The sequence below is a fragment of the Streptomyces sp. N35 genome, assembly GCF_016464295.1.
Classification (GTDB): Bacteria; Actinomycetota; Actinomycetes; order Streptomycetales; family Streptomycetaceae; genus Streptomyces.
Genome location: NZ_JAEIMH010000027.1, coordinates 47,423 through 99,592, shown reverse-complemented (window position 1 = coordinate 99,592; position 52,170 = coordinate 47,423). Strand labels below are relative to the sequence as shown.

Here is a 52,170-nt window from a genome sequence, read left to right as displayed (position 1 = left end):
CCCGTGGACGGCCGGGCGACCCAAGGCCGCCGGCCGCCCCGCCCCCCCCCCGCGGGGGGGGCCCCTCCCGCTTCGTCGTTGTCCGGACCGGCACCTACCGTCGTCGTCCGGACCGGCATCTACCGTCGTCGTCCGGACCAGCACCTACCGTCGTCGTCCGGACCAGCACCTACCGTCGTCGTCCGGACCGGCACCTACCGCGCGAGCCGGTCGAACCAGGCCACCGTCTTCGGGCCGCCCTTCTTGAACGATCCGAAGTGGTCCACCGCGCCCTGGTCGAGCACGGGCGCCCGCACCCCGTGGCGGGCGAGGTCGGCGGCGCAGCTGCGGGCGTTGCCGATCGGTACGTCGGTGTCGCCGGCCGACGCGTACAGGCGCACCGGCGCCTTCGGCTTCCAGTCACAGCTGTCGTCCTGGCTCCTCAGGGCGGTCAGGAGCGCTCCGTCGGGGTCCCGCATCCACTCGTAGAACTCCGGGGTGAGCAGCTCCTTCACGCTTCCCGGCAGCTGCGTGATCACGTCCTCCTCGTGGTGCTCCCCGTCGAAGAGCGCCTCGATGCGCTCGTCGTAAGGGGCGCGGAACGCCTCGGAGGGGTCGCTGTAGAGCGGGTGCAGCCGGTTCTGGGCGACGAGGAAGTACGAGACGTAGAAGAGGCCGCTGATGTCGTTGACCCGGCCGTCGTACAGCGCCGGCACCTCTTCGCCGGTGAGGTCGTAGGGTCCGGCGACGGGGGCGAGGGCGCGCAGCCGGAAGCCGCGGGCCTGCCCGGAGCTCAGGTCGCGGCCGAGCGCCATGGCGACCTGGCCGCCCTGCGAGAAGCCGGTCGCGTACACGTCACCGGTCAGCGGCCGGTGCAGCCGCTGTGCCGCGGTGCGGGCCGCGTGCAGCATGTCGACCGAGGCGGTGACGGCCGAGCGGGTGTCCATGTACGGATGGGTGCCCGGGCCCTTGCCGAGTCCGAGGTAGTCCGGGGCGGCGACGGCACGGCCCGCCGAGGCGTGCAGATACGAGGGCAGCTTGCCGAAGTCGGCCGCGACCGAGGGCGCGTAGTCGCGGTGGACCATGGTGCCGTGGGTGTCGGACACGAGGTCGAGCCGCCGTTCGCCGCCGACGGGCAGGGTGAGCAGTCCGGTGGCGGTGGTGGGGCGTCCGTCGGTGTCGATCGTGCGGTAGGTCAGGCGGTACGCGCGCACCCCGTGCCGTACGGTGCCGTCGCCGATCCCGGCCCGTGCGAGGAACGCGGCGACCTCCGCCTTGTCCAGTTCCGCGACGGGCTCCACGCGCAGGAGGTCGCCACGCTCCTGGTGCACAGGTGCCACGGGCGCGGGGCGGGCCTCGGCGAAGGCCGGAGCGGTCAGGGTCGCGGCCAGGGCGACCGCCGCGCAGGCGGCGACGGCGGCCCTGAGACCACGTGAAGTGCGGTGCGTACCACGGGAGTCGGTCGTCTGGTGCGTCCGGTTCGTCGTCATGAGGAGATGGTCGTACGCGACCGCGTCCGGACCCATCCGACCAGCCCCCGGAACCCGGGGTGTACTCAACTACACCTGGATACGGGGGATTTCCCGGACCGTCCCGGCGACCTCAGAGCCGCTGGATGATCGTCCCCGTGGCCAGCGCCCCGCCCGCGCACATGGTGATCAGGGCGAACTCCTTGTCGCGCCGCTCCAGTTCGTGCAGCGCGGTCGTGATCAGGCGGGCGCCCGTCGCGCCCACGGGGTGGCCGAGGGCGATGGCGCCGCCGTTGACGTTGACCTTCTCCAGGTCCTGCTCGAAGACCTGGGCCCAGCTCAGGACGACGGACGCGAAGGCCTCGTTGATCTCCACGAGGTCGATGTCCTTGAGCGACATCCCGGCCTTGCCCAGCACCGCACGGGTCGCGTCGATCGGACCGTCGAGGTGGTAGTGCGGGTCCGCGCCGACCAAGGCCTGGGCGACGATCCGGGCGCGCGGTTTGAGCTTCAGGGCGCGCGCCATCCGCTTCGAGGCCCACATGATGGCGGCGGCGCCGTCGGAGATCTGGGAGGAGTTCCCTGCCGTGTGAACGGCGGTGGGCATCACAGGCTTGAGGCCGCCGAGGGCCTCCATCGAGGTGTCGCGCAGCCCCTCGTCACGGTCGACGAGCCGCCACATGCCCTGTCCGGCGCGCTGCTCGTCCTCGGTGGTCGGCACCTGGACGGCGAAGGTCTCGCGCTTGAACCGCTCCTCGGCCCAGGCGATCTGCGCCCGCTCCTGCGAGATCAGCCCGAGCGAGTCCACGTTCTCGCGGGTCAGCCCCCGGTTGCGGGCGATGCGCTCGGCGGCCTCGAACTGGTTGGGCAGATCGACGTTCCACTCCTCCGGCATCGGCTTGCCCGGACCGTGCTTGGAGCCCGAGCCCAGCGGTACGCGGGACATGGCCTCGACACCGCAGGAGATCCCGATGTCGATCACACCGGCCGCGATCATGTTGGCCGTCATGTGCGAGGCCTGCTGCGAGGAGCCGCACTGACAGTCCACGGTCGTCGCGGCCGTCTCGTACGGCAGACCCATCGCGAGCCAGGCCGTGCGGGCCGGGTTCATCGACTGCTCGCCGGCGTGGGTGACCGTGCCGCCGACGATCTGCTCGACGCAGTCCGGCTGGATCCCGGTGCGCGCGAGCAGTTCACGGTAGGTCTCGCCCAGGAGGTAGGCGGGATGGAGATTGGCGAGCGAGCCCCCGCGCTTGCCTATGGGTGTGCGCACTGCTTCGACGATGACGGGTTCCGCGGCCATGAGCCCTCCTTCGCGGCCGGCCCGCCGCCGCTTTCGCGAGCCGGCTGCTTGCCGCCTTGATTCCTCAAGTGACGTGTTGCGGTCCGTGGGGGTGTCCCGGCACCCCGCCCGGCCGAGCCTTCGACCTCAGGTCTGTTTCTGACTCAAGAACTAGTACGCGTTCTAGTTACCGGGACAGTCTCACGACTCAGGCCCGTCCACCGCAAGGGTCTTGCACGCACAGCCACCGTTCCCGCACTCCACTTGCGCGTAAAAGATCTCCGCACAACCCTTGCCACAGCTAGAACCCGTTACTACGCGTCCCGGCCCCGGAGTTGGCCCGCGGTTCCGTGCCGGCCTGCGCAAATCGCCCGGAAGCGGGGGCCGGGTGCCTGAACGGATTGCGGCTGGCTAGCGTCTACGAGGTTGCCCAGCTCATCCGCCGGACCGAAAGCCGTCACCCATGGCCCAGGACGCCCTGTCGTCACCGTCGCACCCCCGGTCGCCCGCCGCGGCCGCGGACCGCGCCGTCTGGCATGTCCGCCACCGGGTGCCGCTGCTCTCGACGCTCGCCCTGCTTCCCCTGTACGCGGTGTGGTGGCTGGTGTTCGCGAAGGGCGGCGGGGATCTCGCCGCCCAGCAGGCCTGGGCCGACTTCGTGGCCGAGCACCCGGGCTCCCCGTACAACCTGTCCTGGTACGGCGGACTGCACACCGCCAACTACAGCCTGATCTCCCCGTATCTGATGGCCGCGCTCGGCGTGCAGACGGTGACGCTGCTCTCCGGTCTCGCCTCGGGCTGGCTGGGCGGGATGCTGTGGGTGCGCACGGGGATCGCGCGGCCGCTGTGGCCGGCCCTGCTCACCTCGTACGCCCTGTGCTGCAACGTCATCTCGGGGCGCACCACCTTCGCCCTCGGCATCGCGTTCGCGCTCGGCGCCTGTGTGCTCCTGATCGGGGCGCGGCGCATCTGGTGGGCGGGCCTGTGCGCGGCGCTCGCGACCATGGGGTCACCGGTCGCGGGGCTCTATCTGGTCGTGGTGGGTGCGGCCTTTCTGCTCGTGCGGGACTGGGGGCGGGCCCTGTCGCTGTTGCTGCCGCCGTTCGTGGTGGTCGGCCTGACGACGCTGCTGTTCCCTTTCGAGGGTGTGCAGCCCATGGGGTGGGGGCGGATCCTGGCGCCCGTGCTGTTCTGCGCGGCCGTGCTGCTCGTCGCGCCGGCCAAGTGGCGCACGCTCAAGGCGGGTGCGGCGGTCTACGCGCTCGGCGTGGTGCTCACGTATCTGATCGCCTCGCCGATCGGGACGAACGTGGAGCGGTTCGCGCAGCTGATCGCGCCCGCCGTGCTGCTCGCGTGCCTGCCCGCGAAGCCCTCCGGGCCGCAGCGCCGCGCGGATCGCGTCAAGCGGGTCGCGTACGTGCTGACCTTGGTGTTCTCGGTCTACTGGGTGACGCAGAAAGCGGTGGACGACATCGTCGTCTACACCAAGGTCCCGGCCTGGGCGCAGCACACCGACTCCCTGGTCGAGGCCCTGGACGGGCTCGGCGCGGACCGCACCCGGGTCGAGGTCGTGCCTGCCCGCGACCATCGCGAGTCGGTGCTGCTCGCGCCGCACGTCAACCTGGCCAAGGGCTGGAACCGGCAGGCCGACGTCGAGCGCGGACCGCTGTTCTACGACGGCTATCCGGGCGCGGGTGTGCCGGACGGCGCCTTCTCGCCCGAGGCGTACAAGGACTGGCTCGACCGGTGGGCCGTCGGCCTGGTCGTGCTGCCGAAGAACGCCCGCCCGGACGGGCCCGCCGAGCGGGAGGCGGCGCTGGTGCGCGGCGGTCCCGGGTTCCTGGAGCCCGTGTGGCAGGACGAGCACTGGAAGGTGTTCCGCGTGCGGGACGCCGAACCGCTGGTCTCCGGGGCGGCCGAGGTGCTGCGTTCCGATGAGACCTCGCTGGTCGTCCGGGCTTCGGCGAAGGGCTCGATGACGGTCAAGGTCGCGTACTCGCCGTGGCTGACCACCTCGGGCGGCTGTCTCGCGCGGGACGGTGAGTTCGTACGGCTCGAAGTCGACGGTCCCGGCGAGTACCGGATCAGCTCGGCGTACGGATGGCGGCCTCCCGAGCGCTGCTGAGCGGCTCCGCTGCCGCCCCGGGCGCCGGCTCCTTCGTCCTGCGCGGCCCCGACAGCACGTGGACGAGGAAGAAGCCCGCGCCGACGACGAGCGCACCGCCGACCGCGTCCAGGATCCAGTGGTTGGCCGTGCCCACGATCACCACCAGGGTGAGCGTCGGATGGAGCAGGCCGAGCGCCTTCAGCCACCACCGCGAGGCGAGCACCGCGAGGACCAGACCGCACCACAGCGCCCAGCCGAAGTGCAGCGAGGGCATGGCCGCGTACTGGTTCGTGAGCGCGGTCATCGCCCCGTAGCCGGGCCGCGTGAAGTCCTGGACTCCGTGGATCGTGTCGACGAAACCGAGGTCCGGCATCAGGCGCGGCGGTGCGAGCGGGTAGAGCCAGAAGCCGGCCAGGCCGAGCAGCGTGGCCAGGCCCAGGGCGCTGCGGGCCCAGCGGTAGTCGGCGGGGCGGCGGCGGTAGAGGACGGCGAGGATCACGAGCGGCACCACGAAGTGGAAGGACGTGTAGTAGGAGTTCATCGCCGCTTCGAGCCAAGGGGTGCGCGCCACCACGTGGTTGAGCCACAGCTCGATGTCGAGGAAGAGCGCCTTTTCGAGCTCGAAGATCTGCGTCCCGTGCGCCTCGGCCTGTTCGCGGCCGGCTGTCGCGGCCAGCCGGACCTGCGAGTACGCCCAGTAGAAGACGCGGATCAGGAGCAGTTCGAGCAGCAGGTTCGGGCGGGTCAGGGCGCGGCGCCACAGCGGCAGGAGGGGGATCCGTTTCCAGCGGGCGTCGACGGGGATCGCGTAGTCCGTACGGATCGGGTCGCGGAAGTACGGCGAGGTGCGGCTCAGGAACGGGACGGCGCAGGCGGCGGCCAGGGCCGTGAGGAGGAGCAGGTTGTCCCGCAGCGGGAAGAGGACCGCCCGGTCCAGCAGGATCACCTTGGCCGGCAGCGTCATCACCACCACGACGGCCGCCGGCCACACGAGCCGAGAGGCCGCCTTGGTGCCGACGCGGCCGACCACCGCGAGCAGCAGCCACAGGAGCTGGTGCTGCCAGGCCGTCGGCGAGACGGCGACCGCCACGCAGCCGGTCAGGGCCACGGCGAGGAGCAGCTGCCCGTCGCGCGCATAGTGCACGGCGCGGCGCAGCCCCACGGAGGCGACCACGATGCCGAGCGCGGCGAAGACGGCCGTCTCGCCCGGCCCGTGCAGGCCCAGCCGCAGGAGCGCGCCGTGCAGGGACTGGTTGGAGACCTGGGCGGGGGCGCCGCCGAGGCCCGCGCCCGCCAGATGGTGCACCCAGTACGTCCAGGAGTCATGGGGCATGGCCGCCCAGGCCAGGGCGGTCGCGGCGGCGAAGGTGCCGGCGGCGCTGACGGCGGCACGGCGGCGGCCTGTGCACCACAGGAGCGGGGCGAACAGCAGCACCGTGGGCTGGAGGGCCGCGCCGATCCCGATCAGGACACCGGCGGTGCGTTCGCCGCGGGCGGTGAAGCAGCCGAGCAGCACGAGGAGGACGGGGATGATGCTGGTCTGCCCGAGGTGCAGGGTGTTGCGCACCGGCAGCGACAGCATCATGAGGACGATCGCGACGGGCGCCCCGAGCAGCGCCGCGCGACGGGTGACCGGGGCGGGCAGGGCGCGGGCCGCGACGACTCCGATGAGGGCGACCAGGAGCAGGGTGCCGAAGGCCCAGAAGACGCCGAGCGAGTGCTCGGCCGACTGCTTCAGCGGTCTGAGGACGAGTCCGGTGAAGGGCGTGCCGCTGAACTCCCCGCCGGCATAGAGGGAGCCGCGGACCTGGAGGACCCCGAGCGGTCCGATCCAGTTCTCCAGCTCGATCAGCCGCTCACCGGGCGGCGAGCGCAGCACGGCCGCGATCTGGCGGGCGCCGAGGACCGCCGCGAGCAGCCATAACGCGACGCTCGCGGCCGCGATCCGGCCGATCGGGGCGCCCGTCCCGAGGACTGACTGCCGCTCGCTGCGCTCCGCGTTCACCACGGTCGCCCGGCCCCCTCCCCCAGCCGCTCCTTCATCTGCGCGTATCCCCGCCTTTGGGAGAAAGACGCCGCCGGCGGGGGTGCTGGGTTGCTTCGCGGGCGTCCGTGGCTGCTTCGCGCGCGTGCATGGCTGCTTCGCGTGCGTCCGAGGCTGCTTCGCGTGCGTCCCGAGCCGCTTCGCGGAGGCTGCGGTTGCGGCGGCAGCGCGCGACAAAGGTCACAAAGCGTGCGCTCATCCAGGATTGATCTTGCATACGTCAGGCCTGGCAGGAGGGGGTTTCCCATCAGTACGCAAAGGACCGCACACGGCACGTAACCGGGCAACCGGGTCCTATGGTCGACTCTCATGTCACCCACCACTCTGGACCGGCAACCGTCCGAAACTCCGCAGCCGCCCGTCGGCGACGTCACCGTCACCGACCCCGCGCTCGTGAAGCGCGCCGTGAAGGCGGCCGCGCTCGGCAATGCCATGGAGTGGTTCGACTTCGGCGTCTACGGCTATCTCGCCGTCACGATCGGCCATGTCTTCTTCCCCGAGGCGTCCAGCACTGCCCAGGTGCTCTCGGCGCTCGGCACCTTCGCCGCGGCCTTCCTGGTGCGCCCGATCGGCGGTGCCTTCTTCGGACCGCTCGGCGACCGCATCGGCCGCCAGAAGGTCCTCGCCCTCACCATGATCATGATGGCGGCGGGCACCTTCGCGATCGGCCTGATCCCCTCGTACAACGCCATCGGCGTCTGGGCTCCCGTGCTGCTCATCCTGGCGCGCATGGTGCAGGGCTTCTCGACCGGCGGTGAGTACGGCGGCGCGTGCACCTTCATCGCCGAGTACGCGCCGGACAAGAAGCGCGGGTTCTTCGGCTCGTTCCTGGAGTTCGGCACGCTCGTCGGCTATGTCGCGGGCGCCCTGCTCGCGACGGCCCTCACCACGTTCATGGCCGAGCCCGACCTGTACGGCTGGGGCTGGCGCATCCCGTTCCTGATCGCGGGCCCGGTCGGTCTGATCGGTCTGTACGTACGGATGAAGCTCGAGGAGACCCCCGCCTTCCAGGCGCTCGCCGACGAGGCCGAGGCGAAGCAGAAGGCGCTGCCCAAGCCGAAGCTGCGCGAGATGTTCGTGGGCAACGGCCGGGCGATGATGCTCTGCATCGGGCTCGTCCTGGTCTTCAACGTCACCGACTACATGCTGCTTTCGTACATGCCGACCTTCCTCAGCGAGGAACTCGGCTACGACGCCACGCACGGCACGCTGATCCTCATCGGCGTGATGGTCCTGATGATGGCCGTCCAGATCCCGATGGGCCGGGTCAACGACCGCTTCGGCCATCGCGTCGTCATCGGCGGCGCCTGCGCCGGCTTCGTCCTCCTGTCGGTGCCCGCCCTCCTGCTGATCCGCGCGGGCTCGACCTGGGCGATCGCGCTCGGTCTCGCGGGCCTCGGACTGCTTCTGGTGGGCTTCACCTCGTCGATGCCGTCGGCGCTGCCCGCACTCTTCCCGACGAAGGTCCGCTACGGCTCGCTGTCCGTCGGCTTCAACATCTCCGTCTCGCTCTTCGGCGGCACGACCCCGCTGATCGCGGCGGCGCTGATCGCCACCACGGGCAACCTGATGATCCCCGCGTACTACCTCATGGGCGCGGCCGTCATCGGCGGGATCGCCGCCTGGCTGATGCCGGAGTCGGCCGGGCGTCCGCTGCCCGGGTCGCCGCCGGCCGTGGAGACGGAGGCCGAGGCGCGCCAGCTGCGGGCGGCGAACGGCCCGAAGACCACCGCCGGCGAGAAGGTCCTGGTGGGAACCGGCGCACGGTAGGCGGCCGTCTGTGCCCGTGACTCTGTACGGGGGGATGGGCACATGCACTTCGGGTTCGGGGAACGGCCGGCCACTGTCAGGAGCGACCCGGGGCCGGCCGTCCCACGTGGACGGCGGATCGCGGCGGTTCTGCTCGCACTCCTCGCGCTCCTCCTCGGCTCGCTGATCAGCCCCGCGTACGCCTGCGGGTGCGGGGCCATGGTGCCGGGCGAGGGCTCCTCGATCTCGGTGGACCGCGAGGTCTCGGCGGTGCGCTGGGACGGCGAGCGGGAGGAGATCGCGATGCGTCTCTCCGTACGGGGCGACGCCCGCGAAGCCGCGTGGATCATGCCGGTGCCGTCACGCGCCGATGTGCGGCTCGGCGACCGTGCGCTCTTCGACGAGCTCGCCGAACTCACCGCGCCCGTCCACAAGGAGCGCCGCTACTTCTGGCCGCGCGAGGGCGACTTCCCCTTCTCGGATCCTGAGGTGGGCGACGGCGCGGGGGCCGGCGCTCCCGAGAGCCCGGCGCCGGTGGGCGTCACGGGACGCGAACGGCTCGGGCCCTTCGACGTGGCCCGGCTGACCGCGTCCGACCCGGACGCGCTGGCCGACTGGCTGGAGCAGGAGGGCTTCCGGCTGCCCGAGCGGCTGTCGCAGGCGCTGCGCCCGTACGTCGATCAGGGCTGGAGTTACGTGGCGATCCGCCTCGCACCGGACGAGGGCGGCAGCTCGACGCTCGGCGGCGCGCTCGACCCGCTGCGGATCTCGTTCGCGAGCGACCGCCTCGTCTATCCGATGCGCCTGTCCCGACTGGCCCAGCAGCCGCAAGCCTTGGAACTGTACGTGCTGGCCGCGCACCGGATGGAGACGCGCTCGGCGATCGGCGGGTACCTGCCGGATGTCACGTACGCGGGACGGCTGGGCGCCTCTGCGGGCCCGGCGCTCGACTCCTTCGCCGGCGGGCGGACGCGGTATCTCACGGCGATCGAGCAGATCTTCCCCCAGCCCTCGGACATCGCCGGCGACCACGAACTGCGCCGGACCGCCACGGACGAGCCGTATCAAGAGGTCCTCTACGACGAGGAGTTGTTGCGCTGGGCGGGGATCCCCGCATGGATCGTCACCATCGGCGGCACGGCCCTGCTGCTGCTCACCGCGATCATCTGGCGCGCGGTCACGCGGGCCCGGCGGACGGTCACCCCGCCCCCGCCCGTATGGACTCCGCCGCCGCTCGATTAGGGTCGCGGCAGATCCGTTTCAGCGGGCAGGGGCTTGGGCGTGGACATGAGCAGGGGCAACCAGGGGGCTTGGGCATGGACGTGAGCAGGGACAACCAGGGCGCCGTGAGGGCGGTCAGCAGCAACGCCACGTACTCCTTCACGAAGCCGAACCGCGACAGCATCACGCTGCTCGCCGGGCTCGGCGTCGAGGGCGACGTCCACGCGGGCGTCACCGTGAAGCACCGCTCGCGGGTCGCCCAGGACCCGACGCAGCCCAATCTGCGCCAAGTGCACCTGATCCACGAGGAGTTGTTCGCCGAGGTCGCCGAGCAGGGACACGAGGTGGTGCCGGGCGCGCTCGGCGAGAACATCACCACCAGCGGAATCGACCTGCTCGGCCTGCCCACCGGCACCCTGCTGCGGATCGGCGACGAGGCGGTCCTCGAGGTCACCGGGCTGCGCAATCCGTGCGTGCAGATCGACGGCTATCAGGACGGGCTGCTCAAGCAGGTCGTGTTCCGCGACGAGGACGGCGCGCTCATCCGCAAGGCGGGCATCATGACGGTCGTACGCGAGGGCGGCCAGGTCCGCCCCGGCGATGCGATCAAGGCCGAACTCCCGGACGGCCCGCACCGGCCACTGGAACGCGTCTGAGCCCTCGGTGACGGTCCCTCATATCTCGTGGTAGAAGCCCACGTTGACCGTGCGCGGGCTCGTGCGGTCCTGGATGATCACCTCACCCGATCCGCCGTGCGGCAGCGCCATCGTGGCCCCGTAGGCGAGCGGCTGGTGCTGCTGCCCGACCCGGACCTGCACTTCGGAGGCCGGGTCCGGGTGCGAGCCGAGCAGCCAGGTCACGCGCCAGACACCGTCGGGTCCGCACAGGAACTCCAGATGCGTACGCGAGATGAACAGCCAGTCCTCGGGCGGCGCGAGCCGGCACACCGTACGGTCGCGGCCGACCCGCAGCACCGCCCCCGGGGTGCTGTCCGCGTCCGCCATGGCCATCCCGGCCGTAGCTCCTGCGTCCGCCTGCGAGACCGAGGCCATGGTGAGCTCGAGCACCTGCGCTCCTTCAAGTCACGGAAAATACGGCGCGGTTGACGCGCGCCGCCGCATCTTAGAGCGCGCCGCACGTCCGGCCGCGTGACCGAGGCCACACCTTCGGCCGGGACGCTCGCGCGCACCTTTGCCACACTTGAGCCATGACCGAGCGTAAGCCCCCTGGTGTCAGCTTCGAGTCCTTCGTCGACCAACCCACGCGGCGGAGCCGCACAATGTCACAGCCGCGAGGCCGAGGCGCGCGGTGACTTCGCGCGCCTGCCCGGTGCGGGCAAGCCCCTGGCGGGTCTTGACCGGCCGTACGACGAACTGTGGTGGATCCGCAAAAAGATGCACGAGGAGAAGCTCCCCGTCTTCCTGCGCCGACCGCCGCCCGGACCGGCGCTGGGGCGGGGCCCTGTGGATATCGACGAGGCCGTACGGGAGTGGCACCGGGCGCGGGACGAAGGCTGATCCGACGGGCGCAGGGGCGGGGCGCTCAGTCCGGGCGCAGGGGGCGAGGACGCTCAGTCCCGCTGGCCGTCCCCGTCCCCGGCCGCACGCTCGAGGGCGGCCCGCGTGGCGGGACCGTAGACGCCCTTCGGGTCCTCGTCCACGCCGTACCAGACCTGGAACATCTCGACGGCGTCCCGGGTCTTGTCGTCGAAGTTCCCGTCCGGGCGGCCGTGGTAGACCCAGACGTCCCGCAGCATTCCCTGCATCCGCTCCACCTCGGGGCCGCTGTCGCCCAGCTGCAGCGCCCCGGCGCTCTGCGGCGGCTGGGACGTCGTCACCGTGCCCGAGGCCTTGAGCGTGGGCGAGGGGGAAGCGCTCGGCGTCTTGGACGGCGGGGCCGAGGGGGACGCGGACGCGGACGCACTGGCCGACTTCGAGGGCGACGGGCTCGGGGACGCCGACTTCGAGGCCTTCTCGCTCGGGCTCGGCGCGACACTGCTCGCCGGGGCGCTGGTGGACCGGTCCGGCAGCGCCAGCTCCCTGGTGCCGTCCTCGTCGCCCGAGAAGAACCCGCTGGCCGTGGCCGCCAGGGCCCCCACGGCGACCGCCGCCCCGCAGACCGCGAGCAGCGCGGTGCGCGGGCGCCGACTGCGGCCCCGGGACCCGCCCCTTGCAGCCGAGGGCTCGGGCCCGACCTGCGGCGTCGCGCGTTCCAGCTCGACCTCGTACCCGGCCTCGTTGTACCCGGCCTCGTTTCCGTACCCGCCATCGCTTCCGTACCCGGCCCCGCTTCCGCCCGGCACGAAGCGCTCCACGTCCGCCGCACGGGGTTCACGCACCGCGGGCGGCGCCGGCGCCTCGTAGACCACCGGCAGCCTGGCCGTGTCGTCCGTGGCCTCGGCCTCCGGCGACAGCGACACATGGGGCCGTGTGCGCAGCGGATGGAAGCCCTCCGACGCCGCCACGCCCGCCGCCGCGACGGCGGCCCGCCCGTCGCGCAGCGCATCGGCCGCACGCTGCGCGCAGCCGCACTGCGGCGCACCGCTTCTGTCCCTGGGCGCGCCGCACTCAGGGCACGTCAATCCGCTCACCGCTGGGGTCCCCTCCCTAGAGCTCCCAGCGATTATGCAGCTCCCGTCGCACAAGGCCCAGCGACCCCACGTCCTGAGCCCTCTCCCAACAGGCCATAACGGCCCATCCCGACCAGGATGGAATCAGACGCACCAGTCGGAGCCGGTGCCGGGCGCCGGCCGCGGCAGCAAGGAGACGTCGATGGCCCAGGACGTGAGCGGCGCGGGCACCCCCGCCGTGGCCGTGCCCGGCGCGGGACAGACACAGCGCAGCGTCATGGTCTCGATCGGGGCGCTGCTGCTCGGCATGCTGCTCGCGGCACTCGACCAGACCATCGTCTCGACCGCGCTGCCGACGATCGTCAGCGACCTCGGCGGGATGCAGCACCTGTCCTGGGTGGTCACCGCGTACATGCTGGCGTCGACCGCCGCGACACCTCTGTGGGGCAAGCTCGGCGACCTCTACGGACGCAAGAAGCTCTTCCAGACCGCGATCGTGATCTTCCTGATCGGCTCGGCGCTGTGCGGTATCGCGCAGAACATGCCGCAGCTGATCGGCTTCCGGGCCCTGCAGGGCCTGGGCGGCGGCGGTCTGATGGTGCTCTCGATGGCGATCGTCGGCGATATCGTCTCGCCGCGCGACCGCGGCAAGTACCAGGGCCTGTTCGGCGCCGTCTTCGGCGCGACCAGCGTGCTCGGCCCGCTGCTCGGCGGCTTGTTCGTGGACCATCTGAGCTGGCGCTGGGTCTTCTACATCAACCTGCCGATCGGCATCGTCGCACTCCTGGTGATCGCCGCCGCGCTGCACATCCCGCACACCGTACGGCCGCACAAGATCGACTACCTCGGTACGTTCCTGATCGCCTCGGTCGCCACCTGCCTGGTTCTCGTGGCCTCGCTCGGCGGCACCACCTGGGCCTGGGGTTCCGCGCAGATCATCGGGCTCGCGGTGCTCGGCGCCGTCCTGCTCGTGGCGTTCATCGCGGTGGAGCGCAAGGCCGTCGAGCCGGTGCTCCCGCTGAAGCTGTTCAGGATCCGCACCTTCACGCTGTCGGCGGCGATCAGTTTCGTCGTGGGCTTCGCGATGTTCGGCGCGATGACCTATCTGCCGACGTTCCTGCAGGTCGTCAAGGGTGTCTCGCCGACCATGTCGGGCGTGCACATGCTGCCGATGGTCTTCGGCCTGCTCCTGTCCTCGACCATCTCCGGCCAGATCGTCTCCCGTACGGGCCGCTGGAAGATCTTCCCCGTCGCCGGCACCGCGATCACCTCGCTGGGCCTGCTGCTCCTGCACCAGTTGAAGGAGACCACCGGCACCTGGGAGATGAACGCGTACTTCTTCGTCTTCGGTGTCGGTCTCGGCCTGGTCATGCAGGTCCTGGTCCTGATCGTGCAGAACGCCGTCGGTTACGAGGATCTCGGCGTCGCCACGTCAGGCGCGACGTTCTTCCGCTCGATCGGTGCCTCGTTCGGCGTGGCGATCTTCGGCACGATCTTCACCAACCGGCTCGACGGCAAGCTCAGCGACGCCCTCGCAGGCCAGAGCCTGCCCTCCGGGATCACCATCAAGACCCTGGAGGACGACCCGCGCACCATCGCGCAGCTCCCGCCGGATCTGCAGGGCGTGGCGCTGCACGGCTACTCGACCGCGATCACGGATGTCTTCCTGTACGCGGTGCCGGTGGCGCTCGTCGCCTTCGCGCTGTCGTTCCTGCTGCGCGAGGACAAGCTGCGCGGTTCGGTGACCGCGCCGGAGATCACCGAGACGCTCGCCAGCAACCCGGTCGAACGCTCCTCGCGCGACGAGGTGCACCGGGCGCTGTCGGTGCTCGGCACGCGGCAGGGCCGGCGGGAGATCTACCAGAAGATCACCGCCCGGGCCGGCTACGACCTGCTGCCCGCGGCCAGCTGGATGCTCCTGCGCATCCAGCGCTTCGGCCACACGGAGCCCGCGGTGCTCGCAGAGAACACCACGGTGCCGCTCGCCCGGATCCAGGCCGCGGCGCGCCAGCTGGAGGAGCGCAAGCTCGCCGCCCGCGAGGGCATGCGGCTCGTGTTCACACCCGAGGGCCGCGAGGTCGCCGCCAAGCTCGGCAAGGCCCGCGAGGAGTCCCTCGCGGAACTCCTCGGCGACTGGTGGGGCCCGGACCGCCCCACCGACCTGGTCCGGCTTGTCGAGGAGCTGAGCACCGAGCTTTCGGGCTCGGACGCGGAGACGCCGGATGTGGGTGGGGTGCCGCGGGATCACGCGGCCAGGGCTTAAGGGCTTCGAGGCTTCGGAGCTTCGGTCCGGGCTTCGGTCTTCGGGCCGGGCTTCGAGGCTTCGGTCTTCGGGCCGGGCTTCGAGGCTTTGGTCTTCGGGTTTCGGGCTTCGGGCTTCGGGCTTCGGGCTTCGGGCTTACGAGTCGGCCAGCTCCTTGCCGTACCAAATCTCCTGATACGCCCCGGAGTTGTACGCCGGGATCTCCGCGAACCCCCGCTTCGCGTACAGCTTCCGCGCCTCGACCAGGTCGAGCCGCGTATCGAGGACGAGCCGTCGCGCACCGAACGCGCGGGCGGCCTCCTCGGCGGCGTCCATGAGTGCCCCCGCGCCGCCCTTGCCGCGGGCCGACGGGAGCAGGAAGACGCGCTTGAGCTCGCAGGTCGTGGCGTCGAGCCGCCGTACCCCCGCGGTGCCCACCGGTTCACCGCGCAGGCGCGCGACCAGCAGCAGCCCGTCCGGTGCGCGCAGACCTTCCCCCGTCTCCTCGGCGATCCCCCGCTCCAGTTCGTCAGGTGCGGTCGGCCGGCCGGTCTCCTTCAGATACCAGCGGTCGCTGACCTCGGTGTAGTACGCCCGCCACAGTGCGGTGGCGGCGGGGGAATCGACGGGTTCACGGGAAATCGTCCAGTGTTCACGGGTCACGGTCCAGGCAGAGCTCACACGCGCCATCATCCGTTGCCGGTCACGCGGTGCGCATCGGGTTTTCCTCTGCGTGTCCGGGCTACTCGGTTGCCTGACAGTCCCTCATGACAGGAGCGCGACCATGTCCGCAGTTGTGACCGTCATAGTGATCGTGGCCGCAGTGGCGCTGATCGCCGGCGCGGTGTTCCTGGTAACACGCAGGGCGGGTGGCGGCGGCCGGAGCCTGGAGCGCCGTTTCGGACCGGAGTACGAGCGGACGGTCGCCCGCCACGACGGCGACACCAGGGCCGCCGAACGGGAGCTCGACGAGCGCGTCAAGCAGCACGGTTCCCTCACGCCCAAGCCGCTCGCGAGCGGGGAGCGGGAGCAGTACGAGACCCGCTGGGCCAGGGCCCAGGAGCGGTTCGTGGAGTCACCGCGCGAGGCGGTGGCCGAAGTCGACGCCCTCATCGCCGAGTTGGCGGCCGAGCGGGGCTATCCGGGCCGCGAACGCTATGAGGAGCAGCTCTCCGCGCTGTCGGTGCATCACGCGCACCAGGTGCAGGGCTACCGCAGGGTGCACGCGGCGGCGCACGGGAACGGCGAGGCCGGTACCGAGTCGCTGCGGGAGGCGATGGTCGAGGCGCGAGCCCTGTTCCACGAGCTGCTCCGCACGGCGGACGGCCGGCGCGGGCGCGGCGAGGCGGAGCCGGAGCGGCGCCCGCGGTCCGCGATCACGCCGGGCCGCGAGAAGCACGCGGGCGAGGAGAAGCTCGCGGACGAGGAGAAGCACACGGGTGAGAAGGACCGGCCGCACGCGAAGGGCGAGCCGGGAGCGCACTCGGGGCGGACCCGGGTGGGGCCGGCCGGGATATTCAACCGGCATCGGGCGAAGGAGAGTTGAGGGCCGTGATGGGCGACCGGATGCACACGGGCAGTGAGCGGGTCGGCGGGCAGAAGCGCGCGGGCGACGAGCGAGCCGGCGAACAGAAGCACACCGGCAGCGAGCGGACCGGCGAGCAGACACGCATGGGCGACGAGCGAGCCGGCGAACAGAAGCACACCGGCAGCGAGCGGACCGGCGAGCAGGCACGCATGGGCGACCCGGCGCACGCGAAAGGCCGCGGGCTGCTGGGGCGGGACGACCGCGACCAGTGGGAACGGCGGCTGCAGCACGCCGTGAACGGGTTCGTCGACGCCCCGCGCGACTCCGTGCGGGAGGCGGACAAGGTGGTGGAGGAGGCGACGGCGCGCCTCACGGAACTCCTCGCGGAGCGGCGCCGGTCGCTGCGCACGTCCTGGTCCACGGGTCCGGCCGATGGCGCGGAGCCCGGCACGGCGGCGGAGCCCGGCACCGCGGCGGACGGGGCGAGCGCCGACACCGAGCAGCTGCGGCTCGCACTGCGCGACTACCGCGAGCTCGCCGAGCGGCTCCTCGGCGTCTGAGGAGCCCGAGGAATCCGAGGAACCCGAGGAACCCGCGGAGAAGCCCGAGGAGGACCCCGAGGAATCCGACCGGCATACGAAGAGTGGGGTGCGGACCGTACGACGGTACGGTCCGCACCCCACCCGTACTCAGGTCAGGCCGGCTTCGGGCCCGCCTGCTGCACGACCTCGAAGGTCCACACCTGGGAACCGCTGGCCGCGGGCTTCGGACGCTCGCCGCCCTCGGCGGCGCCGCCCTGGTGGGCCGCCTTCATCGGGCCCTCCATCCAGGCCTGGAAGTCGGCCTCGCTGCGCCACCGGGTGTAGACGAGGTACTGGTCGGTGCCTTCGAGCGGCTTGAGCAGCTCGAACCACTCGAATCCGTCGGAGCTCTCCACGGCCCCGGCGCGCGAGGCGAACCGCTTCTCGAGGGTCTCCCGCTGCTCGACGGGGACCGTCAGCGCGTTGATCTTCACGATGCTCATACATCCATCTTCCCGCAGCCACCCCGGCCGCCCGTCAGGAGCCCCCCATTCCGGGGCATGCGAACGGGGCCCGGCCGCAAAGATGCAGCTGGGCCCCGTGAGAGCCGATGTGCTCAGCCCTTGAAGTGCAGTTCGACCGATCCGTCCGCCCCTGCGACGATCTTCACATCGTCGAGGTCCATGACGTGCAGGGCCGGCTCGTACTGTGCGGCACGCGGGCCGACGCCGACCACGCGCATGCCGGCCGCCTTGCCCGCGGCGATGCCCGCGCCGGAGTCCTCGAAGACCACGCAGTCGGCGGGGTCGAGGCCGAGCAGGGCCGCGCCCTTGAGGAAGCCCTCGGGGTCCGGCTTGCTCGCCGAGACGGACTCGGCGGTGACGCGGTGGGCGGGCATGGGCAGCCCGGCCGCGTTCATACGGGCGGTGGCGAGCGCCAGGTCGGCCGAGGTGACCAGGGCGTGCGGCAGGTCCTGGAGCGCGGCCATGAAGGCCGGGGCGCCGCCCACCGGGACCACGCCGTCGATGTCGGCGGTCTCGGCCGCGAGCATCTCGCGGTTCTCCGCGTAGTTCTCCTCCATCGGGCGGTCCGGGAGCAGGACGGCCATCGAGGCGTAGCCCTGCCGGCCGTGCACGACGGAGATGACGCGCTCGAAGTCGAGACCGTGCTTGTCGGCGAACCGCCGCCAGCAACGCTCCACCACCGCATCGGAGTTGACGATCGTGCCGTCCATGTCGAGAAGCGGGGCGGGGGCGGCCAGCAGGGTGGGGGCTTCGGTGGCCGCCATGGGCGGTCCCCTGGGCTCGGGGCGCGGCCGGTTACCGGCCGCGTGAGGCCCGCGACCGATGGCCGGCCGCGGAGGTCGCGGCCCGATCCGGCCGCGGAAGAAACAGAGTGGCCCCGCCCGCCGGTCAGGGGGTGCGGGCGGGAACCACTTTGTTCCTACAGCATACAAACCAGAGGAGGGGATACGCCACCGGCCTGCCCGATACCGGACAGGCCGCCGGAAAACAGCAGGTCACAGCACCCCCGGCGGGAGGCTTTACGGCGCCACGGCCTCGTACAGGCTGAAGCCCGCGAGCGCGAGCATCGCGATCGCCGCGATCTTGGTGATCAGCGTGAGGGGCACCCGCTTGAGCAGCGCCTTGCCGCCGACGATGCCGATCGCCGCGACCGACCAGAGCGCGAGGACGGCACCGAGGCCGACCGAGAGCGGGTCGTCGTACTTGGCGGCGAGGTTGGCCGTCATGATCTGGGTGAGATCGCCGAACTCGGCGACCAGGATGAGCATGAAGCCCGCACCCGAGACCTTCCAGAAGGACTGGTCCTCGGGCTTGCGCACCTCCTCCTCGCCCCCGTCCTTCTTCATGAGCAGCATCACCGCGCCCGCGAGGAACAGGACGCCGGTGAGCGCCTGGACGAGGCGGCTCGGAAGCAGAGTGAGGACCGAACCGGCCGCGATCGCCAGCGCGACATGTACGGCGAAGGCCGCGGCGACTCCGGCGAAGACGTACGAGGCCCGGTAGCGGGTGCCCAGGACCAGGCCGGCGAGCGCGGTCTTGTCGGGCAGTTCGGCAAGGAAGACGACGCCGAAGACGAGCGCCATGACGCTGAAGCTGATCAAAGTTCCTCAATCGGTCGGGGCTGCCCCACCGAGAGTTGCTGCGGACACCTCGGCACGGCAGCGCGCTGAGGTGTGACTCCCCTGACGAGGGCACACGGGCGGCACTGCTCTGCCGAAGGTCTCGCTGGCGGATCACAGGTGATCCGCTCCGGGCGCCGGCCCAGCCAGTCGTGAAGACGGCTGAGCAGTATGTCGACGGTCCGGCGAAGAGCTACTCCCCTTCTGCGCCATCCATCGTACGCGACCTACGTCCGGGCCCGTCAGGGCCTTAGGTCCCGGCCTCGAAGACGGCCACACCCCCCTCGAACCGCACTTTCACCAACTCCCTTGAGATCAGGGACGGGTGGCGATTGCGCACGCCCCCTTGTCCGCTCATCACCTTGACGGGACCCTGTCACCCGGCGCACACCTCCACGCAACATCGCGCCGCCAGCATGAGCGGGCCCGAAACCCGCGGGAGCGCTCAACATCCCCCCACCTCAAGGGAGTTCGCATGTCCGGTGTCTACGCGCGTCAACGAGCCGGCGCACTCGCCGTCCTGACCGCCACGGCGGCCGCTGTGAGCCTGCTCACCGGCCCGCCCGCCCAGGCAGCACCGCCCACCCCGATCAGCGCCACCACCGCCCGTACGTATCTGGGCCAGCTCACCGTGAAGGCCGAGGGCTCCTCGACCGGCTACAGCCGCGACAAGTTCCCGCACTGGATCACCCAGTCCGGCGCCTGCAACACCCGGGAGGTCGTCCTGAAGCGCGACGGCACCAACGTCCAGCAGGACTCCAGCTGCGCGGCCACGTCCGGCAGTTGGTACTCCCCGTACGACGGCGCCACCTGGACCGCGGCATCGGATCTCGACATCGACCACGTGGTCGCACTCGCCGAAGCCTGGCGTTCGGGCGCGAGCAGCTGGACCACCGCCCAGCGCCAGACCTTCGCCAACGACCTCTCCCAGCCCCAGCTGATAGCCGTCACCGACAACGTCAACCAGGCCAAGAGCGACCTCGACCCCGCCGAGTGGCTGCCGCCACGTACCGCGTACACCTGCATGTACGTACGGATGTGGGTGGACGTGAAGCACCATTACGGGCTGAGCGTCGACTCCGCCGAGAAGAACGCGCTGACGTCCGCACTCAGCGGCTGCTGAATCTTTACGCAGGAACCTCCCCGCTGCCCTCCGTCGTTCCGTACCGTACGGGCGACGGAGGGAAGTGATCACGATGACCCGGCTGCGCCTGGGCCCGCTGCTGCGCTATGTCGACGAGGCGGCCGCGACGATATGGGTGGAGACCGACCGCCCCAGCACGGCCGAGGTGCGCTGCGCCGACGGCGCCGGCGGCCGGGAGCATACGTTCCAGGTGGCGGGGCATCACTATGCGCTGATCCCGGTGACCGGTCTGACGCCCGGCAGCGACACCTCGTACGAGGTGTTCCTGGACGGCCGGCAGGTCTGGCCGCTGCCCGACTCGCCCTTCCCGCCGTCCACGATCCGCACCCCCTCGGGCGCGGACGACGACGAGATACGCATCTCCTTCGGGTCCTGCCGCTGGGCCGCTCCGCCGTCGAGCGAACACGATCCGGTGGGGCCCGACGCCCTGGACACCCTCGCCGCGAAACTGGCGGCCCACCCCGATCACGTACGCCCGAACGTCCTGGTGCTGCTCGGCGACCAGGTGTACGCGGACATGGTCTCCAAGGCGACCAGGAGCTGGCTGGCCGCACGGCGCGATCTGCGGGAGCCGCCGGGTGCGCAGGTCGCGGACTACGAGGAGTACACGCACCTCTACTACGAGTCCTGGCTGGACCCCGAGGTGCGCTGGCTGCTCTCCACCGTGCCCAGCTGCATGATCTTCGACGACCACGATGTGATCGACGACTGGAACACCAGCGAGTCCTGGCTGGCCGAGATGCGGGCCACGCCCTGGTGGAACGAGCGGATCCTCAGCGGCCTGATGTCGTACTGGGTCTACCAGCACCTGGGCAACCTCACCCCGGCCGAGCTCGCCGCCGACGCGCTGTACACGGCCGTCCGCGCGACCCCCGACGGCACGGACGACCTGCGCGCCTTCGCCGCCGAGTCCGACCGGGACCCGGCGCGCACCCGCTGGAGCTACCGGCGCGACTTCGGCCGCGTACGGCTGCTGATGGTGGACACCCGGGGCGCGCGCGTCCTGAAGGAGTCCGAGCGCGCGATGCTCGACGCGGGCGAGGCCGCGTGGCTGCGCGAACAGGCCCTCGCCGACCGGGAGTCGAGCGATCACCTTCTCATCGGCACCTCACTGCCCTGGCTCCTCCCCCACCTGATCCATGAGGCCGAGGGGTGGAACGCGGCCCTCGCGCGCGGTGAACGCGGCGCGCGCTGGGCCCGGTTCGCGGAGGATCTGCGGCGGCGCAGCGATCTGGAGCACTGGGCGGCGTTCCCGCGCTCCTTCGAAGCACTGACCGAGCTGATCGCCGAAGCGGGCACGGGCCCGAGTGCCCCGGCCACGGTCTGCGTCCTCTCCGGCGACGTCCACCATGCGTACGCGGCCGAGCCGACCTGGCCGAACGGTGAACACGCGCCCGACGCCCGCATCCTGCAGCTGACCTGCTCCCCGGTCCACAACTCCATCCACCGCTCGGTGAAGTGGGGCTTCCGCTTCGGCTGGAGCAAGGCGGGCCGCGCCCTCGGCCGCCGCTTCGCCCGCCACGGACGACTCGGAAAGCAGCCCATCAAGTGGCGCAGAACGGGCGGCCCTTGGTTCGGCAACCAACTGATGACCCTCACCCTCCGCGGCCGCACCGCCCGCCTCCGCCTGGACCAGGCCCAGCGGGTACGGGGCAGCAGCCCACGCCTCGAAACGATCGAGGACACACAGCTCACACCGTAGGCAACCTTCCCGGAACGGAACCCCCACCGCCCCGCAGCCACGCGACGACGAGACGAAACCCGCACCCACCCCCAGTCCCGGAACGGAACCCCCACCGGCCCGCAGCCGCTCGACGCCTGGGCGGGACCCCCACCGGCCCGCAGCCGCGCGACGGCGGAAGGGGACGGGGAGGGGTGCCAGTTACACGGGCGCCCCCGACGTCGACGGCAACCCTTCGCGGGAACGGCGCCATTGCCCGTGTAACTGGTACCCCGGACCGGCACCGACCCCACGACGAAACCGCACGCGAGCCGGTTCCCGCCCACGCGCCAGACACCCGCCCCCACGGGCACCCACGCCCCACCGGCACCCGGACCCGCCACCACCCACCCCACAGGCACGGCGGTTCCCCCACAAGCAGGGCACCCCCGGCGTGATCCGAACCACAGCGGAGGGCGTAATTCCGACCACCCCTTCGGCAGCCGACGCGACAACGGCATGATGAGGCGGAACATCCGCTTCCTCAACAGCCACACCACGAGCACCACACACACCACCAGCACCACACGCGCCACGAGCACCACACGCACCACCCCGCGACGCCCAAGTTGCCCCCCACGCCCGGGAGTCCACCCCTTTGTCCGCCACACCTCCCCCGACAACGACGCCCGCTTCGCCCCGAATACCCCCTCAAACGCACACCGTCGCCGTGGTCGGCGCCGGCCCCCGCGGCACCAGCGTCGTCGAGCGCCTCTGCGCCTCCGCCCCCACCCTGCTCCCGCCCGGCACCCACCTGACGGTCCACGTGATCGACCCGGCGCCACCGGGCGCGGGCCAGGTGTGGCGCACGGACCAGCCCGCCGAACTCCTGATGAACACGGTCGCCTCCCAGGTCACCCTCTACACCGACGACAGCGTCAGCTGCGAGGGCCCCGTCCGCCCGGGCCCGAGCCTGTACGAGTGGGCGCTCCGCGATCCCCGTACGGCCCTGGGACCCGACGACTATCCGACGCGCGCGCTCTACGGGCGCTATCTGGAGTGGGTGTTCACCGAGACGGTGCGCCAGGCCCCCGAGCAGATACGGATCGAGGTCCACCGGGCCCGCGCGGTCCGCCTGGAGGGCGGCGAGCACCACCTGGACCGCGACGATCCGCAGTCCCTCACCCTCGACGACGGCACCCGCCTCAACGGCCTGGACGCCGTGATCCTCGCCCAGGGCCACCTCCCCACCCTCGGCGACCGCACCCAGGAACGGCTCGCCGCCCACGCCGACCGGCACGGCCTCGGCTACTTCCCGCCGGCCAACCCGGCCGACCTGGACCTGACGTCACTCGCCCCCGGCGAACCGGTCCTGCTGCGCGGCCTCGGGCTCAACTTCTTCGACCACATGGCCCTGTTGACCTCGGGCCGCGGCGGCCGCTTCGAGCAGACCCCGCACGGGCTGCGCTACCTGCCCTCCGGCCACGAACCCCGACTCCTCGCCGGCTCCCGCCGCGGCATCCCGTACCAGGCACGCGGCGACAACGAAAAGGGCGCCCACGGCCGCCACTTCCCGCTCGTCCTCACCGGCGACGTCATCGAGACCTTCCGTAAACGCACGGCCGAAGGCGACCCGCCGGACTTCCTCGCCGAGATCTGGCCGCTGATCGCGCGGGAGGTGGAGTGCGTCTATTACGAAGCCCTGCTCGCCCCCGGACAACGCCCGGAGTTCCGCGAGCGGTTCCTGTCCGCCGGCGAACTCCCGCACCGCCAGTCCGCGCCCGAACTCCCGCACCCCCAGTCCGCGCCCGAACTCCCGCACCTCCTGGACGAGTTCGGTATACGAACGGCCGACCAGTGGTCCTGGGACCGCATCTCCCGCCCGTACCGCGGCCGTTGTTTCACGGACCCCGGGGACTTCCGCCGCTGGCTCACCGGCTACCTGCACGAGGACGCGGCCCAGGCGGCACTCGGCAACCTCACGGGCCCGGTCAAGGCGGCCCTCGACGCACTGCGGGATCTGCGCAACGAACTCCGCCGCGTCGTCGACCACGGCGGCCTCACCGGCCGTTCCCGCCGCGAGCACCTGGACCGCTGGTACACCCCGCTCAACGCGTTCCTGTCGATCGGCCCGCCCCGGCGCCGTATCGAAGAGATGACCGCACTGCTCGACGCCGGCATCCTCACCGTCGTCGGACCGCGCATGGAGGTGCGCGCCGAGGGCGCGGCCTTCGTCGCGCACTCCCCCGAAGTGCCGGGCTCCACGGTCCGCGCACGGACCCTCGTCGAGGCCCGGCTGCCGGAACCGGACGTGCGGCGCACCGCCGATCCGCTGCTGACCCGGCTGCTCAAGACGGGCCGCTGCCGGCCGCATGTCATCGGGGGTTACGAGACGGGCGGGCTGGATGTAACACCCGGCCCGTACCGTCTGATCGACCGCCGGGGAGCCGTGCACCCCAGGCGGTACGCGGTCGGTGTGCCCACCGAGGGCGTGCACTGGGTGACCGCCGCGGGCGCCCGCCCCGGCGTCGACTCGGTGACGCTGTGCGATGCGGACGCCGTGGCGCGTGCGGTACTCGGCGACGTACGCGCGGCAAGCGCAACGAAGAACCGGAATCCGGCCGCTGACCGAATGTTGAACTTGCAAGTACGCTAAGGGTTGCCTAACGTGAGGCTCCCCCAGATCGGTTCACGTCCCCGAACCGAAGTAAGGAGCCCTCCATGACTGGACGTCTCAACAGCGCCCAGCCCTATGCCATAGGCCTGTTCCGCATGGTCGTCGGCCTGCTCTTCGCCTGCCACGGCGCGGCGACCCTGTTCGGTGTGCTCGGCGGCCCGATGGGCGGCAGCACTCCGGAGATCGGCGCCTGGCCGTCCTGGTACGCGGCCACCATCCAGCTCGTCTGCGGCGGCCTGGTCCTCATCGGTCTGGCCACCCGCCCCGCCGCGTTCATCGCCTCGGGCTCGATGGCGTACGCGTACTTCAAGGTCCACCAGCCCGAGGCGCTGTGGCCGCTGCAGAACAGCGGCGAGTCCTCCGCCCTGTTCTGCTGGGCCTTCTTCCTGCTGATCTTCACCGGCTCCGGTGCGCTCGGCCTCGACCGGCTCTTCTCCCGCGGTGCACGGGTGCGCGAGGAGCTGGCCGAGGCGGCACAGGAGCCCGTCAGGCGTGAGGAAGCGATCCGAACGGCACGGTGAAACAGGCCAACCGGTCGCCCGCACCGCCCTGTTCGCGGTGCAGGACCACCGAAGCGGGCGCGCCCCGGCGGAAGTTCCAGCTGTGGGGCACGGCCGCTTCGGCGTTTCCGGCCTTGTCGGTGGTGAAGTCCAGCCAGATCTCGTTGTCCGGGTTCAGATACTTCGGATCCTTCGAGGGCTGCACCGGGTCGACCTTGTTCTGGTAGTGCCCGCCGGCGTCCATCGGGTCGGTGCCGCACGGCTTGCCGTGCACGTGCGCTCCGTACGCGCGGCCCGGGTTGAGGCCCTTGACCTGGAGCGACACCTTGGTGCCCTGCTCGTCGGTGTGCTGGCGCACCTCGATCCAGCTCGCGGCAGGCACCAGCTTCAGGTCGTATGTCTTGGCGGTCGACGGGATCAGCGCGCTCGGCGGCGCGAAGGTGGCCTGGGCCCGCATCCAGTAGTAGTCCGCCGCGGCAGCACTGTCGACCGTCCCGCTGCCGGCCGTCGCGCTGCCGGCCGTCGCGCTGCCGGCCGTCGCGCTGCTGACCGTCCCATTCCTGACCGTCCCGCTGCCGACCGTCCCACTGCTGACCGTCGCGCTGCCGCTCGGTTCACTGCCACTCGGCTCACTGCCGCTGCGCGTCGCGCCCGCGACGCCGCCCGAAGCCGCGAGCAGCACGGCCGCCAGGCCCGCCGCCGCCATCCCTGCCACCATCGTCAGCACTCCCTCATGTCCCTCGCCCCCTGGGTTCTCCGTTCGTTCGTACGGGACTCGGGCGGCGCCCGCCGCATCGGGCACGGCAGCCGGGTGAACGGCCGATGCCCCTGCCCCGTACCCCCGTGGATGTCCCCGGACCCACCGTGCGTACGCTGTATGGCTGTTGATGTGCCCCGTGTCCGGAATCGGCGGACGCGCACTTCAGCGGCGCCCGAGCGGCGCGGTACTGCCGACCGGGAGGGCTCGTGCTGGACAGTGTGGGTGCCCTCACCGGCAGTCCGTGGATCTACGCCGTCGTGGCGGTCTCGCCCCCCTCCGTTGTGTTCCTCCCGGTGCCCCCCAGCGCCTCCCGGGTGACCCCCGCGCCCACGGCGCCCGCCGCCGGATCGGGTGCGGCGGCCGGGTCCGCGACGCGCGTGGTGGGCGACGTCCCCGACCTCATGCTGCTCGCGCTGTGCGCGGCGACCGCCTCGGTGCTCGGCGATCTGGCCGCGTACCGCCTCGCCTGGCGCGGCGGTGCACGCTGGGACCGCGCCCTGGCCCGCTCACGGCGGCTCGCCTCGGCGCAGGAACGTCTCGGCGCAGCGCTCGCACGGGGTGGTGGCGCCCTGGTCGTACTCGCGCGGTTCGCTCCGGCCGGGCGCTCGGTGGTGTCGTTCGGCGCGGGTGCGGCACATCGGCGGGTACGGGAGTTCCTGCCGTGGTCGGCCCTCGCGGGGGTCGCCTGGGCCGCGTACAGCGTGGGCCTCGGCTACTTCGGCGGCCAGCTGCTCGGCGCCAACTGGATCGCCACGGCGGTCTCGCTCGCGGCCCTGTTCGGCGCCGGGGCGGGCGCGGCGTATCTGATGCGGCGGCCGGCGGCGGCGGTGGATCCGGCGGCGTGAACTGCCGCTGCGCGCCGGGGGCTGGACAGTCCCCGCCCTCCCGGGGGCCGAACCCTTTCGAGCCTATCGGCCACCACTGACAACGCCCGCCGACACCGCCCGTCCGGCTACGGGGCTACGGGGTACTGGGCACGCTTGCTACCCGACTACCCGGCTACGCAGCGCCCTTGGCCTTCACGCCACCCGGCTACCCGGCCCCCTCAGCCTTCACGCCACCCTGCTACGCGGCGCCCTTGCCCGACTTCGCGCCGCCCGCTCCCCGTACGACGAGGTCCTGGAGCAGCTCGCCGGTGGCCTCCGCGACCGCGTCGACGGCGCGGTCGAAGACCTCCTGGTTGTGGGCGGCGGGGGCGCGGAAGCCGGAGATCTTCCGTACGTACTGAAGCGCTGCGGCGCGGATGTCCTCCTCGGTGGCGTCGTGCTCGAGGACCGGGGGGCGAAGGGTCTTGATGCTGCGGCACATGCCTCCAGTGTGGCCCGCGATCTCCGAAGGAACACCCGTTCGCATGAACTCCCCGATTTCGCTCGCCTCCAGAAATCGAACAGACGTAGCATTGCGGCGTGGCTGTGACTCCTGAGTTCCCGAGTGACCTCCTCGCAGGTCAGGAGGAGCTGCATCAGATCAGGTCAGAACTCCTGGCGCTGCTGAAGCGGCTCCCCTGGTCCGTCGTGCCGCTCGACGGCTTCAGCGACACGGGTGGCTGGCGCAAGGTCGAACGCCCCGCCTCGCCCGGCTGGAGCGAGGACGAGCAGGCCGAGGTGGAGAAGCTGCGCCGGCGTGAGCGTGAGCTCGCGGTGTTCGTCAGCGGCCACCGTTACTGGAAGGAGGTGGCCACACCCGATGTGGTCAGCACCCGGATGCTCCTGAAGCATGTGCACGAGCAGCGCGGGGCCGGCGGCTAGCCGACCGGCCCACGGGGCAGCCCGGCAAGCCCGGCTGCTCGCCTACGGGCGGCCCCGCAAACGCGGCGACACCTGCTGTTCGCCTACGGGCGGCTCAGTCCTCGAACTCCTCGAGTGCCCGCTCCAGCCAGGCCACCCAGAACGTCTCCAGGTCGATCCCGCCCCGCAGCACCAGATGCTGCAGCTGATCCGCCGCCGAGCGGCCCGGCCCCGGTGCACCCCCGGAGTCCACCGAACGACCCTCGGCCAGCGCACCCTCGGAGCCCGCCGAGCGCCCCTCGGCCAGTGCACCCCCGGAGTCCACCGAACGCCCCTCGCCCGGCGCCCCCTCGGAGTCCGCCGGGCAACCCGAGGCCGACGAGCCCTGGGAGTCCTGGGAGCCCGGGGACCCCGCCGGGAAGTCCCGTGCCTCGATCGCCTCGTACTCCGCCAACTGCCGTTGATGCAGGGCAAGATGGCGCCGCAGCTCCGCCTCGAGACCGGCCCGCCCGACCACGCCCGCCGCCCGTACACGGAGCAGCAGGGGGTCGCGGATGGGGCGCGGGTCCTCGGGGCGCGCGACCCAGGCGGCGAGTTCCTCGCGTCCGGCCGCGAGGACCTCGTACTCCTTCTTGGAACCTCGCGAAGGTCCCTGCGCGGGCAGCGCCCTGATCAGCCCCGACGTCTCCAGGCGGCCCAGCTCGCGATAGATCTGCTGGTGCGTGGCCGACCAGAAGTAGCCGATCGACTTGTCGAAGCGGCGTGTCAGCGCGAGGCCCGAGGAGGGCTTTTCGAGCAGCGCGGTCAGGATCGCGTGCGGCAGGGACACCGGGTTCCCTTCTTTCCGGAGCGGCGGTCTACAGGGACTCTTTCCGGAGCGGCGGACTCCAGGGACTCCTTCCGGAGCGGCGAACTACAGGGACGCCGCCAGCTCCGTGCCCTGCTTGATCGCGCGCTTGGCGTCCAGCTCGGCGGCCACGTCGGCGCCCCCGATGACATGCACGTTCGCCCCGGCGGCGAGCAGCGCGTCGTACAGCGCGCGGCGCGGCTCCTGGCCGGCGCACAGCACCACGGTGTCCACATCGAGCACCGAGCTCTGCCCGTCGACCGAGATGTGCAGACCCGAGTCGTCGATACGGTCGTACGTGACGCCCGCGTGCGTCGTCACGCCCCGGTGCCTGAGCTCGGCGCGGTGGATCCAGCCGGTCGTCTTGCCGAGTCCTGCGCCGACCTTGCCGGCCTTGCGCTGCAGCAGATGCACCTGGCGCGGGGGCCGCGGGCGCTCCGCCTCGTGGAGGCCGCCGCGCGTGCGGTACTCCATGTCGACGCCCCACTGCCGGAAGTACACGGCCGGGTCGGCGCTCGCGCCCTCGCCGCCGTCGGTGAGGAACTCCGCGACGTCGAACCCGATCCCGCCGGCCCCGACGACCGCGACCTTCTCCCCCACCTCGGCGCCGCCGGCCAGCACGTCGAGATAGCTGACCACGCTCGGGTGGTCGACGCCTTCGATCGCGGGCGTGCGCGGCTCCACTCCGGTGGCGATGACGATCTCGTCGTACGAGCCGTCGGCGAGGTCGTCCGCCGCCACCCGCACACCCAGCTTGACGTCCACGCCGCGCTCTTCGAGCTGTACGCGGAAGTAGCGCAGGGTCTCGTCGAACTCCTGCTTGCCGGGGACCTTGCGGGCCACGTTCAGCTGGCCGCCGATCTCGTCGGCCGCGTCGAAGAGCGTGACCTGGTGGCCGCGTTCGGCGGCGGAGACCGCGCAGGCGAGGCCGGCCGGTCCCGCGCCGACGACCGCGATGTGCTTGGCCTTGCGGACCGGACCGAGCGTCAGCTCCGTCTCATGGCACGCGCGCGGGTTGACCAGACAGGACGTGATCTTGCCGCTGAAGGTGTGGTCGAGGCAGGCCTGGTTGCAGCCGATACAGGTGTTGATCGTCTCGGCGCGCCCCTCGGCTGCCTTCGCCACGAACTCCGGGTCGGCGAGGAAGGGCCGCGCGAGCGAGACCAGATCGGCATGCCCGTCGGCGAGCAACTGCTCGGCGACTTCAGGGGTGTTGATGCGGTTGCTGGTGACGAGCGGGATCTCGACCGCGCCCATCACCTTCTTGGTCACCCAGGCGAAGGCACCGCGCGGCACGGTGGTGGCGATGGTCGGGATGCGCGCCTCGTGCCAGCCGATGCCGGTGTTGAGGATGTTGGCGCCGGCCGCCTCGATCTCGCGGGCGAGCGACACGACCTCGTCGAGCGTGGAGCCGCCGGGAACCAGGTCGAGCATGGAGAGGCGGTAGACGATCAGGAAGTCGCGGCCGAGACGGGCGCGCGTACGGCGCACGATCTCGACGGGGAAGCGCATCCGGTTCTCGTACGAGCCGCCCCAGCGGTCGGTGCGGTGGTTGGTCCCCGCGGCGATGAACTCGTTGATCAGATAGCCCTCGGAGCCCATGATCTCGACGCCGTCGTACCCGGCCTTCTTCGCGAGCACGGCGGTGCGCACGAAGTCCTCGATGGTCCGCTCGACCTCGTCGTCGGTCAGTTCGTTCGGTACGAACGGCGAGATGGGCGCCTGCAGCGCGCTGGGAGCGACCAGGTCCTGGTGGTAGGCGTACCGGCCGAAGTGCAGGATCTGCAGCGCGATCCGCCCTCCCTCGCGGTGCACGGCCTCGGTGACGGTGCGGTGCTGCTCGGCCTCCGCGTCGGTGGTGAGCTTCGCACCTCCCTCGTACGGGCGGCCCGCGTCGTTGGGCGCGATACCGCCGGTGACGATCAGGGCGGCGCCACCGCGGGCGCGCTCGGCGTAGAAGGCCGCCATCCGCTCGAAGCCGCGCTCGGCCTCCTCCAGACCGACATGCATGGAGCCCATCACGACCCGGTTGGGGAGAGTGAGGAATCCCAGGTCAAGAGGGGTCATGAGGTGGGGGTAGGCACTCATCCGGGGCTCCTCGGTCACGGCAGGGCGGGGCCTCCTCATTATGCAACTGGTTGCACAATGGGCCAGGGTGCCGTGGTGCGGGGTGCGTCACATGGCGAATCTGCTGGATCGCGGTGACCGGTCAAGGCTGTGACCATGGCCGTCGCACGTGACCTGCGCCGACGGACGCGGGGCGCCGGTCAGCCGACGGACACAGAGGGCCGGTCAGCCGACGGACGCCGGGGCCGCCGCCGCGTGGCAGGCGCCCCGGCCGGTCGCGGTGGCGACGATCCGGCCGCCTTCGATCCGTACGGCCACCTCGGTGCCGTCGTCGCTCGCGTCAAGGCCCACCGCTTCGGCGACGGCGCCGGAGTCGTCGTAAGCGAGCTGGAGGGCGGGCCGCAGCGGCGGCGGGAAGACGGAACGCAGACACATGCTCAGCTCGGCGAGCGCGAGGCGGGCGAGCGGGGCGAGTTCATGGGGGTCGGCGGTGACCAGGACGGCGGTGACCTGCGTGCCGGGCGGCGCCGAGCGCACCAACTCCTCCGCCGCTTCGAGGCGTTGGAGTCCGAGGACCGCCACGACACCTTCCTGGAGACGGGCCGGGCCGGCGCGCAGGATGTCCGTGGTGGGCGGCGGCGACCAGGGGCGGTCGCACGAGGCGGCCTGGACGCCGTACGGGAGATGGGCGGGCGGCCAGGAGCCGTCGTCCTCGATGACGGCGAGGCGCTCGCAGGCGGTGACGGCCTGAAAGGGGTCGACGAACCCCGGTGCGGAATCCGCGAGTTGGCGCGCGCCGTGCAGGAACGTGAGCGCGGATTCGGCGGCGCGGACCATCCGGCGGTCTCCGCCGAGCGCCTCCAGACACAGCCCGAGCAGGATCGCGTCGAGCTTGAGCAGCTGGGCGTAGGCGCCGCGGGTGCTCTCCTCGGCGAGGATCTCCTGTTGCAGCCGGCTGCCGAGCCGGCCGTGCTCGGAGGTCAGGGGCAGCCGGGTGAGCAGCACGCGGGCGAACGCGCCGAGCGCTTCGGCGGGCGTGGCGGGGGACTTGGCGGGCACGGCAAGGGACTTGGCGGGCTCGGGCGCGGGGGCGCCCTGGGCCAGCTCGGCGAGTACGGAGAAGTAGAGCGCCCGCTTGCCGGAGAAGTTGGAGTACACCGCGCCGCGCGTGAGGCCGGCGCGCTCGGCGATGGCATCGACCTTGGCGCCGTCGAAACCGCGTGCGGCGAACTCGGCGCGGGCGGCGGCGAGCACCTTCGCCCGGTTCTGCGCCTGCAGCTCCACTCTGCTGAGCCGGGCCATCGTCGTCGTCCTTCTCCGATTCACAGTTTTTCCAGCCGCGTTGCCGTCGGCGCCGCAGTCACGTTACCGTCACCACTGGTTGATTCAGATGATGCCGTCATTTGAAATCCGGAGCGACGTCCGGGCATCCGGCAGACCGAAGTCCGGGCAGCCGGCGGACCCAAGTCCGTGCAGCCAGATCGAAGTCCGAGCATGTGGTCGAGGGAGACGAATCCGAGTGGCACGCGTCGGTGACAGCGACTCCCTGCTGACCTGTACGTTCTGCGGGAAGAGCCAGAAGTCGGTCCGCAAGCTGATCGCGGGCCCGGGCGGGATCTGCATCTGCGACGAGTGCGTGGGGCTGTGCAACGAGCTCATCGCGGAGGACCTCGTCGAGGCGACGGACCAGCCCTCCGCCGAACTCCCCACGCCCCGCGAGATCTTCGAGCATCTGGAGAGTTACGTCATCGGCCAGGAGCGGGCCAAACGGACGCTCGCGGTCGCGGTCTACAACCACTACAAGCGGATCCGCAACCGGACTTCGCCGGACTCCGACGTGGAGCTCGGCAAGTCCAACGTCCTGCTCGTCGGACCGACCGGCTGCGGCAAGACCTACCTCGTACAGACGCTGGCCCGGATCCTCGATGTCCCCTTCGCCATCGCCGACGCCACGGCGCTCACCGAGGCCGGCTACGTCGGCGAGGACGTGGAGAACATCCTGCTCAAGCTGGTACAGGCGGCGGACCACGACATCGAGCGGGCCCAGCGCGGGATCATCTACGTCGACGAGATCGACAAGGTCTCCCGTAAGAGCGAAGGCCCTTCGCTGACCCGCGACGTCAGCGGCGAGGGCGTCCAGCAGGCGCTGCTCAAGATCCTCGAAGGGACCGTGGCGTCGATCCCGCCGCAGGGCGGCCGCAAACACCCGGGCCAGGAGTTCATCCAACTCGACACGACCCAGATCCTGTTCATCGTGGGCGGCGCTTTCGCCGGCCTGGAGGAGATCGTCGAGCGGCGCTCGTCGAAGCGCACCATCGGCTTCGGCCCGACGCCGCTGCGCTCCCCCGAGCCGCTGAGCGAGGTGACGGCGGCGGATCTGCGCGAGTACGGCCTGATCCCCGAGTTCGTGGGCCGGCTGCCGCTCACGGCCTCGGTGCACTCACTGGACCGTACGGCCCTGATCCGCATCCTCACCGAGCCGCGCAACGCGCTGATCAAGCAGTACCAGAAGCTCTTCCAACTCGACGGCGTGGAGCTGGAGTTCACGGAGGAGGCGGTCGCGGCGGTCGCCGACCAGGCCCTGCTGCGCCGGACGGGGGCGCGGGCGGCCCGCAGCGTCCTGGAGGAGGTCCTGCTCAACGTGATGTACGAGGTGCCGAGCCGCGACGATGTGGCCCGGGTCGTCATCACCCGCGAGACGGTCCTCGACCATGTGAACCCGACGCTGATCCCGCGGCCGTCCCAGGGGTGGGACGAGCAGTCGGCTTAGCCGTTCGGTTCGGTCCGGATCCTGGTCGTTCCTGGTCGGTTCTCGGTCGATTCCCGGTCGATTCCCGGCCGGTTCTCGGTCGGTTCTCGGTCGGTTCTCGGTCGATGCCTTGTCGATTCCTGGTCGGTTCCCGCTCGATTCCCGGTCCGCCTATCGGTAGTCGTCGGGGTGATCCTGCATCCAGGTGTTGATGCGGTCGCGTACACCCGTCAGGTCCTTCATACGGGCCTCGAGGTTCTCCGTCGAAAGGTCGCCGTCGAGGGTCTTGTTCAAGCCGGCGATCCAGGCGAGCGGTTCGGGGAAGTGGCCCGGACCCTTCGGGTCGTTCCTCATCGCCGCCTCCAGACCGGTCAGCTCCTCGTGCACCCGCCCCAGGAAGTACGCACAGTCGCCGGCGCCCGGCGTACACGTGTCGTCGAGCGGGGCGGGGAGCCCGGCGAGGGCGCCGCGGACCTTCCCGGGGCCGGGGGCCATGGGGCCCTCGGGCCCCCCCGGCCCCTCGGACTCCGCCGCCGGTGGTTCGGCCGCCGGCGGTTCGGCCGCAGAGGCTGCGGCCGCGGAGGAGGTGGGCTGCCCGGACGGCCCGCCGGCCCTGTCGTCCCCACCCGTCGAACAGCCCGCCAGCGCCGCGCCGAGCAGCGCGGCAGCGGCGACTGCACGCCGTACATCCTTCATGCGGTCGATCATGTGGTCGAGCCCCCCTCGTACCGATTCCGGTTGATCGCGGCACATCATGGCTGATCAGGCGGGGTACGGGAAGCCCGGCCGGTCGGCACCCGGCCAGGGGAACCCCTATGCGAGCAATCGTTTCATCTCGCCGATGCGGGCTATACCGGGTTCTTTGCGGTACACGGCCGACAACCGGCACCGTGCCCGCCATGTGGCGCCGTTGGCTGCCGAACGGACCGCGGAAGGCCGGTCAGATGATGACGCTGCGATGGGAACTACAGGGCACCGCTTTGGTGGTCTCGATGCCGGCAGAGGTGGATATCAGCAACGCCGCACAGATCGCGGGTGAGTTGCGTGAAGTGTGCCGCACCCGCCTGACCGACGAACAGGGCCGGCCGGTACGGCTCGTGGTGGTGGACTGGTCCGCAGCCCGCTTCCTGACCACGGCGGGACTGACCGTCATCGAGGACTTCCACGGCCGCCTGGAACAACTCGGCCTGACCGCACACCTGGTGACCGACCGATGGCTCCCGCGCAAAGTGCTGCGCCTCGTGGGCCTGGTCGGCCGACCGCCCCTTTTCGACTCTGTCCCGCAGGCCCTGTCCGCGACGGGGACTGCGGCGGTGACCGCGCCCAAATAGCCGCAGTGGCCGAACATGGCGGGCAGGTCGAGCAGGGCGGGCAGAGGGCAGGACGGGCAGACCAGGCAGACCGGGCAGGACGGGCAGACCGGGGCCACCGTGGTCGTAAGCCGCCACGCGCCGGGGACGGACGGACCGCCCTGTCCAAGAGGTGGCGTCCCGGATAGTTGCCTGGTCGCCCCGTCGCCGCCCTCCGGCCGGCCGGCGTGACCACGGGCGCGGACCCCCACCGCTGGACGCGCCTCGCCCTCCGCCGCTTCCCCACGGGCTCGTCGCTGTCACCTGGCGTGTGTCCGCCCCCCTGCAGGTCCGGCGCATGATCGGATCGGACCGCAGCGATCGGGTACGGCCGGGGTGTCCGCTGCCACCGTGGAAGCCGAAAGGAGGCCTCATGATCTCGGCACTCAACAAGCTGGTCGACCTCGTCGAGGAGCACCTCACCGAGGAGCTCGACATCGACGGCGTGGCCGCGGGGCTCGGCACGACCGAGTACCACCTGCGCCGGATGTTCTCGTCGCTGGCCGGCATGCCGCTGTCGGAGTACGTGCGGCGGCGCCGTATGACCGTTGCCGCCGCCGACGTCGTGCGGGGCGAGCGGGACCTGCTGGGCATCGCCGTCCGGTACGGATACGGCTCGAGTGAGGCGTTCGGACGCGCGTTCCGGGCGGTCCACGGCGCCGGCCCCAGCGATGTGCGCCGTGATGGAGGCCCCTTGCGTACACAACCGCAGCTCAGGTTCCGCCTGACCGTTGAAGGGAGTGTCCCCATGGACACCCGCCTCGTCGACCGCCCCGCATTCCGGCTGGTCGGCCACGCCACCCGCGTCCCGCTCATCCACCAGGGCGTCAACCCGCATATCCAGGAGCACATCGCCGCACTGCCGCACGAGGAGCACCTGCGGCTCAAGTCCCTCAGCAACAGCGAGCCCGCGGGCTTGCTGCAGGTCAGCGCCGACGTCGATCCCGACGGCAGGGAGGGCAGCGAACTGACCTACCTGCACGGCGTCGCCCTCAGCCACGACACCCCGGCCCCGGACGGCCTCGACTCCATCGAGGTCCCGGCCGGAATGTGGGCCGTCTTCCGCACCAGCGGACCGCACCCGCAGGCCCTGCAGACCACCTGGGCGGCAACCGCGACCGAGTGGTTCCCCTCCAACCCGTGGCAACTGCGACCGGGCCCCTCGATCGTCAGCACCCTGGACCGCGCACCCGACTTCACCACCGCAACCTGCGAACTCTGGCTCCCGGTCGAACCGTCCTGACCCCATCGAACACGGCCGAGCTCTCGCCCTGAGCCACTCAGAGCAGACCGCCCCATCCCGCGCGCGGGGTGGGGCGGGCTGCGTTGTCCCTCGGTGTCGGCGTACTCGAGAGTGTGCTCAGTGAAGTACGGATGAACATGCTCAGCGAGGTGACAGGCTGTTCGCTTGGCTCGGCGGCGCGGTGTACTTCCTCAGGATGTTCGGCGCCGAGCCGCACGAGTACGCGGACTGACACTACTGCCACCTGGAGCCGCAACCGCGGCGTCACGTTGAAGCCCAGCTGAGCGAGGCGTGCGCACCGCCACAGAAGGAGCGGTGCGCGCCTCCGCGCCTCAGGCGGCCACGAAGCCCGAATAGTCGGCGTCGCAATTGAACCTCACCTGAAAACGGCTGCCCGTCCTCTACATGCGAGCCAAGAACCGTCCACTCACCCTTGACGGCCTTCTTGCCGACCTTGCACGCACCTGGAATCACCTGGTGAAGCAGGAAACACGACCAAACCGTCATGCCGGACATCACCGGTTCGCCATGATCCCGCCCGTCCACATTGGGGGGACCATGCGCCGCACCATCACCTGCTTACTCACCGTCGCGCACAAGGCGATCTATGACGCGGCATGGGAGACACAGGACGCCGCGTCGCGGACCGAGTTGTGTGAGCTGATGGACATCGCGGGCCCGGAAGCGGTGGGGATCCTCCTGGAGGAGTCGATGACCGATCCGTCGGTGGACACGACGGCGATGGTGGAGTACCTGCACGCCGAGAAGTGCTGAGCTGAGACACGGTGCGGCCCCGCCCCCGAGACCTTCGGGGGCGCTGTCATGCGGTGGGCTACTGCTCCGGGCCCTCGTAGAACCCGTCGAGTTGCACGTTCAGCTCAGCCAAGTCCGGGTGCTCCGCGATCTGACGTACCTCCGCCTCGGTGAGCGCCTCGGTGAGCTTGCGCATGGATCGGGCCGCTAGTCCTGCTTCTGCTGCCATCTCCAGTTCGGCCGCCCTCTTCCGGTGGAGGCTCGCCAGGAGGCGGAGTTGTCGAGCACGCAGCTCGTAGGGGTCGACGGGCTCGCTCATGCGTCCTCCTCCTCGCTGTGGCGCTTGGCTCGCGCAGCTTCGATGGCTTCCCGGTCCGGCCGCTCGGGAAGCTTGGCGCCTGGCTCGCGGATGTACCAGTCGATGAGCTGCCGGATCACCGCTGCGCGCTCGGTGCCCATCTCCTTGGCGCCGGCGTCGAAGTCGTACCAGGTGTCGCCGATGCGGATCTGCCGGGGCGGCGTCTTCGGCCGGTTCGGTGACATGCCTGAACCGTAGCCGGGTGTAGCTACTTGTGTCGCCCCCGCACCCTTTCCATGTAGCTACAGATTCTCGATTGAATCCCTTTCGGTGTAGCTACACTTCCATACGATGTAGCTACACCGCGAGCAAGGGGCCGATAACCCAGGGGGACCAGATGAACGCCGCAGCCACCACCCACCAGGTCGCCTCCGCCCGCGAGTTGATCGAGGATGGCGCGATCGTCCCCCTCCGCTCTGGCGTGTTCATCGCCGTCAGCACCGGCGGCACCGGCGGCACCGACACCTACCGCAGCACCCCGACCGCCTGCACCTGCCCGGCCGGCCTGAAGGGCTCGCGCTGCTACCACCAGCTCGCCGCCCGCCTGCCGCTCGCCGCCTGACCCGAGGGGAGTCCACCATGAAGACCATCACTGCACGGCACAAGTGACACGGCGAGATCAAGCACCTTGCTCACTCCGCGCAACTCCGGCCACCGCTTTGTGACGGCGGGCGCCTCACCCCGCTCGTCGAACTAGCCGCTAGCTGGGGGCAGGCGCTCGCGGACGCCGTCCTCAACGCAATCGCCGCCAGGCCGGCCACCTTGCACACAGCCCAACCGTGATGAATCAGCGTCCAGTTGCTCGCCGGCCGACTCATCGCTCCCCCTCACCAGCGTGCTGCCTTGGCCTCGCTCAGCGAGTGGATTCCCGGTCGTACTGCGCCTGGTACTGCGCGACCGTGTCCCCGAACTGCCTGCCTCCGAGCTCCTCCAGGCGGCCGTCGCGACGATCCACGACGATGGGTCCGGTTCCCGCCCACGGTCGAAGGCTGCGAGCACCAGAGCTGACCGCGGGAGGATGTCCCCATGACCGACGACATCGTGCAGTGGCTCGGCGCCCAGCTCGACGAGGACAAGGAGTTCACTCAGGACTGCATCACCGGGGCCGGCAGGTGGCGAGCGATGGGTGACTCGGTTCTCTCGGACGCCAACGAGGAGATCGTCACCGTGACTTCGATGCAGAACGCCGAGCACATCGCCCGGCATGATCCGGCGCGGGTGCTGCGCGAGATCGACGCCAAGCGGCAGCTGCTCGCCGATCTGGTTCACGCGGCGGAGAGCCTTGGGCCCGAGTGGTTCGGCGACCGAGCGCTCCACCTGCTCGCCCTGCCCTACGCGGACCGGCCCGGCTACGACGCCGAGCGCTGGACGCCGTAGAACTGCACCCCGGTGCGCGGTCACTCGTGTGGTCGCAAGTTCGTGACTGCGGGCCTGGTCGGGGGTTGGTCGGGCGTGAATCAACGACTCAAGTTCGCTGCTGCCGCCGGTGTTGCCCTCATGGTGTCCGGGCTGGCTGCGCCGAGCGCGCACGCTGGCATTGTTGACGGCAGCCTCAACAATGCGACCGTGCTCAGCGGCGCGAACATCCTGGGCGTGCTGACCGGCAGCAAGCTGACCGACTTCAGCAACAACAACGCGAACAGCAAGGCGGAGGGCAAGGAGAACAACGCGATCAACAACTAGGCCGCGCTCCTTACGGCGGGATACGACGAAGCCCCGAACCCGGAGAGGTTCGGGGCTTACGCGTGCCCAAGCGGGCTGAGTAACTCCGCCTGGACGTCAGCCAGTTGAACGTCAAACGGCATGCTCATCGTATGGCGTGGCACTGGCGTGAGATGTGGACAAGCCGGCGAACCGGGCCTGTGATCGCGCGAGGCCCGCTCGAGGCGGAATTGCGATCACACTGAATCGGCGTTCGCCTTACGACTTGGCCTTGAGTTCCTCCACCTCGGGGGGCAGCTCCTCACCTTCGTAGGAAACGAAGATCTTGGCTTGCTCGGGTGAATCCCCAACCGCGATGGCGACCTTCGGGGAGACGCCCTTCACCCGGTACGCAGTCGGGTCCTCGCCCATCTTCTCGTCGTTGCTATTGCCTCCCGTGTCATCGCACGGAGGAGAGACGGCGACGCCGAGTTCCTGACCCACAGTGATGTCCAGGTCTTCGACATCCACATACGTGCGCTCATCGAACTGGTACTGCTCGGCGCAGACAGCCGAAGCGCTGCCCCCGCTGTCAGACGAGCAGGCAGCTGTAACAACCGCCAAAGGCACTGCGAGGATCGAGCCCAAGATGCGTCCACGTGCAGTCATCTCGCCCCTTAGTACCGACTGCAGAGTCCGAGAACGTCTCCCTTACCGAGGGTCCTCCCGCTGATCGAGCACTTGAAAGGGGAAGATCCGCCATACATGGCGTCATAGCTGGTGTAGCCCTTGTAGGACGCGCTAGCGCTGACATGGTCCGTGAGGCCGCAGTTGTTGCTGCTCTGCGTGATGTTGGTGATTGCATCGTGGAACGCGTAATACGCGTCAGACCGCGAGATGGCTCTGGGCATTCCGCCGTCACCGAGGTACCAGTTGTAGGTGCCGTACCCCTCTTGATCCATCATGTTGTGCGCGCCGTCGCTACAAGCGCTTGGGACAGCCGCGATGTCAACCTCCTGGACCAGGGCCTCCCCAGGAATTGCGCCGCCCGGCTCGTCTGCATCCGTTGCGTCGGATTCGGTAGTGAGGTCCGCGCCGGTCACGGCGGGGTTCGGCAGTCGGAGTGTCAGCGCCGTCCGTGAACGGATTGTCGTCCGGTGGCGTGCCCGCCTCCCGATACGAGACGCTGCCGTTCGAATCGACTGCTGCACGGTGCCGTTCGGCGAGTGGGTCAAGATCTGGAAGACGGCCAACAAGAAGCGGGCGGGCACCCAGGCCAAACGCCGTCAGCTTCTAGAGAGTCTGCTGCTGCCCGAGTGGGAGCACACGCCGCTGATGGAGGACAACAACGTCTTCGCGGTCAAGCCGTGGGCCACGCGCACGGCAAAGCCTCAAGGTCGCTTCGATCCGGACACGGTGGCGCAGGCGCGGAGTCTGCTGTCGACGATCCTGTCCGGCGCTGAGGACGCGGGCTACATCCCCGCGAACCAGCTGTATGGGCGCCGGATCCTGGTGGGTGCGGATCACCACGAGGACGACGAAGAGATCTGGGCCTGGCCGAATGGAACGCGGCGGAGGACGCGCGGCTCGCCGAGTGTCGCGCGAAGGGCTGGAAGGCCAACCGGCGCAAGACCCCAAAGACCCAACTCCGCGTGTATCTGGGCCCACCGAAGAACAAGTTTTCGGCTCGTGAGGTCGACGTCCCGGAGTTCCTGGTCCGGCTGCTCGGCGAGCACATCGAGACTTGGCCGCACGAGCATCTGTTCACGACGCCCGAGGGGCCGTTCTGGAAGCGCGGGAACTTCGGCCGACTGAGCCTGCGTCCGGCAGCCGACGGGCGCGAGGCCTATCCAGGCGCGAAGGGGCACAAGCTGCGCGATGCGTGGGAGCCGCTTCTGCCTGGGTTCACGATGCGTGGGGCGCGACATACGCACGACACGTGGATGAAGGACGACAACGTCGACCGGGCGCTGAGGTTCTTGACGATGGGGTGGGTCCCCAAGGACATTGAGGGGACCTCTACGAGCATGTGACGCCGGAGATGCGAAGTCATCGTCTGGACCGTCTTGAGGCTCGGTGGGAGCGCGGGCAGCGTGTGGCGCTGGAAGACGCGAGTCGAGGCCTTCAGGGAGTTGATCTCCTGAAAACCTCCTAAACGATCTACAAAAGGACCCGTCCCGGTCAAGGGACGGGGCCTTTTACCTGGTCAAACCCGGTGGGCGCGGACGGTTTCGAACCGCCGACATCCGCCTTGTAAGGGCGGCGCTCTACCGCTGAGCTACGCGCCCGGGAGCGATCGACAGCCTACCTTGCCCGGGGCGGTGCCCCGCAAACCCGTATCGAGGGCGTCGGGGGTTAACCCCACCCCCGATCCGGGAGTGGCCCGGATGCCCCTGGGCGGCGGGCGCTTCTACGGTCGGAGACAAGCGCGGCCCGGGGGCCGTTCCGCCCGCAGGAGGAGCCGAGATGACCGTCCGCAGCGTTCGTAACCGCACCCGCAGCACGCTGGTCACGGCCGGGGCGCTGGCCGGCGCGCTCGTGATCGTCGGCTGTTCCGATGTGAGCAAGGACAAGGATCCGGAGACCCGGGACTTCGCGCTCCAGGGGCGGGAGTTGACCATCGACTCGGACGATTCCGCGCTCGACGTCGTGGTCGCCGATGTCGACGATGTGCGCGTCACGCGCTGGTTCGACGGGAACGCCGTGATCGGCGACGCCGACGTCTCCTGGCGCATGGTCGACGGCAAGCGGCTCGAACTGCGCGTGAAGTGCGAAGGCGTCATCACCGCGTGCGACGCGAGCCATCGCATCGAGGTGCCCCGCAAGGTCGCCGTGACCGTCGAGAACCAGGACGGCCGGGTGAACGCCACAGGGTTCGACACCGCACTGAAGATCAAGTCCAAGGACGGCCGCATCATGGTGAAGGACGCGGCAGGTCCGCTCGATCTCGACAGCGAGGACGGCTCGCTCGAAGCCGTCGGCGTCTCCTCCCGTGACATCCGCGCGCACGCCCGGGACGGCCGGGTGCGCCTCGCCCTCACCGAGGTGCCCGACCGGATCGACGTACACAGCAAGGACGGCTCGGTGGAGATCGGTCTGCCGAAGGCCGCGTACAAGGTGCGGGCCGAGGCTCAGGACGGTTCCGTCGAGGTGGACGTCCCGCGTGACGCGTCGAGTCCGCATGTCGTCTCGGCCGTCAGCCAGGACGGGCGGATTCGCGTACACACGGTCTGAGGCCCCGTACGACGGCCCAGTCCCCGTACAACGGTCCACTCCCCGCACGACGGCCCAGTCCCCGCACGACCGCCCAGTCCCCGCGCAACGGTCCACTCCCCACACCCGACAACGACGCCCCTTCCGTACCGGATCGCGAGGATGATCCCGTACGGAATGAGGATCACTCCGTACGGGAAGACGATCACTCCGTACGAGCCGCGGCGGATCTTTCCTCAGCCATGGGCCGTAAGCGCGAACTAAACGACCCGTGTGTTCGTCCTTAACCGGTGGGAGAATGGCTCCGGGCAGGGCGGATGACAGCACGGGAGTGGGATGTGACGGCGACACCATCGCAGCCTTACGCGGAAGTTGCTCATCCACGCAGGGCCGTGGGCGCCTTCCGCGATGTGCTCGCGCTGGTGCTGCTGCCGGTGCCGCTGGCCATGGCGGTGCTGCGGGGGGCGCGCGGGGGGGGCGGCGGGCGGGGGTGGCGCGGGGGGGGGGGCGGGGGCCCGCCCCCCGCCGCCCAGGCCGCCAAGGACGCGGCGGCCGCCGCCTTCTACGACCTGGACAGCGCGCAGCGCGATCTGCGGATCTCGATAGAGACGATCACCGCGGTGGACACCTCTCCGGCCGCCCGTCGTGCCGTCGACGATTTCGCGGCGCTCGGGCGGCGGATCGACGAGGTCAGCCATCAGTACATCGCCGCCGTCGACGCGCATGACCTCGACCGCGACGATCTGGAGGCCTCGGTCGCGGCGCGCGCCCGCACCGAACTCACCACCGCCAAGGACGAACTGACCAAGACGAAGCGGGATCTCGACCGCTTCGCGGAGGGCCTCGGCCCGCTGCTCGACAAGGCGGAGACCCAGCTGGCCCGGCTCGCCCCCACCGTGGAGCGCGCGCGTCAGACGCTGCTCGCCGCGAGCACGGCCCTCGATGCCGTACGGGCCTCCGGCCTGAAGGCGGATGATCTCGCGGCGCGGCTCGCGGCGCTCGGCCCCGAGCTGACCAAGCTCAACCAGGGCGCCGGGCGTCATGGGATCGCGGAGACACTGCAGCGCGCGGAGCGGGTCGCACGGGACGGCGAGGCGGTACGGGCCGAGGCCGAGCGGCTGCCGGAGCGCGCGGCCGAGATCGACCGCCGGCTCGTCTCGCTGCGCACCCGTGCGCAGGCCCTGACCACGCGGGCCTCGCAGGTCGAACCGATCCTCAGCGAACTGCGCCGCCGGTTCACCACGAACTGCTGGCAGGACCTGCAGTCGGTGCCCGCGCAGGCCGCCGAGAACGTCAAGCAGGCCGAGAGCAAGCTGACCGAGGCCCGCAAGGCGCGCGACGAGCAGCGCTGGCCGGACGCGACGGCGCTGCTCGGCACGGTGCGCGCCCTGCTGAACTCGACCGACGAGGCCGTCTCCGCCGCCGGCGACCGGCTGACCAGGCTGAACGCCGTTGCCAAGGATCCGGAGCAGGAGATCCAGCGGACCCGGTTCGCCATCCGGGACGCCCAGCGGCTCGCGATGGCCGGGCGGCACACCGCCGATCCCCGGCACGCCCGGCCGCTGGACGATTCCGTGAGCCGGCTCGACCGTGCGATCGCGACGCTGGAGGGGCGCCACCCCGACTACTGGCACTTCCTCACGGAGACGGAGGCGGTGCGGCAGACCGTGGCCCGGGTCGTGTCCCAGATCCGCGAGGAGCGCGGGGGCGGGGCGGGCTGAGCCCCCAAGGGGGCAAGGACGGGGCGGACTGAGCAGGTCAGGCTCGGCGTGACGTGGGCCCGGAGCGCACGCCCCCATGTGACAGCGCCGCCTCGCAGGCGGATCCTGGAATCAGGTACGCGGGACATCCGCGTACGCCTGCACGGCCTCCGCGACCCCAGGGAGGCGGACATGGCCACGCACGCAGTTCAACCCGGATCCCGCCGGCACCCCGGATCCCGCCAGGATCCCGGATCCCGGCGGCGCGTCCGGCTCGACGAGCATCTGCCCGTCGACCACCGCCTCAGCACGGTCTACCGGATCGGGGCGGGTCTGACCGGTCTGGTGCTGCTCGCCTTCGGCATCCTCGGTCTGGTCGACCGGGTCGGCTTCTTCGACACCGGGGGCGACCGGGTCGCCGGCCTGAACACCAACGGCGCGCTGAGCGTGCTCTCGATCTGCGTGGGGCTGCTGCTCTTCGTGGGCATGGTGATCGGCGGCAACTTCGCCTCAACGCTCAACATGGTTCTGGGAGTTGCCTTCATCCTCAGCGGGTTCGTCAATCTCGCCCTTCTCGAGACGGACTGGAACTTCCTCGCGTTCAAGATCCAGAACGTGCTGTTCAGCTTCGCGGTCGGCGTGATGCTGATGGTCTTCGGCATGTACGGGCGGGTCAGCGCGACGCTTCCGCACGACAACCCGTACTGGAAGGCCCGTCACCCCGAGCAGGCGGCGCAAGAGCAGCGCGGGATCAGGCGCGGACGCTTCACGGGTGCGGACCCGGATCCGCTGCAGGCCCCGAGCTCAGGCGCCCACCCGGAGACGCCCATCCGGAGACCCATTCCTGAGACGCCCATCCGGAGACGCCATTCCTGAGACGCGCGTCCTGAGGCGCCCGCTCACAGGCGCCCGCTCACAGGCGCCCGCTCACAGGCGCCCGACGAATAATTGATAAATAAGCAGGAGTCGTGCGAGGGTACGAGGCGTGCCCTCCTCGCCCCCGCCCCCGACGCCCACCAGTGCCTCCCCCGATGCGGCCGGCGCTTACGCGGGCCGCGGCATCCACAAGGCCGCCGTCGAGGCGATCGCGCGGCGGATCTTCGACGGGACGTACGAGGAAGGGGACACGCTCGGCCTCCCCCAGCTCATGGCTGACCTGGACGTGAGCCAGACCGTACTGCGCGAGGCGATCAAGGTGCTGACCGCCAAAGGGCTGCTCGACGCCCGGCAGAAGCGGGGCACCTTCGTGCGCCCCCGCGACGACTGGAACCTCCTCGATCCCGACGTACTGCGCTGGAAGCTCGCCTCCGGCGCACCCCATGACTTCTTCGCCGACCTCTTCGAACTGCGCCGCGCGGTCGAGCCCGCCTCCGCCGCCCTCGCCGCCGTGCGCCGCACCGACGAGGACCTGGCGGCGCTCGATGCCGCCCTGGCCGCGATGGCCGCGTACGACAACGATCCCGTGCTCGTCGTACGCGCCGACGCCTCCTTTCATCTGGCGCTGCTCCGCGCCTCCGGAAACCGTTTCTTCTCCCAGCTGCACCGCGTGATCATCCCGGCCCTGATCGAACGCGACCGCACCGTGCACTCCCGCCCGCACGACGACCCGTCCCCGAGCCACGCCGCCGTGGTGGAACGCATCCGGGACGGGGACCCGGACGGCGCGCACGAGGCGATGCTCCGCCTCCTGGACCTGTCCATGCGCGACCACCCTTGACCTGAGCCGGTCGGTCGACTGGTGTGCACAGCAAGGGAGTCGGGCCCGCAAGCCGCCTCCGCGCAGCCACCGGCCGCACCGCACACGGGCCCCGCGGCCCGCCGCTCCTGCCACCACCGCACGCCCACGCCATGGACGCACCGCTCCATCGCAAGCGCACCCGGATACGACAGGAAGGAACGCCGCCATGAGGATCAGCCGGATCGAGACTTTCCTCGCCCCGCCACGCTGGATGTTCTGCCGTGTGGAGACCGACGACGGTCTGGTCGGATGGGGTGAGCCCGTCGTCGAGGGACGTGCCGAACCGGTGCGCGCCGCGGTCGATGTGCTCGCCGAGTATCTGATCGGCCAGGATCCGATGCGGATCGAGGATCACTGGCAGGTCATGACCAAAGGCGGCTTCTACCGCGGCGGTCCGGTGCTCTCCAGCGCGGTGGCCGGCCTCGACCAGGCCCTGTGGGACATCAAGGGCAAGGCCTACGGCCAGCCGGTGCACCAGCTGCTCGGCGGTCCCGTACGGTCGAAGATCCGCGCGTACGCCTGGGTCGGCGGGGACGAGCCGACCGAGATACGCGAGGCGGTGACCGCCCAGGTCGAGGCAGGCTTCACGGCCGTCAAGATGAACGGCACCGGGCGCATGACGCCCCTCGCCACCCGCGCCGAGATACGGGACTGTCTGCGGCGCGCCGAGACCGCCCGTGAAGTTCTGGGTGAGGAACGGGACTTCGGGCTCGACTTCCATGGACGTGTGTCCCCCGCCAACGCACGGCGACTCCTTCCGCTGCTCGCCGACTACGCCCCGATGTTCGTCGAGGAGCCGGTGCTCTGCGACCACATGAACGTCGTGGCGGACCTGGTGAATGCCTCCAGCATTCCGATCGCACTGGGTGAACGCCTGTACACCCGCCGTGAGTTCCTGGCTCCGCTGGAATCGGGTGTCGCCATTCTTCAGCCGGACATCTCGCACGCCGGCGGCATCTCCGAGCTCCGCCGTATCGCCGCGCTCGCGGAGGTGTACGGCGCACAGATCGCGCCGCACTGCCCGCTCGGCCCGGTCGCGCTGGCCGCCAGCCTCCAAGTGGCCTTCACCACCCCGAACTTCCTGATCCAGGAACAGTCGATCGGCATCCACTACAACCAGGGCGCCGAACTCCTCGACTACGTCGCCGACCCGGAACCCTTCCGTTTTCACGCCGGCTCCCTGGTCCGCACCGAACGCCCCGGCCTCGGTGTGGACATCGACGAAGCGGCCGTACGCGCCGCCGACAAGTCGGGGCATGCCTGGCGCAATCCGGTCTGGCGCCATGACGACGCCTCGTTCGCCGAATGGTGACCGGCGCCCCGACCGCCACGGATGTCCACGACCCGACCGCCGCGGATGTCCACGAAGAGAAAAGAAAGAGCATGGATTTCAGTACCGCACTGCGTGAGGAACGGCTTGTCGCGATCATTCGCGGCCGGGACCCGGAGGCCTCCTTCCGCAGCGTGATCACCCTGGTCGAGGCGGGGGTCGCGCTGGTGGAGGTGTCGCTCAGCGGGACCGACGCCCTCAAGGTCATCGAGCGCGCCCGGGCCGAACTCGGCGACGAGGCCTGGCTGGGCGCCGGCACCGTGGTCACCGAGGAGGATGCCCAGCGCGCGTCCCAGGCCGGCGCGAACCTCATCGTCACGCCGGGGCTCGGCCCGGGCTGCACCGCTTCCCTGGCGCAGGGGCTGCCGGTGCTCGCCGGGGTACTGACGCCGAGCGAGATATGCGAGGCCGCCGCCACGGACGCTGCGGCGCTCAAGATCTTCCCGGCTTCCGCGCTGGGTGGACCGGACTATCTCAAGGCGCTGCGCGGACCGTTCCCCGACCTTCCGTTCGTACCCGTCGGCGGGGTCGGTGTGGCCGAGACCGAGGCGTATCTGAAGCTCGGTGCCGTGGCGGTCGGAGTGGGCTCCCCGCTGATCGGTGACGCGGCCGACGGCGGCGACCTCGGTGAACTGCGCCGTCGCGCGGCGGAGTTCAAGGCGGTGTGCGCGTGATGAGCGAAGGTGCCCGGAGCCCGGATGTGTTCACCTTCGGCGAGACGATGGTCGCGCTGCGCGGCAGCGGTCCGCTGAAGCTGGGCGGTTCGATGCGGGTGTCCGTGGCGGGCGCCGAGTCGAACGTGGCCATCGGGCTTGGGCGGCTCGGCCACCGCGTGCGGTGGGCGGGCGCCGTGGGCGAGGACGAGGCCGGTGAACTCGTGCTGCGCACCCTGCGCGCCGAGGGCATCGATGTGACGGGGGCGAGCCGGGACGCCGAGGCGCCCACCGGTCTGATCCTGTTCGAGCCGCGGCTGCCCGAGGTGACGCGGGTGCACTACTACCGCGCCGGCTCGGCCGGTTCACGGCTGACATCGTGCTCCGTCGAAGCGGCGTTCACCGCGGCCCCGCCCCGGATCCTGCACCTGACCGGGATCACCCCGGCGCTCGGACCCTCGGCCCGGTGCGCCGCACGGCGCGCGCTGCGGCTCGCGCGCGAGCATTCGACGCTGGTCTGCCTCGACGTCAACTTCCGCTCCCGGCTGTGGAGTTCCGAGGACGCCCGCGATGTGTTGAGCGAGTGGATGCCGTACGTGGATGTGCTCATCGCCTCCGACGACGAGCTCGCGCTGTGTCTGCCGTCCGACGCCCCGGGTGACGTCGCGGGCCAGGCCAAGCTGCTGCTCGGCCTGGGGATCGGCGAGGTCGTCGTGAAGTACGGCGCGCAGGGCGCCGCGGTCCACACCGGCGCGGGCGAGCTGCGCGCCCCGGCCCGCACCGTACGGGCCGTCGACCCGGTGGGCGCGGGCGACGCCTTCGTCGCCGGTTACCTTTCCGCGCTGCTCGACGGCGAGGACGCGGCGGGCCGCCTGGACCGGGCGGTGACCACCGGGGCCTTCGCGGTGGCGTCCCACGGGGACTGGGAGGGGGCGCCCACGCGGGCCGAACTCCCTTTGCTGGGCGCGGGGGCGGGGACCGTGGTGCGGTGATGGGCTCGGGCCCGCACAGTCGTGCGGTGACGGACTCGGACCCGCGGACAGTCGTGCGGTGACGGACTCGGACCCGCGGACAGTCGTGCGGTGACGGACTCGGGCCCGCGGACAGTCGTGCGGTGATGGGCTCGGGTCCGCGGACGGTCGTGCGGTGACGGACTCGGGCCCCGGGACCGGGCGCCGTGACGGGCGCGGGCCCGGGGTCAGCCGCAGCAGCCTCCGCCGCAGCAACCGCCTCCGCCACCACCGGCGGGAGCGGGAGCTGAGGACGTGCCGCCCACGGCGACCGTGGAGAGCAGCTTGGCCGTGTCCTCGTGCCCGGCCGGGCAGCTGGCAGGGGCGGACGACTCGGACATGGGGCGGCTGACCTCGAAGGTGTCGCCGCAGGTCCGGCAGCGGAATTCGTAGCGGGGCGGGGGGTGGGGGTGGGGGCGGGGGCGTGGGGGGGGGGGGGCCCGCCCCCCCGGGCCGCCCGCCCCCCCGCCCGCCCAAAGCCCACCCGACGCGTCACCTGCCACCCGACGGGAAGCCAACCGCCCGACGCGCCGTGCCGCCCGACGCACCGGCCGCCCGACGGGGCACCGGCCACCCGGCAGGACACCTGCAACCCGACGGGAAGCCGACCACCCGACGAGACCCCGGCCGCCCGACGAGCCGCCGCCCCCACAGCCCTCCCCTCACCCCGTACGACCGAAAGACCTCACACCTTCCGCGCCAGCGTCACCCCGTCCGCCACCGGAATCATCACGCTCTCCACCCGCTTGTCGCCCCGCACCCGCTCGTTGAACTCCCGGATCGCCGCCGGGGCACCCGTGGCGTCCGGGTCGATCACCCCGCCGTTCATGAACACGTTGTCCACCACGAGCAGCCCGCCCTGGCGCACACGCGGCACCAACTCCTCCCAGTACGCGGTGTAGTTGTCCTTGTCCGCGTCCAGGAACACCAGGTCGATATGGGGCTCCTGCGGCAGAGCGGCGAGCGTCTCGAGGGCGGGTGCGATCCGCAGCTCGATCCGGTCGGCCACACCCGCGTCCGCCCAGGCCTGACGCGCGTACGCGGTCCACTCCTCGGAGACGTCGCAGGCGAGCAGCGTCCCGTCGGCGGGCAGCGCCTGCGCCATCGCGAGCGAGGACATCCCGGTGAACGTGCCCACCTCGACGATGTGCCGCGCCCCGGTGAGCCGTACGAGAAGGGCCAGCAACGGCCCCTGGTCCCGCGCCACTTGCATCCCCGCGGCCTGCGGGAACTTACTGCGCGTCACTTCGATCAGCTCGCGCTGCACCGCGTTGGGCGGTGGGTTGTGCTCCACCATGTACGCGTAGAGCTCGTCGGTCAGTTCTGTGCGCCTGCCGCTGGTCATGCATCCCCTAGGTGTCCGGCCGGCCCTCTGGCCGGCTCCCTCGAAGACTCCGCCCGCTCGACCGGCTTCGCAAACGGATTGCTCCCCCAGGCACCGCCAAGCGCCCCCAAGCACCGCCGAGTACCCCAAGCGCCGCCAAGCTCCCCCAGCGCCGCTTACTCCCCCAAGTACCGCAATACGGCCAGCACTCGACGCGAGACCCCGGGCGTCCCCGACAGCTCCAGCTTGTCGAAGATCGCGTTGATGTGCTTCTCCACCCCGCTCTGCGAGATGTGAAGGCGCGCGGCGATCACCGCGTTCGTATGCCCCTGCGCCATCTGCGCGAGGACGGCCCGTTCCCGCTCCGTCAGCCGCTCCAGCAGATCCGCGTGGCGCGTACGCCCGAGGAGCTGCGCCACCACCTCCGGGTCGAAGGCGGCCCGGCCCTGGTGCACGCGCTCCAGCGCGTCCAGGAACTCGTCGACCTGGACCACCCGGTCCTTCAGGAGATACCCGACGCCTTCCGTCTCTCCGGTCAGCAACTCGGTGGCGTACCGCTTCTCCACGTACTGCGACAGGACGAGGACGCCGACACCCGGCCACCGCTTGCGGATCTCCATGGCCGCCCGCAGACCCTCGTCGCTGTGCGTCGGCGGCATCCGTACGTCGGCGACCACGACATCGGGCCGCTCCCGCTCGACGGCCGCGAGCAGTTGCTCGGCGTCACCGACGGCGGCGAGCACCTCATGGCCCTCGTCGACGAGCAGCCGTACCAGGCCCTCGCGCAGCAGGGTCGAGTCCTCGGCCAGCGTTACGCGCACGGCAGCTCCGCGGTGATCAGGGTGGGTCCGCCGGGCGGACTGTGCGCGACAGGTGCGCCGCGGGGCGGGGCGGCCCGGCGGCCCAGCCCCCCGAGCCCCCCGCCCGCGGGGGCGGCCCCGCCGATGCCGCCGTCCCCGACGGTGACGACCAGCTGCCCGGGGGTTTCCTTCAGGCGAAGGCGTACGGAGATCGAGGTCGCCCGCGAGTGCTTGACCGCGTTGGTGACGGCTTCGGAGACCACGAAGTACGCGACGGTCGCGACGGGGCGGTCGGGCTCGACTTGCGGCTCGTACTCCAGACGTACCGGGATCGAGGTGCGCTCGACCACCGTCTCCAGGGCGGCACCGAGCCCCTCTTCGTCGAGGGCGACCGGATAAACGCGCCAGGCGACTTCCCGTAGATCCCCGAGCGCGAGGCGGCTCTCCTCATGGGCCTGGCGCAGGAGTTCCTCGCGGCGCTGCGGGTCCTGGCCGCGCAGCGCCCGGCCGAGCAGCATGCCGAGGGCGACGAGGCGCTGCTGGACTCCGTCGTGCAAGTCCCGTTCGATACGGCGCCGTTCGTCATGGACGGCGTCGACGACACCGGCCCGGCTGACGGCCAGTTCCTCGATCCTGCGCTGCAGCTCTTCCTGTTCGCTGGGCCCGAGGTGGTGGCGCGCGAGCCTCTTCTCCAAGTCGCCCACGGCCAGTGCCCCTTGCAGGGCAAGGAAGAGCAGGAACAGCCCGGCGACACCGCTGAACAGGACGGTGCTCGGACTGTTCACGTCGCTCACGAACCACCCGAGGAACAGATACGCGCCGTACGCCGCACCGATGAGGACGCACAACAGGCATACGGCGCCGAGCAGTCCGAGGGGCCCCCGGGCGGCGACGTAGCGCAGCGCCCGCTCGGGGGTGTACGAGGAGGAGGACTCGGCGCCCAGATACGCGGCCAGACGCCTGCGCTCCCATTCGGCGAGCCGCCGCGCGAGCCGGTGCACCGGCCGCAGCACCGCGCCGCGCGCCCGCGGCCAGGCCTGGACGAGCAGCAGCGCGAGCCCCGAGAGCAACGCGAAGAGCAGCTCGACGAGGGCCGAGCAGGCGCCGAGCGCGAGTCCCGCGGTGAGCCGGAGCCCGCGGCGTACCAGGGATTTCATGATCACCCAGGCTAGGCGCGGGGAGCGGGCCTGCGCACTGCGGAAAACCGCAATTCCTGACTGTGGTGCACCGCACCTGATCCTTGCGGTCGGCTTCAGTGTGGCTTCAGGCAGCGGTTTCTACGGTGGAGAAATGATCGAAGACACCGCAACGCAGTGGGTCAACACGCTCATGGACGCCCTCGGGGCCCCCGGCGCGGGCCTCGCCATCGCGCTCGAGAACCTCTTTCCGCCGCTGCCCAGCGAGGTGATCCTGCCGCTCGCGGGCTTCGCGTCGAGCACGGGCAGCATGAATCTGATCGCCGCCCTGGTGTGGACGACGATCGGCTCCGTCGTGGGGGCGCTCGCCCTGTACGGGGTGGGGGCGCTGCTCGGCCGTGAGCGCACCGTGGCCATCGCGGCGAAGGTGCCGTTCGTGAAGCTGTCGGACATCGAGCGGACCGAGGCCTGGTTCCAGCGGCACGGGACCAAGGCGATCTTCTTCGGCCGGATGGTGCCGATCTTCCGCAGCCTGATCTCCGTACCGGCCGGCATCGAACGGATGCGGCTGCCCGTCTTCCTCGGTCTCACGACGCTCGGCAGCGCGATCTGGAACACCGTCTTCGTCCTGTCCGGCTATCTCCTGGGAGAGAACTGGGAGCAGGTCTCGGGCTATGTGTCCGTGTACTCGAAGGTGGTCCTGATCGCGGCTGCCGTCGCCGTACTGCTCTTCGTGGCCCTGCGGATCCTCAGGCCCGGTCGCGGTCGGCGTCGAGGAGCTGCCGCACGATCTCCTCACCCGCAGCGACTCCGCGCTCCTCAAGAGCGGTGAGCTGCGGCGCCTCCCAGCCCTCGTCGGCGAGCTCCCCCGGGGCCCCGCGCCCCGGCCCGGCCCCCCGGCGGGGCCCGGGCGGGGCGGGCCGGGGGGGGGCCGGCC

At 70.9% G+C, this 52,170-nt stretch carries 51 protein-coding genes, 1 tRNA gene and 2 pseudogenes; 30 read left to right on the top strand and 24 right to left on the bottom strand.

Going from position 1 to position 52,170, the window contains the following annotated elements; genetic code table 11:
* Nucleotides 1-194: 194 nt before the first annotated feature.
* Both JAO81_RS17280 and JAO81_RS17275 read right to left on the bottom strand, forming a co-directional pair.
* Entirely contained in the window at nucleotides 195-1,469 is a 1,275-nt protein-coding gene (locus JAO81_RS17280; protein ID WP_199548746.1) for an alpha/beta hydrolase, read from the bottom strand.
* 112 nt (nucleotides 1,470-1,581) lie between these two features.
* The gene (locus JAO81_RS17275; RefSeq protein ID WP_199548745.1) at nucleotides 1,582-2,751 is read right to left on the bottom strand and encodes a steroid 3-ketoacyl-CoA thiolase; all 1,170 of its coding nucleotides are present in this window, start codon (nucleotides 2,749-2,751) and stop codon (nucleotides 1,582-1,584) included.
* Between the two features lie 442 nt (nucleotides 2,752-3,193).
* On the opposite strand from JAO81_RS17275, the gene JAO81_RS17270 reads away from it, so the two are divergent.
* The gene (locus JAO81_RS17270; protein WP_233415488.1) at nucleotides 3,194-4,855 is read left to right on the top strand and encodes a glycosyltransferase family 87 protein; all 1,662 of its coding nucleotides are present in this window, start codon (nucleotides 3,194-3,196) and stop codon (nucleotides 4,853-4,855) included.
* Here the strand turns inward: JAO81_RS17270 and JAO81_RS17265 are convergent.
* On the bottom strand, nucleotides 4,815-6,845 hold the full coding sequence (locus JAO81_RS17265) for a bifunctional glycosyltransferase 87/phosphatase PAP2 family protein (protein WP_199548744.1): 2,031 nt from the start codon (nucleotides 6,843-6,845) through the stop codon (nucleotides 4,815-4,817). The genes JAO81_RS17270 and JAO81_RS17265 overlap by 41 nt on opposite strands.
* A 345-nt stretch (nucleotides 6,846-7,190) precedes the next feature.
* Here JAO81_RS17265 and JAO81_RS17260 point away from each other — a divergent pair, with 345 nt between their 5' ends.
* From JAO81_RS17260 to JAO81_RS17250, 3 genes are all read left to right on the top strand, one after another.
* Entirely contained in the window at nucleotides 7,191-8,651 is a 1,461-nt protein-coding gene (locus tag JAO81_RS17260) for an MFS transporter (RefSeq protein WP_199548743.1), read from the top strand.
* 42 nt (nucleotides 8,652-8,693) lie between these two features.
* The gene (locus tag JAO81_RS17255) at nucleotides 8,694-9,872 is read left to right on the top strand and encodes a DUF2330 domain-containing protein (RefSeq protein WP_199548742.1); all 1,179 of its coding nucleotides are present in this window, start codon (nucleotides 8,694-8,696) and stop codon (nucleotides 9,870-9,872) included.
* 74 nt (nucleotides 9,873-9,946) lie between these two features.
* Complete coding sequence (locus tag JAO81_RS17250; RefSeq protein ID WP_199548741.1) at nucleotides 9,947-10,507, top strand: MOSC domain-containing protein; 561 nt, start codon at nucleotides 9,947-9,949, stop codon at nucleotides 10,505-10,507.
* A gap of 18 nt (nucleotides 10,508-10,525) precedes the next feature.
* On the opposite strand, the gene JAO81_RS17245 is transcribed toward JAO81_RS17250, so the two are convergent.
* A complete protein-coding gene (locus JAO81_RS17245) occupies nucleotides 10,526-10,918 on the bottom strand; it encodes a hypothetical protein (protein WP_199548740.1) in 393 nt (130 codons plus the stop codon).
* A gap of 140 nt (nucleotides 10,919-11,058) precedes the next feature.
* Between JAO81_RS17245 and JAO81_RS17240 the strand changes: the two are divergent.
* Nucleotides 11,059-11,359, top strand: a pseudogene (locus tag JAO81_RS17240) (DnaJ family domain-containing protein); the annotation flags it as partial.
* Between the two features lie 62 nt (nucleotides 11,360-11,421).
* Here JAO81_RS17240 and JAO81_RS17235 read toward each other — a convergent pair.
* Nucleotides 11,422-12,441, bottom strand: coding sequence for a peptidoglycan-binding domain-containing protein (locus JAO81_RS17235; protein ID WP_199548739.1), 1,020 nt, complete (start codon nucleotides 12,439-12,441; stop codon nucleotides 11,422-11,424).
* A 181-nt stretch (nucleotides 12,442-12,622) separates the two neighbouring features.
* Here JAO81_RS17235 and JAO81_RS17230 point away from each other — a divergent pair, with 181 nt between their 5' ends.
* Nucleotides 12,623-14,683, top strand: coding sequence for an MFS transporter (locus JAO81_RS17230; protein ID WP_199548738.1), 2,061 nt, complete (start codon nucleotides 12,623-12,625; stop codon nucleotides 14,681-14,683).
* 135 nt (nucleotides 14,684-14,818) lie between these two features.
* On the opposite strand, the gene JAO81_RS17225 is transcribed toward JAO81_RS17230, so the two are convergent.
* Nucleotides 14,819-15,343 carry a GNAT family N-acetyltransferase gene (locus JAO81_RS17225; protein ID WP_307813431.1) on the bottom strand — a complete coding sequence of 175 codons (525 nt, stop codon included), beginning with the start codon at nucleotides 15,341-15,343 and terminating at the stop codon, nucleotides 14,819-14,821.
* Nucleotides 15,344-15,446: 103 nt separating this feature from the next.
* Here JAO81_RS17225 and JAO81_RS17220 point away from each other — a divergent pair, with 103 nt between their 5' ends.
* Together JAO81_RS17220 and JAO81_RS17215 are read left to right on the top strand one after the other, a co-directional pair.
* Nucleotides 15,447-16,208 carry a hypothetical protein gene (locus JAO81_RS17220; protein WP_199548737.1) on the top strand — a complete coding sequence of 254 codons (762 nt, stop codon included), beginning with the start codon at nucleotides 15,447-15,449 and terminating at the stop codon, nucleotides 16,206-16,208.
* Nucleotides 16,209-16,216: 8 nt separating this feature from the next.
* Entirely contained in the window at nucleotides 16,217-16,750 is a 534-nt protein-coding gene (locus JAO81_RS17215; RefSeq protein WP_233415487.1) for a hypothetical protein, read from the top strand.
* 134 nt (nucleotides 16,751-16,884) lie between these two features.
* Here the strand turns inward: JAO81_RS17215 and JAO81_RS17210 are convergent, their stop codons facing one another.
* From JAO81_RS17210 to JAO81_RS17200, 3 genes are all read right to left on the bottom strand, one after another.
* A complete protein-coding gene (locus JAO81_RS17210) occupies nucleotides 16,885-17,214 on the bottom strand; it encodes an antibiotic biosynthesis monooxygenase (protein WP_199548735.1) in 330 nt (109 codons plus the stop codon).
* A 113-nt stretch (nucleotides 17,215-17,327) separates the two neighbouring features.
* A complete protein-coding gene (locus JAO81_RS17205; protein ID WP_199548734.1) occupies nucleotides 17,328-17,999 on the bottom strand; it encodes an HAD-IA family hydrolase in 672 nt (223 codons plus the stop codon).
* Nucleotides 18,000-18,254: 255 nt separating this feature from the next.
* Nucleotides 18,255-18,836, bottom strand: coding sequence for a TMEM165/GDT1 family protein (locus JAO81_RS17200; RefSeq protein ID WP_199548733.1), 582 nt, complete (start codon nucleotides 18,834-18,836; stop codon nucleotides 18,255-18,257).
* A 493-nt stretch (nucleotides 18,837-19,329) separates the two neighbouring features.
* Between JAO81_RS17200 and JAO81_RS17195 the strand changes: the two genes are divergently transcribed.
* The 4 genes from JAO81_RS17195 (at nucleotide 19,330) to JAO81_RS17180 (ending at nucleotide 24,856) form a co-directional block, all read left to right on the top strand.
* On the top strand, nucleotides 19,330-19,977 hold the full coding sequence (locus tag JAO81_RS17195; RefSeq protein ID WP_199548732.1) for an HNH endonuclease family protein: 648 nt from the start codon (nucleotides 19,330-19,332) through the stop codon (nucleotides 19,975-19,977).
* Nucleotides 19,978-20,050: 73 nt separating this feature from the next.
* Nucleotides 20,051-21,700, top strand: coding sequence for an alkaline phosphatase D family protein (locus JAO81_RS17190; protein ID WP_199548759.1), 1,650 nt, complete (start codon nucleotides 20,051-20,053; stop codon nucleotides 21,698-21,700).
* Between the two features lie 688 nt (nucleotides 21,701-22,388).
* Nucleotides 22,389-24,314, top strand: a complete 1,926-nt coding sequence (locus tag JAO81_RS17185) for an FAD/NAD(P)-binding protein (protein WP_307813430.1) — start codon at nucleotides 22,389-22,391, stop codon at nucleotides 24,312-24,314.
* Between the two features lie 65 nt (nucleotides 24,315-24,379).
* The gene (locus JAO81_RS17180; RefSeq protein WP_199548731.1) at nucleotides 24,380-24,856 is read left to right on the top strand and encodes a DoxX family protein; all 477 of its coding nucleotides are present in this window, start codon (nucleotides 24,380-24,382) and stop codon (nucleotides 24,854-24,856) included.
* Here JAO81_RS17180 and JAO81_RS42520 read toward each other — a convergent pair.
* Complete coding sequence (locus JAO81_RS42520) at nucleotides 24,822-25,553, bottom strand: superoxide dismutase family protein (RefSeq protein ID WP_233415485.1); 732 nt, start codon at nucleotides 25,551-25,553, stop codon at nucleotides 24,822-24,824. The two genes, JAO81_RS17180 and JAO81_RS42520, sit on opposite strands and share 35 nt — an antisense overlap.
* Nucleotides 25,554-25,801: 248 nt before the next feature.
* Here JAO81_RS42520 and JAO81_RS17170 point away from each other — a divergent pair, with 248 nt between their 5' ends.
* The gene (locus JAO81_RS17170) at nucleotides 25,802-26,440 is read left to right on the top strand and encodes a DedA family protein (RefSeq protein ID WP_199548730.1); all 639 of its coding nucleotides are present in this window, start codon (nucleotides 25,802-25,804) and stop codon (nucleotides 26,438-26,440) included.
* Between the two features lie 220 nt (nucleotides 26,441-26,660).
* On the opposite strand, the gene JAO81_RS17165 is transcribed toward JAO81_RS17170, so the two are convergent.
* The gene (locus JAO81_RS17165; RefSeq protein ID WP_199548729.1) at nucleotides 26,661-26,903 is read right to left on the bottom strand and encodes a DUF2277 domain-containing protein; all 243 of its coding nucleotides are present in this window, start codon (nucleotides 26,901-26,903) and stop codon (nucleotides 26,661-26,663) included.
* A 98-nt stretch (nucleotides 26,904-27,001) separates the two neighbouring features.
* On the opposite strand from JAO81_RS17165, the gene JAO81_RS17160 reads away from it, so the two are divergent.
* A complete protein-coding gene (locus JAO81_RS17160; protein WP_199548728.1) occupies nucleotides 27,002-27,343 on the top strand; it encodes a hypothetical protein in 342 nt (113 codons plus the stop codon).
* Between the two features lie 94 nt (nucleotides 27,344-27,437).
* On the opposite strand, the gene JAO81_RS17155 is transcribed toward JAO81_RS17160, so the two are convergent.
* The 3 genes from JAO81_RS17155 to JAO81_RS17145 form a co-directional block, all read right to left on the bottom strand.
* Entirely contained in the window at nucleotides 27,438-28,151 is a 714-nt protein-coding gene (locus JAO81_RS17155; protein ID WP_199548727.1) for a PadR family transcriptional regulator, read from the bottom strand.
* Between the two features lie 84 nt (nucleotides 28,152-28,235).
* Nucleotides 28,236-30,257: an NADPH-dependent 2,4-dienoyl-CoA reductase gene (locus JAO81_RS17150; RefSeq protein ID WP_199548726.1), complete on the bottom strand. Its 2,022-nt coding sequence runs from the start codon at nucleotides 30,255-30,257 to the stop codon at nucleotides 28,236-28,238.
* Nucleotides 30,258-30,461: 204 nt separating this feature from the next.
* Complete coding sequence (locus JAO81_RS17145) at nucleotides 30,462-31,538, bottom strand: TetR/AcrR family transcriptional regulator (RefSeq protein ID WP_199548725.1); 1,077 nt, start codon at nucleotides 31,536-31,538, stop codon at nucleotides 30,462-30,464.
* A 217-nt stretch (nucleotides 31,539-31,755) separates the two neighbouring features.
* Between JAO81_RS17145 and clpX the strand changes: the two genes are divergently transcribed.
* On the top strand, nucleotides 31,756-33,006 hold the full coding sequence (gene clpX, locus JAO81_RS17140; protein WP_199548724.1) for an ATP-dependent Clp protease ATP-binding subunit ClpX: 1,251 nt from the start codon (nucleotides 31,756-31,758) through the stop codon (nucleotides 33,004-33,006).
* Nucleotides 33,007-33,156: 150 nt separating this feature from the next.
* Here clpX and JAO81_RS17135 read toward each other — a convergent pair whose 3' ends face one another.
* Nucleotides 33,157-33,693, bottom strand: coding sequence for a hypothetical protein (locus JAO81_RS17135; protein ID WP_199548723.1), 537 nt, complete (start codon nucleotides 33,691-33,693; stop codon nucleotides 33,157-33,159).
* A 191-nt stretch (nucleotides 33,694-33,884) separates the two neighbouring features.
* Here JAO81_RS17135 and JAO81_RS17130 point away from each other — a divergent pair, with 191 nt between their 5' ends.
* The 3 genes from JAO81_RS17130 (at nucleotide 33,885) to JAO81_RS17120 (ending at nucleotide 36,351) form a co-directional block, all read left to right on the top strand.
* The gene (locus JAO81_RS17130) at nucleotides 33,885-34,316 is read left to right on the top strand and encodes an STAS domain-containing protein (protein ID WP_199548722.1); all 432 of its coding nucleotides are present in this window, start codon (nucleotides 33,885-33,887) and stop codon (nucleotides 34,314-34,316) included.
* A 391-nt stretch (nucleotides 34,317-34,707) separates the two neighbouring features.
* Entirely contained in the window at nucleotides 34,708-35,577 is an 870-nt protein-coding gene (locus JAO81_RS17125) for an AraC family transcriptional regulator (RefSeq protein ID WP_199548721.1), read from the top strand.
* 558 nt (nucleotides 35,578-36,135) lie between these two features.
* Nucleotides 36,136-36,351: a hypothetical protein gene (locus tag JAO81_RS17120; RefSeq protein WP_199548720.1), complete on the top strand. Its 216-nt coding sequence runs from the start codon at nucleotides 36,136-36,138 to the stop codon at nucleotides 36,349-36,351.
* Nucleotides 36,352-36,409: 58 nt separating this feature from the next.
* On the opposite strand, the gene JAO81_RS17115 is transcribed toward JAO81_RS17120, so the two are convergent.
* The gene (locus JAO81_RS17115; protein WP_199548719.1) at nucleotides 36,410-36,649 is read right to left on the bottom strand and encodes a hypothetical protein; all 240 of its coding nucleotides are present in this window, start codon (nucleotides 36,647-36,649) and stop codon (nucleotides 36,410-36,412) included.
* A complete protein-coding gene (locus JAO81_RS17110) occupies nucleotides 36,646-36,873 on the bottom strand; it encodes a hypothetical protein (RefSeq protein ID WP_199548718.1) in 228 nt (75 codons plus the stop codon). The genes JAO81_RS17115 and JAO81_RS17110 overlap by 4 nt, the downstream gene beginning before the upstream one ends.
* Nucleotides 36,874-37,025: 152 nt before the next feature.
* On the opposite strand from JAO81_RS17110, the gene JAO81_RS17105 reads away from it, so the two are divergent.
* The 3 genes from JAO81_RS17105 (at nucleotide 37,026) to JAO81_RS17095 (ending at nucleotide 38,371) form a co-directional block, all read left to right on the top strand.
* Entirely contained in the window at nucleotides 37,026-37,250 is a 225-nt protein-coding gene (locus tag JAO81_RS17105) for a hypothetical protein (RefSeq protein ID WP_199548717.1), read from the top strand.
* Nucleotides 37,251-37,714: 464 nt separating this feature from the next.
* The gene (locus tag JAO81_RS17100) at nucleotides 37,715-38,065 is read left to right on the top strand and encodes a DUF6221 family protein (RefSeq protein WP_199548716.1); all 351 of its coding nucleotides are present in this window, start codon (nucleotides 37,715-37,717) and stop codon (nucleotides 38,063-38,065) included.
* A gap of 75 nt (nucleotides 38,066-38,140) precedes the next feature.
* Nucleotides 38,141-38,371, top strand: a complete 231-nt coding sequence (locus JAO81_RS17095) for a hypothetical protein (RefSeq protein ID WP_199548715.1) — start codon at nucleotides 38,141-38,143, stop codon at nucleotides 38,369-38,371.
* Between the two features lie 237 nt (nucleotides 38,372-38,608).
* Here JAO81_RS17095 and JAO81_RS17090 read toward each other — a convergent pair whose 3' ends face one another.
* Nucleotides 38,609-38,977 (bottom strand): DUF6281 family protein, encoded by a 369-nt coding sequence (locus tag JAO81_RS17090; RefSeq protein WP_233415484.1) that lies wholly within the window; start codon nucleotides 38,975-38,977, stop codon nucleotides 38,609-38,611.
* Between the two features lie 29 nt (nucleotides 38,978-39,006).
* On the bottom strand, nucleotides 39,007-39,600 hold the full coding sequence (locus JAO81_RS17085; protein ID WP_199548713.1) for a hypothetical protein: 594 nt from the start codon (nucleotides 39,598-39,600) through the stop codon (nucleotides 39,007-39,009).
* Between the two features lie 381 nt (nucleotides 39,601-39,981).
* Between JAO81_RS17085 and JAO81_RS17080 the strand changes: the two genes are divergently transcribed.
* Entirely contained in the window at nucleotides 39,982-40,362 is a 381-nt protein-coding gene (locus JAO81_RS17080) for a hypothetical protein (protein WP_199548712.1), read from the top strand.
* A gap of 183 nt (nucleotides 40,363-40,545) precedes the next feature.
* On the opposite strand, the gene JAO81_RS17075 is transcribed toward JAO81_RS17080, so the two are convergent.
* Nucleotides 40,546-40,617 (bottom strand) — tRNA-Val (locus JAO81_RS17075).
* Between the two features lie 178 nt (nucleotides 40,618-40,795).
* Here JAO81_RS17075 and JAO81_RS17070 point away from each other — a divergent pair.
* The 7 genes from JAO81_RS17070 to JAO81_RS17040 all read left to right on the top strand — a co-directional run bounded on the left by JAO81_RS17070 (nucleotide 40,796) and on the right by JAO81_RS17040 (nucleotide 47,955).
* Nucleotides 40,796-41,563, top strand: coding sequence for a DUF4097 family beta strand repeat-containing protein (locus tag JAO81_RS17070; protein ID WP_199548711.1), 768 nt, complete (start codon nucleotides 40,796-40,798; stop codon nucleotides 41,561-41,563).
* Nucleotides 41,564-41,880: 317 nt separating this feature from the next.
* Nucleotides 41,881-43,263 (top strand): hypothetical protein, encoded by a 1,383-nt coding sequence (locus JAO81_RS17065; RefSeq protein ID WP_374194308.1) that lies wholly within the window; start codon nucleotides 41,881-41,883, stop codon nucleotides 43,261-43,263.
* Nucleotides 43,264-43,434: 171 nt separating this feature from the next.
* A complete protein-coding gene (locus JAO81_RS17060) occupies nucleotides 43,435-44,118 on the top strand; it encodes a DUF4383 domain-containing protein (RefSeq protein ID WP_199548709.1) in 684 nt (227 codons plus the stop codon).
* Between the two features lie 109 nt (nucleotides 44,119-44,227).
* Entirely contained in the window at nucleotides 44,228-44,959 is a 732-nt protein-coding gene (locus tag JAO81_RS17055) for a FadR/GntR family transcriptional regulator (protein WP_199548708.1), read from the top strand.
* A gap of 187 nt (nucleotides 44,960-45,146) precedes the next feature.
* On the top strand, nucleotides 45,147-46,292 hold the full coding sequence (gene dgoD, locus JAO81_RS17050; RefSeq protein ID WP_199548707.1) for a galactonate dehydratase: 1,146 nt from the start codon (nucleotides 45,147-45,149) through the stop codon (nucleotides 46,290-46,292).
* Nucleotides 46,293-46,363: 71 nt separating this feature from the next.
* Nucleotides 46,364-46,984 carry a bifunctional 4-hydroxy-2-oxoglutarate aldolase/2-dehydro-3-deoxy-phosphogluconate aldolase gene (locus tag JAO81_RS17045; RefSeq protein ID WP_199548706.1) on the top strand — a complete coding sequence of 207 codons (621 nt, stop codon included), beginning with the start codon at nucleotides 46,364-46,366 and terminating at the stop codon, nucleotides 46,982-46,984.
* Nucleotides 46,984-47,955, top strand: coding sequence for a sugar kinase (locus JAO81_RS17040; RefSeq protein ID WP_199548705.1), 972 nt, complete (start codon nucleotides 46,984-46,986; stop codon nucleotides 47,953-47,955). The genes JAO81_RS17045 and JAO81_RS17040 overlap by 1 nt, the downstream gene beginning before the upstream one ends.
* A 206-nt stretch (nucleotides 47,956-48,161) precedes the next feature.
* Here JAO81_RS17040 and JAO81_RS17035 read toward each other — a convergent pair.
* From JAO81_RS17035 to JAO81_RS17020, 4 genes and pseudogenes are all read right to left on the bottom strand, one after another.
* Nucleotides 48,162-48,371, bottom strand: a pseudogene (locus JAO81_RS17035) (zinc ribbon domain-containing protein); the annotation flags it as partial.
* A 287-nt stretch (nucleotides 48,372-48,658) separates the two neighbouring features.
* Nucleotides 48,659-49,318 carry an O-methyltransferase gene (locus JAO81_RS17030; RefSeq protein ID WP_199548703.1) on the bottom strand — a complete coding sequence of 220 codons (660 nt, stop codon included), beginning with the start codon at nucleotides 49,316-49,318 and terminating at the stop codon, nucleotides 48,659-48,661.
* 155 nt (nucleotides 49,319-49,473) lie between these two features.
* A complete protein-coding gene (locus JAO81_RS17025; RefSeq protein ID WP_199548702.1) occupies nucleotides 49,474-50,118 on the bottom strand; it encodes a response regulator transcription factor in 645 nt (214 codons plus the stop codon).
* On the bottom strand, nucleotides 50,109-51,254 hold the full coding sequence (locus JAO81_RS17020; protein WP_199548701.1) for a sensor histidine kinase: 1,146 nt from the start codon (nucleotides 51,252-51,254) through the stop codon (nucleotides 50,109-50,111). The genes JAO81_RS17025 and JAO81_RS17020 overlap by 10 nt, the downstream gene beginning before the upstream one ends.
* Before the next feature lie 133 nt (nucleotides 51,255-51,387).
* Between JAO81_RS17020 and JAO81_RS17015 the strand changes: the two genes are divergently transcribed.
* Entirely contained in the window at nucleotides 51,388-52,065 is a 678-nt protein-coding gene (locus JAO81_RS17015; RefSeq protein ID WP_165336551.1) for a DedA family protein, read from the top strand.
* The last annotated feature ends 105 nt before the right edge of the window (nucleotides 52,066-52,170 follow it).

Coding starts and splice junctions, on each gene's coding strand:
- JAO81_RS17280 (WP_199548746.1), bottom strand. CDS start 1,469: ATGACGACGAACCGGACGCACCAGACGACCGACTCCCGTGGTACGCAC.
- JAO81_RS17275 (WP_199548745.1), bottom strand. CDS start 2,751: ATGGCCGCGGAACCCGTCATCGTCGAAGCAGTGCGCACACCCATAGGC.
- JAO81_RS17270 (WP_233415488.1), top strand. CDS start 3,194: ATGGCCCAGGACGCCCTGTCGTCACCGTCGCACCCCCGGTCGCCCGCC.
- JAO81_RS17260 (WP_199548743.1), top strand. CDS start 7,191: ATGTCACCCACCACTCTGGACCGGCAACCGTCCGAAACTCCGCAGCCG.
- JAO81_RS17255 (WP_199548742.1), top strand. CDS start 8,694: ATGCACTTCGGGTTCGGGGAACGGCCGGCCACTGTCAGGAGCGACCCG.
- JAO81_RS17250 (WP_199548741.1), top strand. CDS start 9,947: ATGGACGTGAGCAGGGACAACCAGGGCGCCGTGAGGGCGGTCAGCAGC.
- JAO81_RS17230 (WP_199548738.1), top strand. CDS start 12,623: ATGGCCCAGGACGTGAGCGGCGCGGGCACCCCCGCCGTGGCCGTGCCC.
- JAO81_RS17220 (WP_199548737.1), top strand. CDS start 15,447: ATGTCCGCAGTTGTGACCGTCATAGTGATCGTGGCCGCAGTGGCGCTG.
- JAO81_RS17215 (WP_233415487.1), top strand. CDS start 16,217: ATGGGCGACCGGATGCACACGGGCAGTGAGCGGGTCGGCGGGCAGAAG.
- JAO81_RS17210 (WP_199548735.1), bottom strand. CDS start 17,214: ATGAGCATCGTGAAGATCAACGCGCTGACGGTCCCCGTCGAGCAGCGG.
- JAO81_RS17205 (WP_199548734.1), bottom strand. CDS start 17,999: ATGGCGGCCACCGAAGCCCCCACCCTGCTGGCCGCCCCCGCCCCGCTT.
- JAO81_RS17195 (WP_199548732.1), top strand. CDS start 19,330: ATGTCCGGTGTCTACGCGCGTCAACGAGCCGGCGCACTCGCCGTCCTG.
- JAO81_RS17190 (WP_199548759.1), top strand. CDS start 20,051: ATGACCCGGCTGCGCCTGGGCCCGCTGCTGCGCTATGTCGACGAGGCG.
- JAO81_RS17180 (WP_199548731.1), top strand. CDS start 24,380: ATGACTGGACGTCTCAACAGCGCCCAGCCCTATGCCATAGGCCTGTTC.
- JAO81_RS42520 (WP_233415485.1), bottom strand. CDS start 25,553: ATGGTGGCAGGGATGGCGGCGGCGGGCCTGGCGGCCGTGCTGCTCGCG.
- JAO81_RS17165 (WP_199548729.1), bottom strand. CDS start 26,903: ATGTGCCGCAGCATCAAGACCCTTCGCCCCCCGGTCCTCGAGCACGAC.
- JAO81_RS17150 (WP_199548726.1), bottom strand. CDS start 30,257: ATGAGTGCCTACCCCCACCTCATGACCCCTCTTGACCTGGGATTCCTC.
- JAO81_RS17145 (WP_199548725.1), bottom strand. CDS start 31,538: ATGGCCCGGCTCAGCAGAGTGGAGCTGCAGGCGCAGAACCGGGCGAAG.
- JAO81_RS17135 (WP_199548723.1), bottom strand. CDS start 33,693: ATGATCGACCGCATGAAGGATGTACGGCGTGCAGTCGCCGCTGCCGCG.
- JAO81_RS17130 (WP_199548722.1), top strand. CDS start 33,885: ATGTGGCGCCGTTGGCTGCCGAACGGACCGCGGAAGGCCGGTCAGATG.
- JAO81_RS17125 (WP_199548721.1), top strand. CDS start 34,708: ATGATCTCGGCACTCAACAAGCTGGTCGACCTCGTCGAGGAGCACCTC.
- JAO81_RS17120 (WP_199548720.1), top strand. CDS start 36,136: ATGCGCCGCACCATCACCTGCTTACTCACCGTCGCGCACAAGGCGATC.
- JAO81_RS17115 (WP_199548719.1), bottom strand. CDS start 36,649: ATGAGCGAGCCCGTCGACCCCTACGAGCTGCGTGCTCGACAACTCCGC.
- JAO81_RS17110 (WP_199548718.1), bottom strand. CDS start 36,873: ATGTCACCGAACCGGCCGAAGACGCCGCCCCGGCAGATCCGCATCGGC.
- JAO81_RS17105 (WP_199548717.1), top strand. CDS start 37,026: ATGAACGCCGCAGCCACCACCCACCAGGTCGCCTCCGCCCGCGAGTTG.
- JAO81_RS17100 (WP_199548716.1), top strand. CDS start 37,715: ATGACCGACGACATCGTGCAGTGGCTCGGCGCCCAGCTCGACGAGGAC.
- JAO81_RS17070 (WP_199548711.1), top strand. CDS start 40,796: ATGACCGTCCGCAGCGTTCGTAACCGCACCCGCAGCACGCTGGTCACG.
- JAO81_RS17060 (WP_199548709.1), top strand. CDS start 43,435: ATGGCCACGCACGCAGTTCAACCCGGATCCCGCCGGCACCCCGGATCC.
- dgoD (WP_199548707.1), top strand. CDS start 45,147: ATGAGGATCAGCCGGATCGAGACTTTCCTCGCCCCGCCACGCTGGATG.
- JAO81_RS17045 (WP_199548706.1), top strand. CDS start 46,364: ATGGATTTCAGTACCGCACTGCGTGAGGAACGGCTTGTCGCGATCATT.
- JAO81_RS17040 (WP_199548705.1), top strand. CDS start 46,984: ATGAGCGAAGGTGCCCGGAGCCCGGATGTGTTCACCTTCGGCGAGACG.
- JAO81_RS17030 (WP_199548703.1), bottom strand. CDS start 49,318: ATGACCAGCGGCAGGCGCACAGAACTGACCGACGAGCTCTACGCGTAC.
- JAO81_RS17020 (WP_199548701.1), bottom strand. CDS start 51,254: ATGAAATCCCTGGTACGCCGCGGGCTCCGGCTCACCGCGGGACTCGCG.
- JAO81_RS17015 (WP_165336551.1), top strand. CDS start 51,388: ATGATCGAAGACACCGCAACGCAGTGGGTCAACACGCTCATGGACGCC.